At 67.2% G+C, this 40,724-nt stretch carries 38 protein-coding genes; 17 read left to right on the forward strand and 21 right to left on the reverse strand.

Annotation, left to right across the window (positions count from 1 at the left end):
- From VK682_RS20455 to VK682_RS20490, 8 genes are all read left to right on the forward strand, one after another.
- A partial coding sequence (locus VK682_RS20455) for an AMP-binding enzyme (protein WP_425262620.1) occupies window positions 1-215 on the forward strand: 215 nt, incomplete at its 5' end.
- 4 nt (window positions 216-219) lie between these two features.
- The gene (locus VK682_RS20460) at window positions 220-903 is read left to right on the forward strand and encodes an adenylate kinase (RefSeq protein ID WP_324782468.1); all 684 of its coding nucleotides are present in this window, start codon (window positions 220-222) and stop codon (window positions 901-903) included.
- A 48-nt stretch (window positions 904-951) separates the two neighbouring features.
- Entirely contained in the window at window positions 952-1,239 is a 288-nt protein-coding gene (locus VK682_RS20465) for a DUF4212 domain-containing protein (RefSeq protein ID WP_089852253.1), read from the forward strand.
- Between the two features lie 6 nt (window positions 1,240-1,245).
- On the forward strand, window positions 1,246-3,027 hold the full coding sequence (locus VK682_RS20470; protein ID WP_324782470.1) for a sodium:solute symporter family protein: 1,782 nt from the start codon (window positions 1,246-1,248) through the stop codon (window positions 3,025-3,027).
- A gap of 107 nt (window positions 3,028-3,134) precedes the next feature.
- Window positions 3,135-4,958 carry a DUF294 nucleotidyltransferase-like domain-containing protein gene (locus VK682_RS20475; protein WP_324782471.1) on the forward strand — a complete coding sequence of 608 codons (1,824 nt, stop codon included), beginning with the start codon at window positions 3,135-3,137 and terminating at the stop codon, window positions 4,956-4,958.
- A gap of 36 nt (window positions 4,959-4,994) precedes the next feature.
- Window positions 4,995-5,501 (forward strand): hypothetical protein, encoded by a 507-nt coding sequence (locus VK682_RS20480; RefSeq protein ID WP_089852259.1) that lies wholly within the window; start codon window positions 4,995-4,997, stop codon window positions 5,499-5,501.
- Window positions 5,498-6,904, forward strand: a complete 1,407-nt coding sequence (locus VK682_RS20485) for a 3'-5' exonuclease (RefSeq protein WP_230797922.1) — start codon at window positions 5,498-5,500, stop codon at window positions 6,902-6,904. The genes VK682_RS20480 and VK682_RS20485 overlap by 4 nt, the downstream gene beginning before the upstream one ends.
- A gap of 179 nt (window positions 6,905-7,083) precedes the next feature.
- Window positions 7,084-8,916, forward strand: coding sequence for an ABC-F family ATP-binding cassette domain-containing protein (locus VK682_RS20490; protein WP_230797923.1), 1,833 nt, complete (start codon window positions 7,084-7,086; stop codon window positions 8,914-8,916).
- 1 nt (window position 8,917) lies between these two features.
- Here the strand turns inward: VK682_RS20490 and VK682_RS20495 are convergent, their stop codons facing one another.
- The 5 genes from VK682_RS20495 to VK682_RS20515 form a co-directional block, all read right to left on the reverse strand.
- Complete coding sequence (locus VK682_RS20495) at window positions 8,918-10,006, reverse strand: AbrB family protein (RefSeq protein WP_230797924.1); 1,089 nt, start codon at window positions 10,004-10,006, stop codon at window positions 8,918-8,920.
- 233 nt (window positions 10,007-10,239) lie between these two features.
- Window positions 10,240-10,803 carry a PqiC family protein gene (locus VK682_RS20500; RefSeq protein WP_230797925.1) on the reverse strand — a complete coding sequence of 188 codons (564 nt, stop codon included), beginning with the start codon at window positions 10,801-10,803 and terminating at the stop codon, window positions 10,240-10,242.
- Window positions 10,804-10,815: 12 nt separating this feature from the next.
- Window positions 10,816-12,921, reverse strand: coding sequence for an MlaD family protein (locus VK682_RS20505; protein ID WP_089852267.1), 2,106 nt, complete (start codon window positions 12,919-12,921; stop codon window positions 10,816-10,818).
- Window positions 12,918-13,553, reverse strand: coding sequence for a paraquat-inducible protein A (locus tag VK682_RS20510; protein WP_230797926.1), 636 nt, complete (start codon window positions 13,551-13,553; stop codon window positions 12,918-12,920). Before VK682_RS20510 ends, VK682_RS20505 begins: the two co-directional genes overlap by 4 nt.
- Complete coding sequence (locus tag VK682_RS20515; protein WP_230797939.1) at window positions 13,520-14,161, reverse strand: paraquat-inducible protein A; 642 nt, start codon at window positions 14,159-14,161, stop codon at window positions 13,520-13,522. The genes VK682_RS20510 and VK682_RS20515 overlap by 34 nt, the downstream gene beginning before the upstream one ends.
- A 225-nt stretch (window positions 14,162-14,386) precedes the next feature.
- Between VK682_RS20515 and VK682_RS20520 the strand changes: the two genes are divergently transcribed.
- Both VK682_RS20520 and VK682_RS20525 read left to right on the forward strand, forming a co-directional pair.
- On the forward strand, window positions 14,387-15,424 hold the full coding sequence (locus VK682_RS20520) for a histone deacetylase family protein (protein ID WP_230797927.1): 1,038 nt from the start codon (window positions 14,387-14,389) through the stop codon (window positions 15,422-15,424).
- Between the two features lie 30 nt (window positions 15,425-15,454).
- Window positions 15,455-16,837, forward strand: coding sequence for an aspartate aminotransferase family protein (locus VK682_RS20525; protein WP_089852274.1), 1,383 nt, complete (start codon window positions 15,455-15,457; stop codon window positions 16,835-16,837).
- Window positions 16,838-17,029: 192 nt separating this feature from the next.
- Here the strand turns inward: VK682_RS20525 and VK682_RS20530 are convergent, their stop codons facing one another.
- The 10 genes from VK682_RS20530 to VK682_RS20575 all read right to left on the reverse strand — a co-directional run bounded on the left by VK682_RS20530 (window position 17,030) and on the right by VK682_RS20575 (window position 27,269).
- Window positions 17,030-17,890, reverse strand: a complete 861-nt coding sequence (locus VK682_RS20530) for a hypothetical protein (RefSeq protein WP_230797928.1) — start codon at window positions 17,888-17,890, stop codon at window positions 17,030-17,032.
- Window positions 17,891-18,133: 243 nt separating this feature from the next.
- On the reverse strand, window positions 18,134-19,222 hold the full coding sequence (locus tag VK682_RS20535; RefSeq protein ID WP_324782472.1) for an ABC transporter ATP-binding protein: 1,089 nt from the start codon (window positions 19,220-19,222) through the stop codon (window positions 18,134-18,136).
- A gap of 2 nt (window positions 19,223-19,224) precedes the next feature.
- Complete coding sequence (locus VK682_RS20540) at window positions 19,225-20,010, reverse strand: ABC transporter permease (protein ID WP_089850369.1); 786 nt, start codon at window positions 20,008-20,010, stop codon at window positions 19,225-19,227.
- A complete protein-coding gene (locus VK682_RS20545) occupies window positions 20,007-20,999 on the reverse strand; it encodes an ABC transporter permease (RefSeq protein WP_230797930.1) in 993 nt (330 codons plus the stop codon). The genes VK682_RS20540 and VK682_RS20545 overlap by 4 nt, the downstream gene beginning before the upstream one ends.
- A 71-nt stretch (window positions 21,000-21,070) precedes the next feature.
- Entirely contained in the window at window positions 21,071-22,177 is a 1,107-nt protein-coding gene (locus tag VK682_RS20550) for an ABC transporter substrate-binding protein (RefSeq protein ID WP_230797931.1), read from the reverse strand.
- Window positions 22,178-22,261: 84 nt separating this feature from the next.
- Entirely contained in the window at window positions 22,262-23,350 is a 1,089-nt protein-coding gene (locus VK682_RS20555) for an NAD/NADP-dependent octopine/nopaline dehydrogenase family protein (RefSeq protein WP_230797932.1), read from the reverse strand.
- Window positions 23,347-23,934, reverse strand: coding sequence for a peroxidase-related enzyme (locus VK682_RS20560; RefSeq protein ID WP_089850360.1), 588 nt, complete (start codon window positions 23,932-23,934; stop codon window positions 23,347-23,349). Before VK682_RS20560 ends, VK682_RS20555 begins: the two co-directional genes overlap by 4 nt.
- A complete protein-coding gene (locus VK682_RS20565; protein WP_230797933.1) occupies window positions 23,931-24,422 on the reverse strand; it encodes a carboxymuconolactone decarboxylase family protein in 492 nt (163 codons plus the stop codon). Before VK682_RS20565 ends, VK682_RS20560 begins: the two co-directional genes overlap by 4 nt.
- Window positions 24,419-25,900, reverse strand: a complete 1,482-nt coding sequence (locus VK682_RS20570) for an NAD(P)-binding domain-containing protein (protein ID WP_324782473.1) — start codon at window positions 25,898-25,900, stop codon at window positions 24,419-24,421. Before VK682_RS20570 ends, VK682_RS20565 begins: the two co-directional genes overlap by 4 nt.
- 31 nt (window positions 25,901-25,931) lie before the next feature.
- Complete coding sequence (locus VK682_RS20575; protein ID WP_324782474.1) at window positions 25,932-27,269, reverse strand: MFS transporter; 1,338 nt, start codon at window positions 27,267-27,269, stop codon at window positions 25,932-25,934.
- A gap of 360 nt (window positions 27,270-27,629) precedes the next feature.
- Between VK682_RS20575 and VK682_RS20580 the strand changes: the two genes are divergently transcribed.
- Window positions 27,630-28,100, forward strand: coding sequence for an Lrp/AsnC family transcriptional regulator (locus tag VK682_RS20580; RefSeq protein WP_089850353.1), 471 nt, complete (start codon window positions 27,630-27,632; stop codon window positions 28,098-28,100).
- Window positions 28,101-28,112: 12 nt separating this feature from the next.
- On the opposite strand, the gene VK682_RS20585 is transcribed toward VK682_RS20580, so the two are convergent.
- From VK682_RS20585 to VK682_RS20610, 6 genes are all read right to left on the reverse strand, one after another.
- A complete protein-coding gene (locus tag VK682_RS20585; protein WP_230797937.1) occupies window positions 28,113-29,606 on the reverse strand; it encodes a carboxypeptidase M32 in 1,494 nt (497 codons plus the stop codon).
- Entirely contained in the window at window positions 29,603-30,625 is a 1,023-nt protein-coding gene (locus VK682_RS20590) for an ABC transporter ATP-binding protein (protein WP_089850348.1), read from the reverse strand. The genes VK682_RS20585 and VK682_RS20590 overlap by 4 nt, the downstream gene beginning before the upstream one ends.
- Window positions 30,622-31,590 (reverse strand): ABC transporter ATP-binding protein, encoded by a 969-nt coding sequence (locus VK682_RS20595; protein ID WP_089850346.1) that lies wholly within the window; start codon window positions 31,588-31,590, stop codon window positions 30,622-30,624. Before VK682_RS20595 ends, VK682_RS20590 begins: the two co-directional genes overlap by 4 nt.
- Window positions 31,587-32,525 carry an ABC transporter permease gene (locus VK682_RS20600; protein WP_089850344.1) on the reverse strand — a complete coding sequence of 313 codons (939 nt, stop codon included), beginning with the start codon at window positions 32,523-32,525 and terminating at the stop codon, window positions 31,587-31,589. The genes VK682_RS20595 and VK682_RS20600 overlap by 4 nt, the downstream gene beginning before the upstream one ends.
- Window positions 32,526-33,500: an ABC transporter permease gene (locus VK682_RS20605; RefSeq protein WP_089850342.1), complete on the reverse strand. Its 975-nt coding sequence runs from the start codon at window positions 33,498-33,500 to the stop codon at window positions 32,526-32,528. It lies immediately after the preceding gene.
- A 118-nt stretch (window positions 33,501-33,618) separates the two neighbouring features.
- Window positions 33,619-35,190, reverse strand: a complete 1,572-nt coding sequence (locus tag VK682_RS20610) for an ABC transporter substrate-binding protein (protein ID WP_230797938.1) — start codon at window positions 35,188-35,190, stop codon at window positions 33,619-33,621.
- 152 nt (window positions 35,191-35,342) lie between these two features.
- On the opposite strand from VK682_RS20610, the gene VK682_RS20615 reads away from it, so the two are divergent.
- Genes VK682_RS20615 through VK682_RS20640 form a run of 6 tightly spaced genes read left to right on the forward strand, consistent with a single transcriptional unit; the run spans window position 35,343 to window position 40,635 of the window.
- Window positions 35,343-36,368, forward strand: a complete 1,026-nt coding sequence (locus tag VK682_RS20615) for a GntR family transcriptional regulator (RefSeq protein WP_230797746.1) — start codon at window positions 35,343-35,345, stop codon at window positions 36,366-36,368.
- Window positions 36,365-37,066: a creatininase family protein gene (locus VK682_RS20620; protein WP_230797745.1), complete on the forward strand. Its 702-nt coding sequence runs from the start codon at window positions 36,365-36,367 to the stop codon at window positions 37,064-37,066. Before VK682_RS20615 ends, VK682_RS20620 begins: the two co-directional genes overlap by 4 nt.
- Window positions 37,063-38,073: a ketopantoate reductase family protein gene (locus VK682_RS20625; RefSeq protein WP_230797744.1), complete on the forward strand. Its 1,011-nt coding sequence runs from the start codon at window positions 37,063-37,065 to the stop codon at window positions 38,071-38,073. Before VK682_RS20620 ends, VK682_RS20625 begins: the two co-directional genes overlap by 4 nt.
- Window positions 38,070-38,819, forward strand: a complete 750-nt coding sequence (locus VK682_RS20630) for an SDR family NAD(P)-dependent oxidoreductase (RefSeq protein WP_230797743.1) — start codon at window positions 38,070-38,072, stop codon at window positions 38,817-38,819. The genes VK682_RS20625 and VK682_RS20630 overlap by 4 nt, the downstream gene beginning before the upstream one ends.
- Window positions 38,816-39,715 carry a polysaccharide deacetylase family protein gene (locus tag VK682_RS20635; RefSeq protein WP_230797742.1) on the forward strand — a complete coding sequence of 300 codons (900 nt, stop codon included), beginning with the start codon at window positions 38,816-38,818 and terminating at the stop codon, window positions 39,713-39,715. Before VK682_RS20630 ends, VK682_RS20635 begins: the two co-directional genes overlap by 4 nt.
- Window positions 39,712-40,635 (forward strand): isoaspartyl peptidase/L-asparaginase family protein, encoded by a 924-nt coding sequence (locus VK682_RS20640; RefSeq protein ID WP_089850329.1) that lies wholly within the window; start codon window positions 39,712-39,714, stop codon window positions 40,633-40,635. Before VK682_RS20635 ends, VK682_RS20640 begins: the two co-directional genes overlap by 4 nt.
- The last annotated feature ends 89 nt before the right edge of the window (window positions 40,636-40,724 follow it).

Genomic DNA, 40,724 nt, shown 5'->3' on the forward strand with positions numbered 1-40,724 from the left:
TGCGCGCCTGGGTCCGGACCGAAATCGGCCCCATCGCCTCCCCCGACCTGATCCAGTGGGCGCCCGGCCTGCCCAAGACCCGCTCCGGCAAGATCATGCGCCGCATCCTGCGCAAGATCGCCGAAAACGACTTCGGCGCGCTCGGCGACATCTCCACCCTCGCCGATCCTGCCGTCGTCGATGACCTCATCGAAAACCGCCAGAACAAGGGCTGACCGCATGGATGGACAGACCCTCACCAAGGCACCGGTGTTGATCCTGCTCGGCCCCCCCGGGGCCGGCAAGGGCACGCAGGCGCGGATTCTGGAGCAGAGCTTCGGCCTTGTGCAGCTGTCGACCGGCGATCTGCTGCGCGCTGCCGTGGCCCGGGGCACCCCTGCCGGACAGCAGGCCCGCGCGGTGATGGAGGCGGGCGGGCTCGTCTCCGACGACATCGTCATCGCCATCCTGCGCGACCGCATGACCGAACCGGACTGCGCGCAGGGGGTCATCCTTGACGGCTTCCCGCGCACCACCGTGCAGGCCGAAGCGCTGGACGCGCTTCTGGCCGAAAGCGGCCAGCAGATCGACGCGGCCATCAGCCTTGAGGTGGATGATGCCGCCATGGTTGCGCGCATTTCCGGCCGCTACACCTGCGGGACCTGTGGCGAGGGCTGGCATGACCAGTTCAAGCAGCCGAAGCAGCCCGGCCTCTGCGACATCTGCGGCGGCACCGAGATGAAGCGGCGCGCCGATGACACCGCCGAAACCGTGGCAAGCCGCCTTGCGGCCTATCACGCCCAGACGGCGCCCCTGATCGGCTATTACGACCGGAAAGGCACGCTGAGCCGGGTCGATGCCATGGGCGCCATCGAGGACATCGCGGCCGGGCTGGGCGCCATCGTCGCCCGGGCCGTCGCCTGACCCGTCCCGGGTCGGGGGGAGAGAATTAACAGGAGAGGAGGGACCGCCATGGCGGGTTACACGACACCATCCGCGCAGGCCGCGGATAAATCGGGAGAGGCCTACTGGAAGGCCAATATCCGGATCATTCTGATCAGTCTGGTGATCTGGGCGCTATGCTCTTTCGGCTTCGGGATCATACTGCGCCCGGCCCTGTCGGGCATCGCGGTGGGCGGCACCGATCTGGGCTTCTGGTTCGCCCAGCAGGGCAGCATCCTGGTCTTTCTGGCGCTGATCTTCTTCTACGCGTGGAAGATGAACAAGCTGGATAAAGAATACGGCGTGGACGAGGAGTAAGGCGCCATGGATCAGTTTACCATCAACCTGCTCTTCGTGGGCACCAGCTTTGCCATCTATATCGGCATCGCGATCTGGGCCCGGGCGGGCTCCACCAGCGAATTCTACGCCGCCGGGCGCGGCGTGCACCCCGTCACCAACGGCATGGCCACCGCGGCGGACTGGATGTCGGCGGCTTCGTTCCTGTCCATGGCGGGCCTCATCGCCTTCGTGGGCTATGACAATTCGGCCTATCTGATGGGCTGGACCGGCGGCTACGTGCTGCTGGCGCTGCTGCTGGCGCCCTATCTGCGCAAGTTCGGCAAGTTCACCGTGTCGGAATTCATCGGCGACCGCTTCTACAGCCCCACCGCGCGCATGGTGGCGGTGCTGTGCCTGATCATCGCCTCCATCACCTATGTGATCGGGCAGATGACCGGCGTGGGCGTGGCCTTTGGCCGCTTCCTCGAGGTGGACAGCACCACCGGCCTGCTGATCGGCGCGGTGATCGTGTTCGCCTATGCGGTGTTCGGCGGCATGAAGGGCGTGACCTATACGCAGGTGGCGCAGTATATCGTGCTGATCTTCGCCTATACCATCCCGGCGATCTTCATCTCGCTGCAGCTGACCGGCAACCCGCTGCCGCCGCTTGGTCTTTTCGGCACCGATACCGCCTCGGGCGAGCCGCTGCTGGCCAAGCTCGACCAGATCGTGCGCGATCTGGGCTTCAGCGAATACACCGCCCATAACGGCGACACGCTGAACATGGTGCTGTTCACCCTGTCGCTGATGATCGGCACCGCCGGTCTGCCGCATGTCATCATGCGCTTCTTCACCGTGCCCAAGGTGTCGGATGCCCGCTGGTCGGCAGGCTGGGCGCTGGTCTTCATCGCGCTGCTCTACCTGACCGCCCCCGCCGTGGGCGCCATGGCCCGGCTCAACATCACGCAGCAGTTCTGGCCCGAAGGGGCCGCCGGTCAGGCGGTGACGCTGGAGCAGATCGAAAGCGATCCGGCCTATGACTGGATGGCGACGTGGCAGCAGACCGGCCTTCTGGGCTGGGAAGACAAGAACGGCGACGGCCGCATCCAGTATTACAACGACAAGAGCGCGGCCATGCAGGAGCGGGCCACCGCAGAAGGCTGGTCGGGCAACGAACTGACCAACTTCAACAACGACATCCTCGTGCTCGCCAACCCCGAAATCGCCAACCTGCCGGGCTGGGTCATCGGTCTGGTGGCGGCGGGCGGTCTCGCGGCGGCGCTGTCCACTGCGGCAGGCCTGCTGCTCGCCATCTCCTCGGCGGTCAGCCATGACCTGATCAAGGGCCAGCTGGCGCCGCAGATCTCGGAAAAGGGCGAACTGCTCTGGGCCCGGATCGCGATGGCGGTGTCCATCGTGGTGGCGACATGGCTGGGGCTCAACCCTCCGGGCTTTGCCGCGCAGACCGTGGCACTCGCCTTCGGGCTTGCCGCCGCCTCGATCTTCCCGGCGCTGATGATGGGCATCTTCACCAAGGTGAACAGCAAGGGCGCCGTGGCGGGCATGCTGTCGGGCTTCGTCGTGACGCTGGTCTACATCTTCCTGCACAAGGGCTGGATGTTCATTCCTGACACCAACAGCTTCACCGACGCCGATCCGCTGTTCATCGGCATCAAGTCCACCTCCTTCGGGGCCGTGGGCGCGCTGGTGAACTTCGGCGTGGCCTTCCTCGTCTCCTCCATGACCCGTCCGATCCCGGCGGAGATCGCGGAGCTGGTGGAAAGCGTGCGCGTCCCGCGCGGCGCGGGTGCGGCTCAGGATCACTGACCCCGGATGCGGGCACATCCCGTGCCCACATCCCCCTAGGCTTCTGCCCCGCCCCGCGCTATGCCGGGGCGGGCTTTCTGTTCAAGGGCCCAACACCGGAGCGTCTCATGCCGCAATCCCCCGACGAGCTTCGCCGCTTCCTCGGCTCGGTTCACCCCTATGACACGCTGGACAGCGACGCGCTGGACGTGCTGGTGCCGCAGATTCTGACCCAGCATGTCGCCGCCGGATCAGAGATTTATGCCCATGGCACCCCGCTGGAAGGGCTTTATCTGATCCATAGCGGCACCGTGGAAATCCGCGATGAAAACGGCGTGGCGGTGTCGATCCTTGGCCCGCGCAATTCCTTTGGCGAACGCGGGCTCTTGCGCGACGGCATCGCCGCCACCTCGGCGCGCGCCACCGAAGACAGCAGCCTGCTGCTGCTGCCCGCCTATGCCTTCCGCGACCTCATCCGCGACCATGCCGCAGCGCGGCGTTTCTTTGACCGCTCGCGCGCGGCTCGGGCGCGCAGGCCCGATCTCGCCGCGACGAGGGTCGAGGATCTGATGGCGCGCGATCCCCTGACCGTGCCCCCCGACACCACCGCGCAGGAGGCGGCGGCGCGGATGCGGGCCGCGCGCATCTCCTCGCTCTGCGTGACCGATCAGGACCGTCTGGTGGGGATCCTGACCATCCGCGACATCTCGGGCAAGGTGGTGGCGGCGGCGCAGCCCTATACCACGCCGGTCTCGCGCATCATGACCCCCGATCCGGTGACGCTGCCACCCTCGGCCATCGGGGCGGATGTGCTGCACATGATGCTGGAACGCCGCATCAGCCATGTGCCGGTGACCGAGGGCGGCAGGCTGGTGGGCATCGTCAGCCAGACCGACCTGACCCGGTTTCAGGCGATCAGCTCCGCCGAACTGGTCTCGGCCCTTGCCCGCGCCAAGACGCCCGCGCGCATGGCCGAGATCACCGCGCGCATCCCGCAGCTTCTGGCGCAGATGGTGGGCAGCGGCACCCGGCACGAGGTGGTGACGCGGCAGATCACCGATCTGGCCGACACTGCCACCCGCCGCCTGCTGGCACTGGCCGAGGCGCAGCTGGGCCCTGCCCCCGTGCCCTATCTGTGGCTCGCCTGCGGCAGTCAGGGGCGGCAGGAACAGACCGGAATTTCCGATCAGGACAACTGCCTGATCCTCGACGACCGCGCCACCGAGGACGACCTGCCCTATTTCGAGGCGCTGGCCACCTTCGTCTGCGCCGGGCTGGATCAGGCGGGCTATGTCTACTGCCCCGGCGAGATGATGGCCACCAACCCGCGCTGGCGGCAGCGCGCCGCGGTCTGGCGGCAGTATTTCAGCGGCTGGATCACCCGCCCCTCGCCCGAGGCGCAGATGCTTGCCTCGGTCATGTTCGACCTGCGGCCCATCGGCGGCACCACCGCGCTGTTTCAGACCCTGCAGCAGGAAACGCTGGCGGCGGCCTCGAAAAACTCGATCTTTGTCGCGCATATGATCGCCAATTCGCTGAAGCACACGCCGCCCTTGGGGCTGCTGCGCGGGCTTGCCACGATCCGGTCGGGCGAACACAAGAACACCGTCGATCTGAAACATAACGGCGTGGTGCCGGTGGTGGATCTGGCCCGGGTCTATGCGCTGCAGGCGCAACTGCCCGAGGTCAACACCCGCGCCCGGCTGGAAGCCGCGCGCGCAGCAGGCGTGCTGTCGGTCAGCGGCGGGCAGGATCTGCTGGATGCCTATGACCTGATTGCGGAAACGCGGCTCGATCATCAGGCAGGGCGGGTCCGGCAGGGGGCGAAACCCGACAATTACCTTGCACCCGCCGATCTGTCGGATTTTGAACGCAGTCATCTGCGCGACGCTTTCGTGGTCATAAAGTCGCTGCAATCGGCGCTGGGGCACGGACGCGGCATGCTGGGCTGACCGGCCCGGCCAAGGAAGGACCAAAGGGGGGATGGCATGTTTTTTGAACTGATCGCGGTGCTGGTGGCGGGTGCGGGCGGCGCGGGGCTGCTTTTGCTGGTCAGCAGGCTGAGCGGGGGGCGGCTGCCGCGCTGGCTGATCCCGGTGGGCGCCGGGGCCGCGATGATCGCCACCTCGGTCTCTGCGGAATATTCGTGGTTTCCGCGCAGCCGCGACACGCTGCCGGACCGCTTCGCCGTGGCCGAGGTGCACCAGTCCCGCGCGCTGTGGCGGCCATGGACGCATGTGGTGCCCATGGTGGACCGGTTCATCGCGGTGGATGGCGGCAACCTGCGCGCCAACGAGCAGACCGAGGGGCTGTATCTGGCCGATCTTTACTTCTTCGCGCGCTGGCAGCCGGTGCGCGTGGTGCAGATGATGGTGGACTGCCCCGGCGGGCGCCGCGCCGATCCCATGGGCGGCGATGGCGGCGCGCCGGTCTGGCGCGAGGTGGGGGCGCAGGATCCGGTCCTGCGGACGGTCTGCGAGGAGGCTGGCGCATGACCCGGCTGTCGCTGCGCCTGCGGGTGTTCCTGTTCTTCGCGGCCCTCGCCCTTGGCGGCAGCGCGCTGATCGGGGCCGCGCTGTGGCTGGGGCTGGCGCGGGCGCAGGCAAGCACGCCGGAAAACGGCTTTGCCTTTGCGGGCATCGTGGCGGTGCTGGGGCTGCTGGCGCTCTGTGCCGGGATCTGGCTGCTTTTCGACGAAAACGTCGCACGTCCCATCGAACGGATCGCGGCGGAAATGCGCGCCCGCGCCCATGCCGGGGTCGACCGCCGGGTGGACACCCATGCCGCGCGCTATCTGGGCGATCTTGCCCCCGCCGCCGAGGCGGTCAGCGCGCAGCTTGGCGCCAGCACCCTTGCCACGGCGCAGCGGGTCGCTGTGGAAACCGAACGGCTCGCCGCCGAAACGGCGCGGCTGACCGCGCTGCTGACCGAGATTCCGGTGGCCATGATGATGGTCGGCCCCGGCGGGCAGATCGTGCTGTATGACGGGCAGGCCGCCGAGGTGCTGGCGCAGATCCATGTGCCCCGGCTCAACGCGCCGCTGTCGGATTATTTTGACCCCGAAGCGGTGGCGCAGGCGGTCCGCCGCATGCATCGCAGCGGGCGCGAGGTGGCGCTGGTGCTGGCCTCGGTCGACGGACGGCAGAGCTATGCCGCGCGGATGCGGCCCCTCGACGGCGGCGGCTACCTCTTGACCGTGGACGGGGCGGAGGCGCAGATCGCGCCCGAAGCCGAACGCCCGCTGGTCTATGATTTCGACCTGCTGACCGCCCCCGCCCCCGCCGCGCTGGAGGACACCCCGCTGTCGCGGCTGGTGCATGTGGTCTTTGACACCGAAACCACCGGGCTTCTGCCGCACAAGGACGAGGTGGTGCAGATCGCCGCCGTGCGCGTGGTCAATGGCCGCATCGTCCCCGGCGAGGTGCTGGATCTGCTGGTCGATCCGGGGATGCCCATTCCGCCCGCCGCAACCCGCGTGCACCGCGTCACCGATGCCATGGTGCGCGGCAGGCCCGACATCGCCGAGGCCGGGCGCCGGTTTCACGGCTTTGCCCGGGGCGCGGTCATCGTCGCCCATAACGCGCCGTTCGACATGGCCTTCCTGCGCCGCCATCAGGCGCGCATGCGGGTGGTCTGGGACAATCCGATCCTCGACACCGTGCTGCTGTCGGCGGTGCTGTTCGGCGCGGGCCAGCCGCATACGCTCGACGCGCTCTGCGACCGGCTGGGGGTCACTCTCCCGCCCGCGCTGCGCCACACCGCCCTTGGCGATGCCCGCGCCACGGCGGAAGTGCTGGTGCGCATGCTGCCCATGCTGGAGGCGCGCGGCATCACCACCTTCGGACAGGTGCTGGAGGAAACCCGCCGCCATGGCCGGATTCTGGCCGACCAGAACTGAGGGGGCGGGATGAAGGGGGCTCTACCCCCGTCCGCCACAGGCGGACAGAAAGGAAGATGGGGGCTCTGCTCCCGTCCGCCACAGGCGGACAAAAAGGAAGATGGGGGCTCTGGAAGCGCAGGGGCGGGGGCTGCCTGCAGAGGCTTGACCTTTTCGCGGCGCGGCCCTAGCGCAGGGCCATGGCACAGGCACCGCTTCTTCAGCTTTCCGACATCTCGCTGACCTTCGGGGGCGAGCCGGTCTTTTCAGGCCTTTCCCTCAACGTCCAGCCCGGCGACCGTGTGGCGCTGGTCGGGCGCAACGGGTCAGGCAAATCCACGCTCATGAAGGTCATGGCAGGCCTTGTGGAGGCCGATACCGGCAGCCGCGTCGTGCCGCCGGGGATCAGCGTGGGCTATATGGAGCAGGATCCCGATCTTGCGGGCTTCGAGACGCTGGGCGAGTTCGCCGCAGCCGGGCTTGGCCCTGCGGAGATGTATCTGGTGGAGCGCGCGGGCGAAGGACTGGGCTTTGACCCCGACCGGCCCGTGGCCACCGCCTCGGGCGGGGAACGGCGGCGCGCGGCACTGGCCCGGCTCATGGCGCAGGATCCGGACGTGCTGCTGCTGGACGAGCCCACCAACCATCTTGACATCACCGCCATCGGCTGGCTGGAGCAGGAGCTGCGCAGCACCCGCAAGGCCTTTGTGCTGATCTCGCATGACCGGCGCTTTCTGGAAGTGCTGACGCGGGCCACGCTCTGGATCGACCGGGGCGCGGTGCGGCGGCAGGAAGAGGGCTTTGCCGGGTTCGAGGCGTGGCGTGACAAGCTCTGGGCCGACGAAGACGACGCGCGTCACAAGCTTGACCGCAAGATCAAGGCCGAGGCCCGCTGGGCCGTGGAAGGGATTTCGGCCCGGCGCACCCGCAATCAGGGCCGTCTGCGCGCGCTGAAGGATCTGCGCGCCGAACGCGCGGGCCAGATCCGCCGTCAGGGCGTGGCGGCGATGGATCTGGCGGCGGGGCCGTCTTCGGGCAAGAAGGTGATCGAGGCCACAGGGCTGACCAAGGTCTTTGGCGAGAAGCCCATCGTCACCGATTTTTCGCTGACGGTGATGCGCGGCGACCGCATCGCCTTTGTCGGGCCGAACGGCGTGGGCAAGACCACGCTGATCCGCATGCTGATGGGCGAGGAGGCCCCCGATGCGGGCCATGTCCGGCTGGGCACCAATCTGGTCCCTGCCCTTTTCGACCAGACCCGCGCCAAGCTCGACCCCGAGATGACGCTGTGGGAAAGCCTGACCGGGGATCCGGACATGCGGGTGTCGGGCAAGGCCGATCAGGTGCTGGTGCGCGGCGTGCCCAAGCATGTGGTGGGCTATCTGAAGGAATTCCTGTTCGACGAGCGGCAGGCGCGGGCTCCGGTCAAGGCGCTGTCGGGGGGCGAGAAGGCGCGGCTGCTGCTGGCGCGGATCATGGCGCGCGAAAGCAACCTGCTGGTGCTCGACGAACCGACCAACGATCTGGATGTGGAAACGCTGGATCTGCTGCAGGATCTGCTGGGCGAGTATGACGGCACCGTGCTGCTGATCAGCCACGACCGGGATTTTCTGGACCGCGTCGCCTCCACCACCGTGGCCATGGAGGGCGAGGGCCGCGCCGTGGTCTATGCCGGGGGCTGGAGCGACTATCAGGCCCAGAAGGCCGAGGGCATGGCGGAAGAGGACGCGCCCAAGGGCAAGTCCGGATCGCGGCAGGCGCGGGGCTCTGCCCCGGCGGCCAAGCCGAAAGCCGCCGCCAAGGGGCTGAGCTTCAAGGACAAGCACCGGCTGGAGGAACTGCCCCGGCTGATCGACCGGCTGGGCGCCGAGATCGGCAAGCTTGAAGAGCTGATGTCCGATCCGCAGCTTTTCACCCGCGAGCCGGTGAAGTTCCGCAAGGCCACCGAGGCGCTGACCGAGCGCCAGCAGAAGCTGGCGGCGGCGGAAGAGGAGTGGCTCGATCTGGCCGCGCGCGCCGAGGAGCAGGGCTGAGTTACTCCGCCGGTTCCTCGGCCAGCGGCAGCCGCCGTTCGGCCAGCACCATGAAGCCCACGGTCAGCAGGATGCGCACCACGTGGTGCAGGCTGACCAGCGCCGGATTGGCGGCGAGGCTGAGCGCGATGATCGACATTTCGGTGACGCCGCCGGGGGCATAGGCGATCATCAGATGCAGGAAGGGGATGCCGGTCAGCGCGGTGAGCCCCAGCGCGAAGGCGCCGCCAAGCGCCAGCATGAACAGCACCGAGACGGCGCTGAGCGCCAGCGAGCGGCGCAGCATTGCCGGGGTCATGCCGTTGAAACGGATGCCCAGCGAGGCGCCCACCACCACCTGCGCCGTGGCGATCAGCCAGTAGGGCAGATGCAGATCCACCCCGCCGCCCAGCGTCAGCCCCGCCGACAGCAGCAGCGGGCCGGTGATCTGTCCGGCAGGCAGGCGGATGTAATGGGCGATGACCAGCCCCGCCACCGCCACCGCCGCGATCGGCCAGAGCGCCGCAAGCGGCACGGGTGCCGTGTCGATGACCGAAGGCCCGGCGGCGCTGCCCACCGGATGCCCGACCCAGAGCGACAGCGCGGCGGGCAGGAAGGTGATGACAAGGATGATGCGCAGGAACTGCTGCGCGGTCAGCAGGCGCAGGTCGGCCCCGGCCTTTTCCCCCAGCACGAGGCTTTCCATCAGCCCGCCGGGCGTGCCCGCGTAAAAGGCGGTGGCGCGGCCATAGCCGCCGAGATGGCGGAAGATCAGGAAATTGCCCGCATGGGCCAGCAGCACGAAGCCCACCAGCGCGCCCAAGGTCAGCGGCAGATCGGGGGCCAGCGCCAGAATCTCGGGCGTGACCTGCGTGCCGATCATCACCCCGATCAGCCCGATGAAGAAGGTGCGGAAGCGCAGCGGATAGGCATAGCCCGCCAGCGCCGAGTTCTGGAACAGCAGCACCGCCAGCCCGGAGGTGAAGAGGCTGCCCAGCATGTAGGGCATCGGCAGATGCGCCAGCTGCGCGAGCCAGCCGCCAACCCCGCCCGCAGCCAGCAGGGCTGCGGTGGTGGCGATCAGGCGCGGCGGCGGGAGAGACAGGACCATGGCGGGACATAAAGCCCAAGCGGCGGCCAAGTGCAACGGCAGGGTGAGGGACGCATCGGCCCCAAGCGGAAAGGGCGGCTGTGCGGCCCCTGCCCGCGCGGGGCGCCGGGAGGTGGGGGAGCCGGGGGCGCTGCCCCCGTCCCCCTGCGGGGGACTCCCCCGGGATATTTGTGCCAAGAAGAAGCCTGCCGCGGGCCGGAGGGCCCCGGGCCGCGGCGGCTGTGCCCCCTGCCCTAGCGCGCGAGATCCGCAGCGATGGTGTCGGCGAGCTGCGAGACGGCGGTGCCGGTGGCCGCCGCGATGCCTGCGGGGGAGGCCGCGCGCAGCGGCACCGTGATCGCGAAGCGCTGCACCCGTTCGCGGATCACCCGGTCGAAGGAGGAAAGCGCATATTGCCCGCCCAGTTCGAAGGTGCCGTTTGCGCGCGCCACCATTTCCGACACGCGCACATGCACCGCCGCCTGTGCGGGTTCTTCCAGCGGCCATGGTTCGGAAGCGACGGTGGCCCCGGTGATCCGGCCCAGCCGGTCGGCCAGCGCCAGCGACACGGCGCGGCGCGGATCATCGGCCCAGAGCGCGTTTTCGGCGGGGGTCAGCGCGCCATCGGCGCCTTCGATGAGGATTTCCGAAGCCTCGGCATAGGTCGGCAGCGACACGTCGCGCACCTCCAGCGTGCCGACCGCGATGCGCCGGGTCTGCTCCACCGGCGCGGGCTCGATGCGGAAGCGCTGTTCGGGGCTGGCGCAGGCCGCAGCCAGCAGCAGCGGCACCATGAAGGTCAGGGTCTTGGGGAACATGGGTGTCTCCTCTCAGCGTCCGAACAGAAGCGAGTTGGGGTTGCGTTCGATCTGGCGGGCAAGGCGGGTCAGCGCCTCGGCGGCGCTGCGCACCTCGCGCAGGGCGGCCACGGTTTCCCGGTTGAAGCTGGAATTGGCGCTGTAGCCGGTGATGACCGTTTCGGTCTCGCCTAGCAGCTGTTCGATCCGGGCCGACAGCTGCGGCAGGGTCACCGCCGCCTCTTCGACCGCGGCTGCGGCATCGCGGGCCGAGGCCAGCGTGGCATTGGCGTTTTCCACCACGCCGCCTGCGCGCAGCTCCTCCAGCGCCTGTCGCGCTTCGTCCAGCAGGGCGGAGACATCGGCGGGCAGCGCCCGGGTGCTGGGCTGGTCGACCAGACGGTTGGCGCCGTCAAGGAAGCTGCCTGCCGAGGCCACGAAGCCTTCGAGATCCAGCGTGTTGGCCTTCTGGGTCAGCGCGCGCAGTTCTTCGATCAGGGCGGGCACGCCTTCGGTCACGCCCTCGAATTCGGTGGTCACCCCCGCCACGTCATCGGCGGCTTCCTCTGCCGCCTCCAGCGCCGCGACCAGCTGGCCCACCGCATCGGCGGCGCGCAGGTCTTCGACCACGCCGCGCAGTTCGGCGACGGTGGCGCGCAGCTCCTCTGGCAGGGCCTGCGCCGCCTCGCCGCCGATCAGGCCGCGCGCGTCATTGACCAGCCCCACCAGCGCGTCGGGGGCGGTGCGCAGCCCGTCGCTGTCGGCAAGGTTTTCGACCGCCGCAAGGGTGTCGATGGCCTGATCCAGCAGTTCCTCGACCGGCAGGTCGTTGATGCGCTGGAACAGCCCTTCGGCGGTGGCCGTCACATCGGGCAGATCCGACGGCACCGAGGGCAGCAGCGGCGCGTCCTGCGCGAAGATGCCGAAGGTGGCGGGTTCGGCATCGGGGATTTCCACCAGTTCCACCACCAGCGACTGGTTGAAGAGGCTCTGCGCCGCAAGCCGCGCGCGCAGGCCATCCTGCACCGCTTCGGAGAGGAAGGCGATGGTGTCGGCCTGCGGCGATTCCTCGTCAAGCCCCAGCGCGCGGGGATCGATGGACAGGGTGGCGCGCAGCCGCACCTCCTGCCCGTCGGCGGTGTCTTCGATGAAGGCGCCCAGATCGGTCACGCGGCCCACGCGCAGGCCCTGAAAGGTGACGGAGGATCCCACCTCCAGCCCGCGCACGCTTTCGTCGAATTCGGTGGTCAGCTCCACCGCATTGGCGATGGTTTCCGAAAACAGGCTGTCGCGGGCGGCTTCCTCGTTCTCGTAAAGATCAAAGGCATAGCCCTGCTGCACCGGCTGGCCGCCCGACACCACCGTGTCGAAGGCAAGCCCGCCCCGGATCAGCGAGGCGATGGAATTGACCGACAGATCCAGCCCGCCGGGGCCAAAATTGACTGAGAAGCCGGAGATGTTCCAGAACCGCGTGGCGGTGGTGATGCGCCGGTCATAGGGCGCCTGAATGAAGGCGTCGACGATCACGCCATTGCCCCGCTCCAGCAGGCGCGGCGTTTCGATCTGCCCCACCTCGATGCCCTGCAGGAAGATCGGCGCCCCGGCGCTGAACTGCGTGCCCTCGTCGGCGCGGATGGTGATGCGGGTGCCGTCCATGCCGGGCCGCACCAGCGGGGTTTCGTCCAGCCCACGGAAATTCTGCGCGCTGCCGCCCTGTTCGGGGCGGAACGCCGCCTCGATATAGACGCCGGACAGCACGGTCGACAGGCCGGTGATGCCGGAGGTCGACACTTCGGGGCGCACGACCCAGAACTGCGCATTCTCGGGCAGGGATTCCGCCACATTGGCATCCACCCGCGCCCCGATCACCACCGTGGCCAGATCCTCGGCAAAGGTCACATCCTCGACCATGCCGACGATCACGTCCCGGAACCGGATGGTGGTTTCCTCGGGGGTGACGCCTGCGGCATTTTCGAAGGTGATCTCGATCCGGGTGCCACGCTCGGCCCAGGTCTGCCAGGCGATGCCCAGCGTCACCAGCAGCGCGGCCAGCGGCACCAGCCAGACCAGCGACAGGTTGCGCCAGATCGACCGGCGCGGGCCGCTTACCTCCGGCGTGGCCGGTCTTGGATCAGTCATGCGTCTTCTTCCTCACTCGCGTCCCAGATCAGCCGCGAGTCAAAGCTCAGGGCCGACAGCATGGTAAAGGCCACCGACAGGGCGAAGCTGACCGCCGCGATGCCGGGATTGATGGTGGCGGCAAAATCCAGCCGCACCAGAGATGACAGGATCGCCACGACAAACACGTCGATCATCGACCAGCGGCCGATAAATTCCACCACTTCATAAAGATGCTGGCGTTTGCCGGGCGACAGACGCAGGCGATGCGTGACGCTGAGCGCCAGATAGGCGATGGCGATGAATTTCGCGACGGGAATGACGATGGAGGCGACAAAGACGATGATCGCGATGCCGATGCTGCCGTGATGGATCAGATCCACCACGCCGCCCAGAATGGTGCTGTCGGTGGTCTTGCCCAGCATAGAGGTGCGCAGCATCGGATAGACATTGGCAGGCACATAGACGACGAGCCCCGCGATCATCCAGCCCCAGACCCGCTGCAGCGAGGTATGGTCCCGGCTTTCCAGCACCGATCCGCAGCGCGCGCAGCGCTCCGGTCCGGGCAGATGCACCTTGCCGCATTGCGCGCAGCCCAGAACCCCGGCGCGGCGCGCCGTCAGGACCGGCGGCGCGCTTCCAGCGTTTTCCATACACTCACCCTGCACATAAAATTGTCCTTGAGGACGGTCACCAGCACCAGCGCCACAAAGGCCCAGAACGCGGGCCCGATCGACAGATGCGCAAGCCCCGCCACCTTGACCAGCGCCACCGCCACGCCGACGATGAACACCTCGGCCATGGCCCATGGCCGCAGCGCCTCGGCCACGCGGAAGGCCGGGCGGGCATAACGCGCGGGCGCCCAGCCGATGGCCATGGGACCCAGCACATAGACCAGCAGCACGAAACGCAGCACCGGCAGCACCACGATCAGCGCCGCCATGGCCAGCGTCAGCGGCGCGGTCATGCCGCTGGAAAAGGCCAGCACCGTGTCCAAGAGCGAACTGCGCTGCATCAGCCCCGCCGCACTCAGCTCCAGAAACGGAAAGAAGATCGCCGCCACCATCAGGATCAGCGCCGCCAGCGCCAGCATGATGATCCGCGTCATCGCCGAGCGGCGCGGTGCCTCCAAAAGGCCGTGACAGCGCACGCAGCGCGCCACCTCGCCATTGTTCAGATCCTGCTCCTCATGCAGCGCGTCGCAGGACGGACAGGCGATCAGGCGCGCGACCTCCTCCGCCGTGAAGGCGGGGGCGGGCATCACCTGCGGGCTTGCGGCCTCTGACGGCGCGGCAAGGGAGCTGGGAACAGCATGGTTCATGCCGCCTATCTAGGGCCCGGTCCAAGTCAAGGAAAGGGTGCCCGCAGATGCGGCGCCGGACTGTGTCCCTGCGCCCTCAGCTGTGGCGGCAGACCGCCCAAGGTCGACAAGGCCCCACGGGCGGGCTATGCCTTCGGGACATTTCTTGCCGGAGGTCTTTCCCCTATGCGATGCTTCTACGCGCCCGAAACCCGCGCGCATGACCCGCAGTTCCGCCTGACCCATGGCCGCGTCGTGACCAATGCCGAACGGGCTGAACGCGCCACGCTGCTGCAGGAGGGGCTGGGCCGTCTGGGCCTGACCACCGAAACCCCGCCCGAGGCGCCGCGTGCCGCGCTTGAAGCCGTGCACACCGCCCGCTTTCTCGACTTTCTGGAAACCGGCTGGCAGGCGTGGCAGAAGCTGCCCAATGCCGGGCCCGAAGTGGTGCCGAACGCCTTTCCGCGCGTCCCCTATGCCAGCTATCCCGAGGCGGTGACCGCCCGCGCGGGCTGGCACATGTCCGACACGTCGGCCCCCATCGGCCCCGAAAGCTGGACCGCCACCCGCCGCGCCGCCGACTGCGGCGTGGCCGCCGCCCGCGCCGTGGCGGAGGGCGCGCCCGCCGCCTATGCGCTCTGCCGTCCGCCGGGCCATCACACCACCGCCGACGCGGCGGGCGGGCACTGCCTGCTCAATGTCTCGGCCATCGCCGCCGCCGAACTGCGCCAGCATCACGACCGCATCGCCATTCTGGACATCGACGTGCATCACGGCAACGGCACGCAGGACATCTTCTATGACCGCGCCGACGTGCTGACCGTGTCCATGCATGCGGAAACCCATGACTATTACCCGTTCTTCACCGGCTATGCCCATGAAACGGGCACAGGCGCCGGGACGGGATACAATCTGAACCTGCCGCTGCCGCGCAGCACCCGCGATGCGGGCTGGCTTCAGGCGCTCGACAGGGCGCTGGAACGCATCTCCGACTATGCTCCGGAGGCGCTTGTGCTCAGCCTCGGGCTCGACGCCCATGAAAACGACCCCCTTGACGGCATGAAGGTCTCCTTCGATGGTTTTGCCGAAGCGGGGCGCCGGATCGCCGCGGCGGGGTATCCCGTCGTGATCGTGCAGGAAGGCGGCTATCTGTCGCCGGACCTTTCCACCTCGCTGGCCTCCTTTCTCGGGGGCTTTCTCGGCAAGGACACAGGCGCGGCGTGATCCCGCGGCCAACCCATTCGGAGTGACGTGATGAACAAGATTCCCAACTCGCTGCATGCCTCGGACATCGCCCACAGCATGCATCCCTACACCAACATGCGCGCGCATGAGAGCCAGGGACCGATGATCATCACCCGCGGCGACGGCGTGCATGTCTACGATTCCGAGGGCAAGGAATATATCGAAGGTCTGGCCGGGCTCTGGTCCGTGGCCGTGGGCTTTTCCGAACAGCGCCTCGTCGATGCCGCCACCAAGCAGATGATGGCCCTGCCCTATTACCACAGCTTCGCCCACAAGGCGCATGAGCCGTCGATCCGTCTGGCGGAAAAGCTGGTGGAGATGTCGCCCGAAGGCCTGAACCGCGTGTTCTTCACCAATTCGGGATCCGAGGCGAACGACACCGTGGTCAAGATGGTGTGGTTCCTGAACAACGCGCTGGGTCGGCCCGAGAAGAAGAAATTCCTCGCCCGGACCAAGGGCTATCACGGCATTACCATCGCCTCGGGCTCGCTGACCGGCCTGCCCGCCAACCACACCGATTTCGACCTGCCCGCCATCCCGGTGCGTCACCTGACCTGCCCGCATCACTGGAAATGGGCCCATGACGGCGAAACCGAGGCCGAGTTCACCGCGCGCCTGCTGAAGGAAGCCGAGGACGTGATCCTTGAAGAAGGTCCCGAAACCATCGCGGCCTTCATCGGCGAGCCGGTGATGGGCGCGGGCGGCGTGATGACCCCGCCCGAAGGCTACTGGGCCGGCATCACCGCGCTTTGCGAAAAATACGACATCCTGCTGGTCTCGGACGAGGTCATCAACGGCTTTGGCCGTCTTGGCACGCCCTTCGGCTGCCAGAAATACGGCTTCACGCCGGACATCATGGTGACCTCGAAACAGCTCACCTCGTCCTACATGCCGCTGGCGGCGATCCTCGTGAACGACAAGGTCTATAACGCCATCGCCGATCACACCGCCAAGCTTGGCACCTTCGGCCATGGCTTCACCGGCTCGGGCCATCCCGTCGCCTGCGCCGTGGGGCTCGAAAACCTCAAGATCATCGAGGAAAAGGATCTGATGGGCAATGCCGCCCGGCTTGCCCCGCAGTTTCAGGAAGGCCTGCGCAAATTCGCCGATCACCCGCTGGTGGGCGAAGTGCGCGGCGTCGGTCTCATCGCCGGGCTGGAACTGGCCAAGGACCGCGCCACCCGCACCAGCTTCACCCCCGCAGGCAAGGTGTCGGCGCAGGTGGCGAAATTCGCCGCCGAAGAGGGGCTGATCTGCCGCAACGTCTACGAGACCGTGGCGCTCTGCCCGCCGCTGATCGTGACCTCCGAGGACATCGACAAGATCCTCGCCCGCCTCGGCCGCGCGCTCGACCGCGGCTGGGACTGGGTGCAGGCCGAAGGTTTGGTCTGACCCCTCCGCCACAGACTGAAGGGGCGGCCCACCGGGCCGCCCCTTTGCATGTCTGGGTGTAGAGGTGGTCTGTATTCGCTTTAGCGCAAGTTGACAGACAATCTCAGAGAGCTGCCTCGCATGTCCGCTAAGCGGGCGGAACTGCCGTCGCAGTTTGCCGGCATAAAATCCGCCGTAGTGAACTATGACGGCCTAGTTTTCTCTTTCTTGGGAGACAAATTCCTCGACCCGACGACCGAACGAACTCGAATAGAACGTAAGTGTTTCTTCGCTGATCGCCCTGAACTCAGCACTGATGATTTCGCGCCCGTCCACAATCCTCGACACACGCGGCTTTTCCAGGCGTGGAAGTGTCATGCCAAGCATGGTTTCGCAGTCTCCCGCCGTGTTGTTCCGCGCAACCTCGAAGAATTCTTGCGTCTCGAAGTTGAGAATGAGCTGATTGGTCCGGCACGCGCTATTGTTCAAAGGAACGGCATCGATGAGTTGCCCTTCCCATCGGGTAATCCGATAGATCTCATCCGCGATTTCGCCGACATAGTAAGACTGAACCCATGAGTTCTCGTCAGGCAGCGTCAACGCGATTTGGCGGTACTCGCACGTGCCTTCGTTGCGACGACATTTGATATCGACGTGATTGATCGGATAGGCGATCTTCTCGTCGATGATTTCCAGCGTGCCTTTCACGAAAGCCACGTTCTCGGACATCGTTCCGCCGAAGTCGAATGGAAAAAAGCTGACGCTGGTCATGTTCACACGCGATGCGCGGTATCCGAGCGAATGAATCTGCCACACCGTCAGCTTGCCCGTAGCCTCTTCGCCCAAGTCCGCCTGAAAGGCCCGCTTTGCACCGTCGTAGTCAGCAAACCCATCATACATCAGTGTGTTCAAGTTGGCCTGCATGACGAGATCGCCTGCGGGCGATGTCGCGAGGTTGGCAGCGCCACTGAACATCATCGGGACTGAACTGCTTCGTTCATCCTCGGGTAATGCGAGAAGCTGATCGGGCAGATAGTTACGATACTTTGCGGCGGCATCATCGTCGGCGCGCACGACACCTGGGACTAACGTGAGCGATACTATTGCGAGCCTAAGAAGTCGATATGGTGACATGTCTACGAAACCCCCGTCAACGTTCGTTACGTTGGATCTACGGTAAGCTGACATACACGCATTTAGCAGCATTGTTTAATATGGACCTCCCAGCCGCCACTACCTCCCCTCCAGACCCACTCTGCCCACAAAAAAGGGGCGGACCCTGTGGGCCGCCCCTTTTTGCGTCCTTGCAGAGATCTCTCAGTGGCGCAGCACGGACAGGGCGTGGCTGTCCCAGCCCAGCCAGACCGGCGCGTCGCCGAGGCGGGCGGTGACGTCGCTGTCGGCATAGGCGCGCAGCAGGGCGTCGCCTGCCTCGGGGACCACGATGTTGACCGCGACCCGGCTGCCGAGGAAGGTCTTTTCCACGATGCGGCCCATCACGGCGTTGCGGGTGGCGGGACGCTCTGCCCCCAGCGCGATCTTTTCCAGCCGCAGCGAGGCGCTGACCTCCTGCCCGGTCTGCGGCGCGCCTGCGGGGGCCTGACCGCGCAGTTCGATCCCGCGCCAGTCCAGCACCACCTCCTGCGCGGCACCGTCCAGCCCGCGCACCGTGCCGTCGATCAGGTTGGTGGCGCCGATGAACTCCGCCACGAAGCGGGTCTGCGGATGGAAATACAGATCCTCCGGCGTGCCGTCCTGTTCGATCCGCCCGCCATTCATCACCACGATGCGGTCGGACATGGTCAGCGCCTCGTCCTGATCATGGGTCACGAAGAGGAAGGTCTTGTCGGTGCGGCGCTGGATCGCCTTCAGTTCCATCTGCACCTGTCCGCGCAGCTTGGCGTCCAGCGCGCCCAGCGGCTCGTCCAGCAGCAGCAGCGCCGGATCGGGGGCAAGCGCGCGCGCCAGCGCCACCCGCTGCCGCTGCCCGCCCGACAGCTGCGAGGCATAGCGCGTGGCGAAGGGGGCAAGCTCAAGAAAGCTCATCACCTCGTCCAGACGCTGCTTGATCTCGGCCTTGCCCAGCCCCTTCAGTTCCAGCCCGAAAGAGATGTTCTGCGCCACGGTCATGTGCGGAAACAGCGCATAGTCCTGAAAGACCATGTTGACCTTGCGCTTTTCCGGCGGCTGCGCGGTGACATCCTGCCCGTCAAGGATGATGCGCCCGGTGTCGGATTTTTCGAACCCGCCAAGGATGCGCAGCGTGGTGGATTTGCCGCAGCCCGAGGGGCCAAGGAAGGTGACGAATTCGCCGGGCGCGATGGTCAGATCCATCGGATGCAGCGCCTGCGCCTTGCCATAGGCCTTGGAGATGCCCTCAAGCCGTACGATCGGTTCGCTGGTCATGGTCAGTTTTCCCTGTTCATCCGGCGGCTGGACCGTTCGGCCCAGACCCCCAGCACCGCGGTCAGGATCAGCGCCACGGTGGAGATTGCGTTGATTTCCGGCGACATGCCCGACCGCAGCTTGGCGAAGATCAGCACCGGCAGCGTGGGTTCATAAGAGCCAAGGAAGAAGGAGCGCACGAAGTCGTCGAAGCTGAGCAGCAGGCAGAAGATCGACGCCCCGATGATCGCGGGCTTGAGATAGGGCAGCGTCACGCGCATGAAGGTGACCAAGGGATCGGCCCCTAGATCGCGCGCCGCCTCGCCCAGACTTTTTGGCAGGGTCGACAGCCGCGCCATCACCACCAGCGCCACGAAGGGCACGTTATGCACCGCATGCGCCCAGATGATCGCGCCCATGCCGGGTTCGATGCCGATCTGGCGTGCATAGATGCGAAAGGCGATGGCCGAGATGATGCCCGGCACCAGCGCGGGCAGCAGCGTCAGCGCATAGACCGCGAAACGACCGACAAAGCGCCGCCCCGACAGCAGCAGCGCCAGCCACGTGCCCATCAGGATGGAGATCAGCGTGGAGGCCACGGCGATCCACAGCGAATAGCCGAAGGTGGCGATCACCTCGCCATTGTCGAAGACCCCCAGATACCAGTCCAGCGTCCAGCTGCGGATGGGAAAGCCGATGAACTTGCTGTCCTTGAACCCCATCAGGATCATCAGCAGCAGCGGCACGAAAAGATAGACCACGAAGGCCCAGAAGAAGACGGAAAGCCAGACACGGCCATTGCGGGTCATTTGCTGTCTCCCTTGCGCAGGGCTGCGATGAAGCGGGTGAAGATCGCGGTCAGCACCAGCGCCGTCAGGAACATGATGACGGCAAAGGCCGCCCCCGTGGGCCATTCATCCCCCGCCGCGTGGAAGAACCCGGCGATGGTTTCGGCAAAGACCGTGGTGTTGGGCCCGCCCAGCAGGACCGGGGTGCCGTAATAGCCGGTGGAGATCAGGAAAACGAGCGTGCAGCCCGAGCCGATGCCCTCCAGCGTCAGCGGCAGGGTGATGCGGCGGAACCGCGTCCATGCCCCCGCCCCCAGATCGGCGCCCGCTTCCGACAGGTTGCGCGGCAGCTTTTCCAGCGCGGAATAAAGCGGCAGCAGCATGTAAAGCGCGGTCAGGTAGATCAGGCCAAGGCTGACGGAAAACCCGGTATACATGAACGGGATCGGCCGTTCGATCAGCCCCACCGCCTGCAGCGCAAGGTTCACGGCGCCGTTGTTGCCCAGCAGGATCATGATGGCATAGGTGCGCACGATCTCGCCGGTCCAGAACGGCACCAGCAGCAGCAGCAGCAGCGCCAGCTGGTTTTCGCGCTTGACGTAGCGCGCCAGATAATAGGCCACCGGATAGGTGATGATCAGCGTCACCAGCGTCAGCGTGGCGGAATAGGTCAGGGTGCGCAGGAACGGCGTCTGAAAGACGCTTTCACGGAAGAACCGCGTGTAATTGTCCAGCGTGAAGCTGGTCTCCTGCCCCGGCGCCACCGGATAGGCATCCAGCAGGCTGACCTGCAGCATCTGCAGCATCGGTCCAAGATGCTGCGTCAGCACCCAGATCACCGGAAACAGCGCCAGCAGCGCGAACTGCCGCCGTGGCGAGGCGAAAAGAAGCGAGATCAGCCCGCGGTACGGCCCCCAGTTCACCAGCCGGCCCCAGACGGGGCGCGGGCTGCCTGCGTTATCTGCCGCGGCGCGGGACTTCGCCCCGGCCGTCACGGCGTCATCAGTCATTGCGTTTCCTCTCTGCGTGGTCAGGCACAGCTGGTCCGGCGGCCCTGTTCCGCCGCCGGACCAGCCCCTGCTCAGGCCGCCTTGATGGCTTCGACCGCCGGGTCCACAAGACCGTATTTCAGCTCGTTGGCTTCCGAGCGGAAGAACCGCATGCCCGCCAGTTCCTCTTCGGGGAAGGAGGTGGCGGCGCGCTCGGCCTCCGAAAGATATTCGTCGGCGCCCTTGAAGGTCGAGATGAAGCCCGACGCGCGGGTCATCGCGGCGCCCACTTCCGGAGAGGCCAGCACGGCATTCAGGAAGGTATAGGCGTTGTCGGCATTGGGGGCGTTGTTCGCGATGTTGTAGGTATAGACAAAGCCGTAGCTGCCTTCCTTGGGAATGGTCATGCCCACGGGGAAGCCTTCGGCCATCAGCGCCGCGATCGGGCCGTTCCATGCGCAGGCCATGGTGATGTCCTGATTGATGAACATCTGCTGCACTTCAGAGCCGCCGTCATAGTATTTCCGCGCCAGCGGCTTCTTCTCGATCAGGAAATCGCGCGCCTCGGCCACGATGCGGGCGGCTTCCTCGGGATCGTTCAGATATTCCACCATGTTGCCGTCATAGCCCTTCATCAGCATGACGATGGACATCATGTCCTGCAGCACATAGGCGGTCTGGCCCGCGTATTTGTCGGAGAAGAACGGCTCCCAGCTGGTGGTCTCGGACTTGTCGACCATCTCGGTGTTGTAGGCCAGCACCTCCATGCCCGACAGGATCGGCGCGCCCCATTTGCTGCCGTTGATGGTCGACCAGTCGCTTTCCGAATAGATCGGGTTGATGGTGCCCCAGTTGGTCAGCCGGTCGGTGTCCAGCGGCGCCAGCAGTTCGCTGTCGATGAACTGCAGGAAGCGGTGGCCCGCCACGGTCAGGATGTCCACGGTGGGGTTCGGCGCCTCGGCGGCCAGCAGGTTGAACTGCTTGCCCTGGTCATCCACCAGCCGGACATTGACCTTGATGCCGGTCTCGTCCTGAAACTGCTCGCGGAAATCGTCGGGGATGAAGTTGGTATAGGTCCAGATGTTGACCTCGCCGCCCTGAGCATGGGCACGGCGCAGATAGACCGGGCTGGCCAGCAGGCCGGTGGTGGCGGCGGCGGTTCCCATGAACCGGCGGCGGTTGAGGATCAGTTTCGACATGTGGGTCTCCTTGTCGGGGTTGCGGGCGTCATCGCCCGTCTTGGTTGGCAATGCTGCCCCGGCCCTCGGGCCGGGGCGTAGGGGTCAGGCCTGCGCGGGGGCGGGGAACCGCCCGCTGCGCGAGGCGATGCGCAGGTCGTCAAGGCTGCGCGCGGTCAGATCCAGCGCGGTCAGCAGCTCGTTTTCCTGTGCAAAATCGCGGCCATACATGGCCGAGAAAATTGCCACGCCCGCATCATGCAGCCGGGCGGGATGGCCCGCAAGCTGGCCCAGCACCACGGTGGGCAACAGGCCATAGGGCACGTCCTCGGTGACATAGCGGCTGTCGGCGGTGGCGGGCCCCTGCCCCCCGGTGCCGCGCGCATGCAGTTCGGCATTCATCTCGGCGATGGAGGCGACAGGCACATGGTAGGACTGCTGGTAATGCTCGAAGATCGACTTGACCTTCAGCCCCAGCGTTTCGGCGATGGCCAGCCGTTCGGCATCCAGCTCTTCCATCAGGCGGCCCACATTGGGGGTCACGTTGCCCGACTGGCTCCAGGTCTCGCCATGTTCCATCCGGGTCATGTTGCCAAGGGCGATGCCCATATGGTTCTGCGGGTTGAGGTTGGACAGCGCGATGGCCAGAAGCCCGTCGCGCGCCGCGAACACGTCCCCAAACAGCGCCTGCTGCAGTTCCAGCGCCTGCGGCTGCGCGCTGTCGGGCACCGTCGCCATGTCGATACGCGCACGGATGGTGTTGACACTGACCGCGCCCGGGCCGGTGCGCCGCCCGGTCAGCGCGGTGGTGCCCCATGCGGTGATCGGCAGCGACAGCCCCCGCGCCGCCAGAGCCTCGGCCAGATAGACCGCGCCAAAGGAGGCATGGGAGGAAATGATGACCTGCTGTCCCTCCGCCAGATGCGGCGCCAGCGCGTCGATCACCGCCTTGTGGCCATAGGCGGGCACGGCGATCAGCAGCACCTCGGCGCCATCACACAGCGCCTGCGCGCTGTCGGCGACGGTCGGGTGAAACACGCCCTCCAGCGCGCCGGTGGCGGTCAGCCCCTCGCCAAGGCCCGTGGTGCCCTGACCCGAAGGCGACCACAGCGCCACCTCGTGGCCGCGATGGCACAAAAGCGCTGCCGTGCCAAAGGCGATGCTGCCTGCGCCTGCGATTCCGATCTTGGTCATGCTGTCACCTCTTTGCGAACCGGATCCCCCAGAACATGCATCAGCCGGTTCGCCCAGCCGAAAAGCGCCGTGGACAGGATCAGATCCAGCACCTCTGCCTCGTCCAGTCCCGCCGCCTTCAGCGCGGCCATGTCCTCGGGCCCCGCTTCGGAGGGCGCCGCCGACAGCTTGCGCGCAAAGTCAAAGATGGCGCGGTCGCGCGGGCCCAGATCCGCCTCCTCGCCGCGCGCGAACAGCTCGTCGGTGACGGTGGTGTCCTTGGTCAGCTGCGCATGGCGCGAGGCATGGACAGCCGCGCAATAGATGCAGCGGTTGACGATGGAGGCGCCAAGCGCGCCAATTTCCCGCTCCGCCCGCGACAGGCCGCCCTTGTCATACATGATCCCGTTGAAAAGCGGCGAGCGCACCTTCAGGCTTTCCACGTCATGCGCCAGCGTCAGCACATAATCCGACACCTTGGTGTTGGAGGGCGTGACCTGCAGCGCCTCCAGCTGCTCAGGCGTCGCCTCGTCCAGCTTCACCGGGGTGACGCGGGGCTGCCAGTCGGGGACGTTGCGGGTGAACTTGTGGATGATCCGGCTCATGCGGCGGCCTCCGTCATCAGGCGCAGCCCGGCGATCAGCCGCAGCTGATAGGCCAGAAAGGCATTGAGTTCGCACAGGCGCACGATGTCGGCATCCGCGATCCCCGCCGTCAGCAGCGCCGAGATGTCTTCGGCGGCGATGTCGCGCGGCGTGCTGGCCACGGCATCCATGAAGCTCACCACGCTCAGCAGGCCAAGGCTGGTGCCATCCTCCGACGGATCGGCGAGCGCGGCATACTCCTGCCCCCGCTGGCGGGCCGCATAGCGCTGCGCCACCTGTTCTTCACCGTTCAGCCGGGCGATGCGGGCGGCCAGCGCCGCGCGCAGGTCGGCGGGCCATGCACCGCAATCGGCGGGCGCCAGCACCGCCTCTTCGGCGGCCTGCGTCATCTCCATGATGTTGGCGCGCAGGGTCACCGCCTCCGCCACCGGGCCGCTTTCAGATACGCCCGCCTCCGCCACGCTGGTCAGGGTCCAGATCCCGCTCATGCCACAAGTCCTTTGGTCTTTTCATCTGCAGGCAGATCGGATGCCTGCCATTCCTCGCCGGTCAGTTCCGGCACCGCGTAATCCTGAAGGATTTGCCAGTGAGTGGCCACATCCTCGGCGTAAAGTTTTGCCGCAAGCGCCCGCGCCAGCCATGCCGCGCCTTCGGAAACGCCCGGAATGTCGCCGCTGACCTTGCCAAGGCTCGCGGTCGCCCCGTAGTTGAAGCAATAGACATTGGACAGCCACGGTGCCGATCCCGGCGCCTTTTCCCGGAAGGTGAAGTCGGGGTTGAGATAGGGAAACCGCGCCAGATCGGCGTTCCGCTCCGCCTCGGGCGGGGTGTAGACATCGCCCCAAAGCTGGATGTCCCCCGCCGCCTGCCCGAATTCCACCCGCATCATCGGATCGGTGGCAAAGCCGGTGCCAAGGATCAGGAAATCCGCCGTATAGCTGCTGCCATCGGCAAAATGCAGGCGCAGCCGGTCGCCCAGATCCTCCACCCGCGTGGTGGCCTTGCCGAAATGGAAATGCGCGTTGGGGTGGCGGCTGACGCGCAGGGTGGATCCATGCGGCGGCGGCGTCTGGGTGGCGAAGCTGTAATTCATGAAGCGCCAGCGCCATTCATCGGGCAGATCGGCATACCCTGCGGTGAAACCGAAAGAGCCGATGCCCATCATCTTGTTGATGGTGGGCATTTCCGGGCGGCGGATCAGGTGGCGCACTTCGGCTGCGCCATGCTCCAGCGCCTCGGCGGAATTGTCCACGGCAGAGGCGCCGACCCCGATCACCGCCACCTTGCGGCCCTTCAGCGCCGCAAAATCGATGTCATCGGCGCTATGCGCCCAAAGCTTGCTGGACACGCCCGCCATGAAGCCCGGGATGTTGGGCTTGCCGGTGCCATCCCGCCCGGTGGCAGAGACCAGCTTGCGGGTCAGGATCGACGCTTCGGGCGCGCCCGACAGATGCAGGCGCAGATAGTCGCCTTCGGGTTCCACCCGGTCGACGCTGACGCCGTTTTCCACCGGCACGTTCAGCGCGCGGCGATACCAGCGCAGATAGTCCATCCATTGCGGGCGCGGGATCTTGTCCAGCTTGTCCCACGCTTCGGCGCCGAACTGCGCGCGGAACCACGCCTGAAAGGTCAGCGCGCCGATGCCGAAGGCGGGGCCGGTCAGGGTCTTGGGCGAGCGCAGCGTCACCATGCGGGCATAGTTGAGCCACGGCCCCTCGCGCCCTGCCGGGCTGCGGTCAAGGATGCGCAGGTTGGTCATGCCCCCCGCCCGCAGCGCCAGCCATGCCACCAGCCCGCACATGCCGCCGCCGATGATGACCACATCCTGCACCGGCTCTCCGTCCACCTCGCGCGGGGGCACCCATGATTTTCCGGGCTGGCACAGAAAGGCCAGATCCTCGGTCAGGCGGGTTTCCAGCGCGGCAAGGCCTTGTCCGTCGAGGCGTGGGGAAGCGTGGTCGGTCATGTCTTGTCCTGTTCTGCGTCGAATAGAAGGGTCAGGCGGTCTGCGGCCAGTGCGGGTGCAGATCGTCGATATGGAAGTCATGTTCATGCTGGCGCCCCGCCCCGGCGGGATGGGCGCGCAGATGCGGGTGGTCGGCGGGCAGATCCGGATGGGCATGCGGGCGCACCAGCGGATCCTCGGCGGGCCAGACCCGCAGCGCCAGCGCGGTCACGCCAAGGCTCAGCAGGCACAGCAGCGCCAGCGCGGGCTCTGGCGCCAGCCACGCGCCCAAGGCACCTGCCAGCGGATAGGCCAGAAGCCAGCCCGCATGGCTGAGCGAGAACTGCGCGGCAAAGACCGCAGGCCGGTCGGCACGGGCGGCGGAACGGGCCAGCACCAGCCCGCCCGGCGTCAGCACCAGCGAGGAGGTCGCCCCGAACCCGGCCCAGAGCAGCCCCAGTGGCAGCAGCTGCCCGGTGGGCAGCAGCGGCAGCGTCAGGCCGAGCGCGGCAAAGACCGCAAGGCCAAGCGCCATCACGCCCCGCTCTGACCGCCCGGCCAGCAGGCGCGGCACGCTGAGCGCGCCCAAGGCGGCACCGCCACCGTAACTGGCCATCAGCCGGGTGTAATACAGCTCCGCCTCGCCCAGCCGGGCACCGGCAAAGACCACCGTGTTGACCAGCACCCATGCCAGCGCCAGCGACAGCGCGAGGTTCATCAGGAACACCCCGCGCAGCCGGGGGGTCAGCGCATAGATGCGCAGGCCCCGCGACAGCCGCCGCAGGAAGGGCGCCTTGCGCGGCACCCTGCCTTCGGGAAAGCGGGTGGCGAGCAGCGTCAGCGCCGATCCGGCCAGACAGGCCGATGCCAGAAAATAAAGCTGATCCGCCGTGACCAGCCGCAGCGCCGCCGCTGCAAGGATCGGGCTCAGCAGGGATTCCACCGTATAGGCCAGCCGCGACAGCGCCAGCGCGCGGGCATAGACCGCCTCGTCGGGCAGCAGATCGGGCAGCACCGACTGGAACAGCGGCGTGAAGCCGGAGGAGACGGCGAAGAACACGAAGGCTAGCACCATGATCTGCCATGGCGCCACGGCAAAGCCCATGGCCGCCACCAGCCCCAGCCGCAGCAGGTCGATGCCCACCAGCGTCGGGCGGCGCGGCAGGCGGGCCAGCAGCACCTCGGCCAGCGGCGCCACCAGCACATAGGCCACCATCTTGAGCGCGAGGATGCCGCCCAGCAGCAGCCCGCCCGTCTGAATGCCGCCCGTGGCGAAGGCATCCAGCGACAGCGACACGGTCATGACCCCGATCCCCACCAGCGACAGGATCTGCGCGGCAAAGAGGCGGCGAAAACTGCGATGTCTCAGCGGCGAGCTGGCGGCGATCATCGGGCATACTCCTGTGGCGCGCCTGTCGCGCCGGTCCTGCCCCTCCAAGTCTGAACGCCACGCCGCCGGAAATCCAGACGCGGGATCGTGTCAACTTCGCCCATGCCGAAGAAAAGTCTTTTCATTTCAGCACCCGCCCCGACAGAGGAACGCTGTTTTCCCGCAGCCTGCCTGTTCCGTGATCCTGTTTGCCCCGCCTGCGGAGGCGGCGAACAGACATGCGGCAGGGCTGGTGCAGAAGCATCGGCGGGGTCTCTTGAGGGCTGAGGGGCGTTGACGGGTAGTCTTTCGCAGGGAACCGCGAAGGTCATCACAAGTTTTCACCTTTTCAGGCGCCATATTCGTTCGTATGATCCATGAATGACCCTAAAACTCGACAGACTTGATTGCCGCATCCTTGAAGAGCTTCAGCGCGACGCCTCGCAGTCGCAGCGGGCGCTGTCCGACCGCGTCGGCCTGTCGCAGAACGCCTGCTGGCGCAGGCTCAAGGCCTTGGAGGCAGCGGGCGTGATCCGCAACCATACCGTGGTGCTGGACCGTGACCGGCTGGGCGCGGGGCTGGTGGTCTTCGTGATGATCCGCACCCGGCACCATTCGGCGCAATGGCTGGACACGTTCCGCAAACATGTCTCCACCATCGAGGATGTGGTGGATTTCTTCCGGATCGGCGGCGAATACGATTACCTGCTGAAAATCGTGACCCGCGACATGGCCAGCTACGACCTGTGCTACAAGCGGCTGATCTCCAAGGTGGAACTGGAAACCGTCACCTCGCATTTCGCCATGGAGGCGATCGAGGAACAGCGGCCCATCCCGCTGTCCCCCGTCTGAGGCAGTTCAGGCTCAGCCGAACTTGGCCGCCAGATAATCCAGATAAGGCTGCGGATCTGCGGCATCGCCGCCCATCTGCGCCAAAAGCTCGGCCCGGCTCAGGCTGCGGCCATGGCGCCAGACCTTGTCGGCCAGCACCGCGCGCAGCGGCGCGGTGTCGCCCTGATCCAGCCCCTGCCCGACCTGCGGGTCAGTCTCGGCCAGCCGCGCCATGATCGACGCGGCGGTGAGGTTGCCCAGCGTATAGGTCGGGAAAGACCCCAGATAGCCGGAGGACCAGTGCACGTCCTGCAGGCAGCCCGTCACCCCGTCCTCGGGCACGGTCAGCCCCAGATCGCGCTTCATCGCCTCGTTCCACGCGGCGGGCAGATCCGCCACCTCCAGCGAGCCGTCAAGCAGCGCCAGTTCCAGCCGCACCCGCAGCAGGATGTGCACGTCATAGGTCAGCTCGTCCGCCTCCACCCGCACGAAGCCGGGGCGCACGGCATTGACGCCCGCCGTGAAGGTTTCGGCATCGACATCGGCCAGCTCCTCGGGGAACTGCGCGCGCAGCGTGCCGAAATGCCGCTCCCAGAAGGCGCGGGACCGGCCCACATGGTTTTCCAGAAGCCGCGACTGGCTTTCATGCATGCCGAAGCTGGTGCCGCCCACCGCGTAAAGCCCGATCATGTCGGTGGCATGGGCGCCGCGCGTGTGCACCGGATCCACGCCCTGTTCATAAAGCGCGTGCCCGGTTTCATGGATGGTGCCGAAGATCGCCATGGGCAGCCAGTCGGGCCGCCAGCGCGAGGTGATGCGCACGTCCTGCCGGGTGAAGCTGATCTCGAACGGGTGGATGGTGGTGTCCAGCCGCCCCCGCGTGAAGTCATAGCCCAGCTCCGCCGCGATCTGGCGGCAGAAGGCCTGCTGCTTCTCCACGGCAAAGCCCCGGGTCAGGAAATCGGTGCGCGGCTGCGGGCGGCCCAGCGCGGTGTCAAGGATGGGGCGCAGCCCCTCGGCCAGCCGGTCAAAAAGTGCGGTCAGCGAGGCGGCGGTTTCGCCGGGCTCATAGATCGGCAGCAGCGCGTCATAGGGGTGATCCACCGGCCCCAGCGCCTGCGCCATCTCGCGCGCCTGCGCCACGATGGTTTCCAGATGCGGACGGAACAGCGCAAAATCGCCCTTCTCCCGCGCTTCGGCCCATGCCAGCCGCGCGGTGATCGACGCCTCGTCGCGCGCGCTCAGCAGCGCCTCCGGCAGACGCGCGTGCCAGTCGCGGGCGGCCAGCACCGCCTCTGCCCCACGGCGCGCCACGGGATCGGTCGCGGCCTCGCGCGCGGCCTCGGCGGCGTCGGCCATGGCCGGATCCAGCAGCATGTCGCGCGCGATGCGTTTCAGCGTGGCGATCTGGTGGCCGCGCGTTTCCGCCCCGCCCGCAGGCATGGTCACGCGGCTGTCCCAGCTCAGCAGGTTGACGGTGGACAGGATGTCGTTCAGGCGCGCCACGCGCGCATCAAGATCAGTCATGCGGCCTCGCTTGTGCCGGTGGTGGCGCCGGTGCCGCCATCGTGCAGATGGCAGGCGACGGCGCGGCTGTCGTGGGGTTTCAGGCGCGGCACCTCGGTGCGGCAGCGCGGTCCCGCGAAGGGGCAGCGCGGATGAAAGGCGCAGCCGGGTGGCGGGTCCAGCGGCGAAGGGATCTCGCCCTTGATCGGATGAAACCTCGCCCGTCCCTCCCCCAGCCGGGGAACGGAGGCAAACAGCGCCTGCGTATAGGGATGCTGCGGCGCGTCATAAAGCGGCGCCACCGGGGCCAGTTCCACCACACGGCCCAGATACATGATCGCCACCCGGTCCGACACATGCCGCACCACCGACAGGTCATGGCTGATGAACAGTGCGGTCAGATCGAGATCGCGGCGCAGATCCAGAAACAGGTTCAGCACCTGCGCCTGAATCGACACGTCGAGCGAGGCCACCGCCTCGTCGAGCACCAGAAGGTCGGGCTGCATGGCCAGCGCGCGGGCAATGGCGATGCGTTGGCGCTGCCCGCCGGAAAACTGATGCGGCAGCCGGTCGGCATAGGCGGGCTCCAGCCCCACCTGCGACAGCAGCGCCGCCACGCGGTCGCGCAGGTCGGGCGCGGGGATCAGCCCGTGCTGGCGCGGGCCTTCGGCGATGGTCTCGCCCACCTTCATGCGCGGGTTGAGCGAGGCGAAGGGATCCTGATGGATCATCTGAACCCGCGTCGTCAGCTTGTCGACGGTGCCCCGGCTTTCCCGCGCCACAGGCGCGCCATCCAGCGTCACCGCGCCGTCGCTGGGGGCGTAGATGCCCGCCACGATGCGGCCCAGCGTGGATTTGCCACAGCCGGATTCGCCGACGATGCCCAGCACCTCGCCGCGCGCCACCTCCAGCGACACGTCGGTCAGCGCGTGCACGGTGCGCTTGGGGGTCTGGCCGCGCAGCTTTTCCAGCCCGCGCACGATGGCGCCGGTGGGGCGGGTGAAGCGTTTGGACACATGATCGATGGTCAACAGGCTCATGGCGCAACCTCCAGCGGGTGATGGCACAGCACGGTGCGGCCCGCCGCCGCCACGCGCGGCGGTTCGGTCACGCACAGATCCGTCGCGCGGTCGCAGCGCGGGCGGAACGGGCAGCCTGCGGGCAGGCTGGACAGCTGCGGGGTCGATCCGGGGATCTGCGGCAGGCGCCCCCCCGGCGCATGGCTTGACGGCACCGAGGCGATGAGCCCGCGCGTATAGGGATGGCGGGGAGCGGCGATCACCCGCTCTGCCGGGCCGCTTTCGACGATGCGCCCGGCATACATCACGCAGATCTCGTCAGCGAGGCTGGAGACCACGGCAAGGTCATGGCTGACCCAGACGATGGCGGTGCCGGTGTCGTCGGCCAGACGCCGCACCTCGGCAAGGATCTGGCCTTGGATCGACACGTCGAGCGCGGTGGTCGGCTCGTCCGCGATGATGACGGCGGGCTGGTGCAGCAGCGCCGTGGCGATGGCGACGCGCTGGCGCATCCCCCCCGACAGTTGGTGCGGATAGGCCATGAGCCGTTCGCCGGGGGCGGGAATGCCCACGGTTTCCAGCGCGCTGCGCGCACGGTCCCATGCGGCGCGGCGGCTGACGCGGTCATGCACCTGCACCGCCATGGCCATCTGGTCGCCGACACGCAGCACCGGGTTCAGGGTCATCATCGGATCCTGAAACACCATCGCCACCTTGCGCCCGCGCATGCGGCGCATCTCGTCCGGCGGCAGGGCGCGCAGATCCTGCCCCTCCACCAGCACCTCGCCGCCGGTGACGCGGCCCGGCGCCTCGATCAGGCCAAGGATGGAAAAGCCGGTGACGGATTTGCCGGACCCGCTTTCCCCCACCAGCCCCATGATGCGGCCGGGATCCACGGAGAAGCTTACGTCATTCACCGCCGTGACGGCGCCCGCGCGGGTGTCGAACCGGGTGGTCAGGCCCCGGACCTGCAGTGCCGCGGTCATGTCGCGCGCCGCGGGTCAAGCAGGGTGCGGACCTGATCGCCCACAAGATTGATGGCGACAACAGTGACCATGAGAAACAGCCCCGGATAGATCGACAGCCATGCGCGGTCGGAATGGATGTATTTGAACCCGTTGGAAATGAGCGAGCCCAGCGACGGCTCGGTCAGCGGCAGGCCGACCCCCAGAAAGCTCAGCGTCGCTTCCAGCGCGATGGCGCTGGCCACCTGCACCGTCGCCACCACAATCAGCGGCGGCAGCACGTTGGGCAGCAGGTGGCGGAACAGCACGCGCCCGGTGGACAAGGGTGTCGAGCGGGCGGCCTCGATATAGTCCTTACCCCGCTCGACTTTCGCAGCTCCGTGAGTGGTGCGCGCGAAATAGGCATATTGGGCCACCACCAGCGCAAGGATGATCTGCGCCACCCCCTGCCCCAGAATGGCCACCAGAACCAGCGCCAGCAGGATCGCGGGCATGGCCAGCTGCAGGTCGACGACGCGCATCAGCACCGCCTCGATCCGGCCGCCGAAATAGGCGGCGGTCAGCCCGACCACGATGCCCACCGCCAGCGCCAGCGCGCAGGCCGACAGCCCGATGACGAAGCTGGTGCGCAGCCCGTAAAAGATCGCCGACAGCATGTCGCGCCCGGCATTGTCGGTGCCCAGCAGATGGGTGTAGCCGCCCGATCCGACCTCGCCGGGGCGCAGGAAGGCATCCAGCCAGTCCAGCGCCGCCATGTCATAGGGATCCTGCGGCGCCAGCAGCGGCGCGCCAAAGGACAGGACCAGCAGCACCACGATCACCAGCAGCGACAGCAGCGCCGCAGGCGAACGCCGGTAATCGGCCCAGAAATGGCGCAGCCTCGTGGCGCGGCTGTCAAGCGGCGGTGCCGAGGGCACGGCGGCGGTGGAGCTTGTGGGGCTCAGCGTGTCGGACATTTACCGGCCTCCTTTCAGACGGATGCGCGGATCAAGCCGCGCCTGAATCAGATCGACGGCGAGGTTGATCATCACGAACAGGATCACCACGAAGATCAGGTAGGACACCATCACCGGGCGATCGAGCTGCAGGATGGAATCGATGATGAGCTTGCCGACGCCGGGCCAGTTGAAGACGCTTTCGGTCACCACGGCGAAAGCCAGCGTGGAGCCCAGTTCCAGCCCGAACACCGTGACGATGGGGATGGAGATGTTGGGCAGCACATGGCGCAGCACGATCTGGCGGTCGGGCAACCCCTGCGCGCGGGCGAACTTGACATAATCGGTGCGCATCGCCTCGACCATGCCGGCGCGGGTCAGCCGGATCAGCAGCCCCATCTTGAACAGCGAGAGGTTCAGCGCGGGCAGGATCACATGCGCCCAGCCCTTGCCCGTGGCAAGCGAGGTGGTGATGCCGAAAACCGTGGCCTCGGGGCCGCGCCCGCCGGAGGGCAGCCAGCCCAGTTCCACTGCAAAGCCCATGATCAGCAGCATGCCGATCCAGAAGGTCGGCACGGAAAAGCCCAGCACCGACAGCGCCATGATCGCCTTGGCGCCCCAGCTTTCGGGACGGTAGCCCGCCCAGAGCCCTGCGGGAATGCCGATCACCGTGGCGAGGGTGACAGACACCAGCACCAGTTCCAGCGTCGCGGGCAGGCGCGAGAAGACAAGGCTGGTGACGGAGACGTTATAGACCATCGACCGGCCCAGATCGCCCTGCGCCACATTGGACAGGAAGGTGACGTATTGCTGCCAGAGCGGCAGATCCAGACCGTATTGCCGGATCAGCTGCTCGCGGATCGCCTGCGTGGCGCCGGGGTCGATCAGCACGTCGATGGGGTTGCCGATGGCATAGACGCCGACAAAGACCAGCACCGACATGGCAAAGACGACAAGAACGGCCTGCGCCAGCCGCGTAAGAAGAAATCCGGTCATGAAGCCTCTGCCTCCTGCGGGATGGCGCCTCCCAAGGCGGGGAGGCGCGGGGAACGGGGGCTTCAGCCCCCGTCAGGATGGGCCCCGGTCCGCGACGGGCGCGCACCGGGGAACACGGTCACTCGACGGGGGTGATCGCGTAGGCGCGGGTTTCCTGATCGGTGCGCGGCAGGAAATCGACCAGACCGGACTTGGCAGCCCAGACCGACTGCAGGATCACCGTCGGGATCAGCGCGCGGTCTTCCATCGCGATGACCGAGGCCTCTTCATAAAGGCCGCGGCGCGCGTCCTCGTCCAGCGTCTGGGTGCCTTCGCCGAACACGCGGTCAAATTCCGGGTTGGAATAGCCGGTGCGGTTGAAGTTGCCAAAGCCCTTCTCGGCGTCCTTGGTGTGCACCAGCGCGCCATAGGTGTAGGCGGCCTCGCCGGTCAGGGTGCCCCATGCCGACATGGTCATGGTGTATTCCTCGCGCGCGGCGGCGGGGAAGAACACGGTGCCGTTCAGCGCCTGCGCGTTCACGGTCAGACCCAGCCGGGACCACATCTGCGCCAGCGCCTCGCAGACCACGGCATCGCCGGGCACGCGGTTGTTGGTGCAGGTGAAGTCGATCTCGAACCCGTCCGGATAGCCCGCTTCGGTCAGCAGCGCCTTAGCCTGTTCCAGATCATAGGGCCGCGCTTCCAGCTTGTCGGAATAGCCGAAGAAGCCTTCGGGCATCAGCTGCGTCGCGGGGGTGCCCAGACCTTCCAGCACCACATTCACCAGCACGTCGCGGTTGATGGCCAGATCCATGGCCTTGCGCACGCGCAGATCCTGCAGCGGGTTGCCGTCAACCTCCTGCCCGTTAACCTTGATCGGCTGCGGCTCCTCATCCTTCACCGAAGGGGCGATGTTCAGGATGTAGATGGAATCCGCCTTGAACAGTTCCACATCGGAATTGTTCTCCATCGCGATCACGTCAGAGGCGGGGACGTAGTTGATCATGTCCACCTGCCCCGACCGCAGCGCGGCCACGCGGGCGGCATCGTCGGGGATTTCGCGGCGCGTGACGTTGTCCCATGCCGGGGCCTCGCCCCAGTAGTCCGCGTTGCGCGACAGCACCATATCGCCCTTCGGCTGCCACGACACGAACTTGTAGGGGCCGGTGCCGATGGCGGCTTCGCCGGAGTTGAACTCCTCGTTCCGCGCGTCCATGCCGATTTCGGAGGGCACCACGAAGAGGCGGGTGAAGTCATTGGGCAGCGCGGGGGCGATGCCCTTGGTGTGGACGCGCAGGGTGTAGTCGTCGATGACCTCCACCGACTCCACGTATTTGGTGTAAAGCGTCATCGGCATCGGGCCGGTGACGGCGGGGATGCGTTCGATGGAAAACTTGGCATCCTCGGCGGTGAAATCGCTGCCGTCGTGGAATTTCACGCCTTCGCGCAGCTTGAAATCCCATGTGGTGTCATCCACCGGCTCCCAGCTGACGGCAAGGCCGGGCTTGAGCTGCAGGGTTTCGTCCACATCGACCAGCGTGTCGAAGACATGGCGCAGCGCCTCGGCCTGACTGCCCAGCGTGGACCAGTGCGGGTCAATGGAATCAGGACCGGCGCGCAGGCCGATCACCAGATCGGCGGCCATCGCCGCAGGTGCGGCAGCGGTCAGCGCCAGTGCGGCAACCCCCACCCGGAAGAGCTTCAATGTCATCGTCCACCTCCTTGTGTTACATTATGCAGAAACACTAGGACTCGCTTTTGTGACAGGTCAAGCTGCAAATTAATACACTCCGTGCGCCACAGCCGCATGTTACGCAATTTAATGCCCTTGCCGGGTCAAATGTTTTCCATCAGTGTATCACTATGAGTGACAAACAGGCAGAACTTGATCAGGCGCTGGAGCGCATCACCGCCGCCATCGACCGCGACTCGACCGTGGCCGTGCCGGTGCAGCTGCGTGGCGCGCTGGAATTCGGCATCGCCTCTGGCGAGCTGCCGGTGGGCGCACGGCTGCCTTCGGTGCGGGCGCTGGCGCGCAAGCTGCGGCTGTCGCCGGTGACGGTGTCCAATGTCTATGCCGCGCTGCAGGCGGCGGGCCATATCGAGGGGCGCGTGGGTTCGGGCACCTTTGTCAGCGCCTCCGCCGTGGTCCCCGCCCCCGACAAGCTGCGCGCGCTGGAGGCGGCCATCGCCGATCTCATTGAACTGGGCCGCTCCTGCGGGCTGGACACGGCGGAACTGGCCACCCGCGTGGCCATGGCCCGCCCCTGCCCGCCCCGGTCGCTGCGGCTGCTGATGGTCGGGAATTTCCACGACGCCACCGAAGCCTATGCCGCCGACATCCGCCGCCACCTGCGCGGCGGCGACGCCATCACGGCGGTGACGCTGGACGAGATCGACCGCGCCCCGCCGCGGGACGTGGATCTGGTCATCGCCCCGCGCACGCTGCTGCCGCGCGCGCGGGCGCTGTTTCCGGGGATCGAGGTCACCGGCCTCACGCTGATCCCCAACGAGGCGACGCGGGTCGCGCTGGCCACCATCCCCCCCGAGGCCGAGGTGGTCGCCTATTCCTATTTTCCGTCCTTCGTCACCATCATGAAGGCCAACATCACGCGCTTTGCGCCGCATGTCAGCAAGGTCGCCATCGTGGTCCGCGGCGAGGACGAGACGCAGGCCAAGGCCCGCATCGCCCGGGCCAGCGTGCTGATCTATGCCACCGGCGCCGAATATCTGCGCGACGGGCTGCGCCCCGGACAGACCGCATTCGAATACCGCCACACCCCCGACGCGCAGGCGATCCGCGCCGAACTGCTGCCGCTGATCGAAAGCTGCCGCAGCCGCGGGGGGGACACCCTTTCCCGGACAGAGACGAAGGAAGCGACGCTGTGAGGATCTCCGAAAGCACCTGGTTCGAGGTGGAAACCTGGCTCGAACGCGATGACCGCTGCATCCTGCCGCTTGGCAGCACCGAACAGCACGCGCATCTGAGCCTGTCGGTGGATTCCATCCTGTCCGAAAAGGTGGCCGCCGATGCCGCAGAACCCTTGGGCGTGCCGGTGTTTCCGGCGGTGGCCTATGGGCTGACCCCCTATTTCATGGCCTTTCCCGGCACGGTCACGCTGCGGCTGGCCACCTATGCCGCGCTGGTGCGCGACATTCTGGACAGCCTTTACGCCACCGGCTTCCGCCGGGTGCTGATCGTCAACGGCCATGGCGGCAACAGCCCCGTGCAGCCCGTGACCATGGAATGGATGCAGGATCATCCCGGCGCCCGCTGCCGCTTTCACGACTGGTGGCGCGCGCCGCAGACATGGGCGGCGGTGCAGGCCACCGACCCCGTGGCAAGCCATGCCAGCTGGATGGAGAATTTCCCATGGACCCGCCTGCCGGGCCGCCCCGTGCCGCAGGAGCAGAAGCCCTTCGTGCCCTTCGACAAGCTGCGCGACCGCAATGCCGCAGGCGTGCGCGCGCTGATCGGCGATGGCAATTACGGCGGTGTCTACCAGAAGCCGGACGAGGACATGGCGCGCATCTGGGAGGTGGCCGTGGCCGAAACCCGCGCGCAGCTGGAAGGAGACTGGGCATGAGCGGGCCGATCCTGATCTGGGGCGCGGGCGCCATCGGCGGCATCCTCGGCGCCTGTCTGGCCCGGGCCGGGCACACGGTGCATATGGTCGACATCGTGGAGGATCATGTGGCCGCGATGCGCGGCCCCGGCCTGCGCATCGAAGGCCCGGTGGAGGAGTTCACCCAAGTGCTGCCCGCCTTCACCCCGCTGGAGCTGTCGGGCCAGTATGACATCATCTTTCTGGCGGTGAAGGCGCATCACACGCCCGGCGCGCTCGACATGCTGGCGCCGCATCTGGCCCCGGGCGGCGTGGTGGTTTCCGCCCAGAACGGGCTCAACGAAAAGGTCATCGCCGAACGGCTTGGCGCCGAGCGGACCATGGGCTGTTTCGTGAATTTCGGCGCCGACTGGCTGGAGCCGGGGCGCATCCTTTACGGCAACCGCGCCGCCGTGGCCGTGGGCGAACTGGACGGGCGCCGCACCCCGCGCGCCGAGGCCATCCACGCGCTGCTGCAGATCGTGGAGCCGGAGGCGGTGCTGACCGACAACATCTGGGGCTATCTCTGGGGCAAGATGGGCTATGGCGCGCTGCTGTTCTGCACCGCGCTGACCCCGGACAGCATGTCCGATGCCATGGCTCGCCCCGAACATCGCGCCGCCTATCTGGGACTGGGGCAGGAGGTGATGGCGCTGGCCGCGGCGCAGGGCATCACGCCGCTTGGCTTCAACGGCTTTGATCCGGTGGCCTTTGGCAGCGGCGATGCGGCGGGGATGGAAACCGCCATTCAGGCGATGGTCGCCCATAACCGCAAGACCGCCAAGACCCATTCCGGCATCTGGCGCGATCTGGCGGTGCGCAAGCGCAAGACAGAGGTCGACGCGCAGATCGGCATCATGGTCTCGCTGGGGGCGGAGCTTGGCGTGCCCACGCCCCGGCTCGCGCGCATGGTCGATCTGATCCACGACATCGAGGAAGGCCGCCGCGCGCAGTCCGCAGCGCTGGTCGATCTGCTGGTGACGGCATGATCTGCGATTTTACCGGCAAGGTCTTTGCCGTGACCGGGGCGGCGCAGGGCATCGGGGCCGCCATCGCGCGGCTCTTGGCGCAGTCCGGCGCCACGGTGGCGGCGCTGGACATCGATGCTGCGGGGCTTGAACCGCTGGTGGCAGAGGGCATGACCGCCCATCCCGCCGATCTGGGCAGCCGCGCCGGGGCGCAGGCGGCCATTGCCTCGGTTCTGGACCGGCACGGGCGGCTGGACGGGCTGGTGACGGCGGCGGGCGGCGTGCGCGGCCAGACCGGCCGGCCGCTGGAGGAGATCACCGAAGACGACTGGCGCGTGATCTTCGCCGCCAATGTCGATGCCGCCATGTGGTGCGCGCAGGCCGCCGCCCCCGCGCTGAAACGGCAGGGCGGGCGCATCGTCACCATCGCCAGCGGCGCGGGGCTGCGCCCCAGCCTGACCGGCATTCAGGCCTATACCTCGGCCAAGCACGCGCTGGTCGGCCTGACCCGGCAGCTGGCGCTGGAACTGGGCCCGCAGGGCGTGACGGTCAATTCCGTCGCCCCCGGCTTCGTGCTGTCGAACCCCACCACGGGGCGGCAGTGGGAGGCTCTGGGCCCCGAAGGCCAGCGCGCGCTGCTGGCGGGCATTCACACCCGCCGCCTTGGCACGGCAGAGGACATCGCCCATGCGGCGGTGTTTCTCGCCTCGGATCAGGCGGCATGGATCACCGGACAGGTGCTGTCCGTGGACGGAGGACGGGCATGACCGAAGCGTGGGAGTGGGACGAACCGACTTGGCGCGGCATGGTGGAGCAGGTGCGCGCGGGCCGCTCGCTGCTGCCCGCAAGCTGGCCCGGCGGCAAGCGCTGCGCCGTGGCGCTGAGCTTTGACAGCGATCACGAAACCAACGAGCTGCGCGATGGCGGCGAGTCGGTGGCCCGGCTGAGCTGGGGCGAATATGGCGCGCGGCGCGGCATCCCGCGCATCCGGCAGGTGCTGGACCGCTATGATGCCCGCGCCACCTTCTTCGTGCCCGCCGTCTCCGCGCTGCTGCATCCCGAGGAACAGCGCGAACTGGCCGATCAGGGCCACGAGATCGGGCTGCATGGCTGGATCCACGAGCGCAACACGCAGGTGCCGCCCGAGGTGGAGCGCGACCTGATGCTGCGCGCCTCCGACACGCTGGAGCGGATCTGCGGCACCCGTCCGGTGGGGATGCGCACGCCGTCATGGGATTATTCCAAGGCGACGCTGGCCATCGCGCGGGAGATGGGGCTGCTGTATGACAGCTCGCTCTTTTCCGACGACGATCCTTACGAGATCCTCGCCCGGGGCGAACCCACCGGCATGGTGGAACTGCCGGTGGAATGGATCCGCGACGATGCCGCCTATTTCATGATGAACCGCTTCGGCGCGCAGCGGCCCTATACCCCGCCCGCCGACGTGCTGGACATCTTCCTGCGCGAATTCGAAGGCGCGCGGGCCGAGGGCGGGCTGTTCCTGCTGACCATGCACCCGCATATCACCGGCTACCGCTCGCGGATCTTCATCCTTGAACGGCTGCTGGATCACATCACCGCGGCGGGCGACTGCTGGATCGCCTCCCATGCCGACATCGCCCGCTACTGCGCCGAAACCGCCGGGCTGAAAGGAACGTCATGACCTATTCCCTTGCCATCCACGGCGGTGCCGGAACCATCCTGAAATCGCGCATGACCCCCGAGCTTGAGGCGGCCTATCACGCGGGTCTTGCCCGCGCGCTGGCAGCGGGCGAGGCGGTGCTGCGCGACGGCGGCGCCGCCCTCGATGCGGTGACCGAAGCCGTCTGCGCGCTGGAGGACGAGCCGCTGTTCAATGCCGGGCGCGGCGCGGTCTATACCTCGGCGGGGGTGCAGGAAATGGATGCCGCCATCATGGACGGGCGCGACCGCCGCGCCGGGGCCGTGGCGGGGATCTTTGGCCCGCGCAACCCGATCCGCGCCGCCCGCGCGGTGATGGAGACCACGCCGCATGTCTGCCTGATCGGCCCGAATGCACTGGAGGTGGCGCGCGCCGCCGGGCTGGCTTTTGCCGAGCGCGACTATTTCTTCACCGAAAGCCGCTGGCAGGCCCTGCAGGAGACGCTGCGCCAGCGCGAGGCCGGAGAGGTGGATGACGATCCCGCCCGCCGCCATGGCACGGTGGGGGCCGTGGCGCGTGACCGCGCGGGCAACCTTGCCGCCGCCACCTCCACCGGGGGGATGACCGCCAAGGCGCCGGGCCGGGTCGGCGACACGCCGGTGATCGGTGCGGGCACCTTTGCCGACAATGCCACCTGCGCTGTCTCGGGCACCGGGCATGGCGAGATCTTCATCCGCTGGACCGCCGCCGCCGAGATTGCTGCGCGGATGCGCCATGCCGGGCAGTCGCTGGAGGACGCGGCGCGCCATGTGGTGATGGAGGATCTGGGCCGCAATGACGGCTCGGGCGGGGTGATCGCGGTGGATGCGGCGGGCAATATCGCCCTGCCCTTCAACTGCGAGGGCATGTATCGCGGCCATGTCCGCGAGGGGGCCGAACCGGTGACGGCGATCTATCGCTGAAGATGCGACCAGTGACTCTGCGCTGTGAGGGCCTGGTCTTTTCCCAAAAAGCGGGGGGGGGGGGGGTGGCCCCCCACCCCCCAAAGAGC

It is taken from the genome of Salipiger marinus, from assembly GCF_035481585.1.
GTDB lineage: Bacteria > Pseudomonadota > Alphaproteobacteria > Rhodobacterales > Rhodobacteraceae > Salipiger > Salipiger marinus.

Coding starts and splice junctions, on each gene's coding strand:
- VK682_RS20495 (WP_230797924.1), bottom strand. CDS start 10,006: ATGGTCCTGTCTCTCCCGCCGCCGCGCCTGATCGCCACCACCGCAGCC.
- VK682_RS20485 (WP_230797922.1), top strand. CDS start 5,498: ATGACCCGGCTGTCGCTGCGCCTGCGGGTGTTCCTGTTCTTCGCGGCC.
- VK682_RS20500 (WP_230797925.1), bottom strand. CDS start 10,803: ATGTTCCCCAAGACCCTGACCTTCATGGTGCCGCTGCTGCTGGCTGCG.
- VK682_RS20570 (WP_324782473.1), bottom strand. CDS start 25,900: ATGACCGACCACGCTTCCCCACGCCTCGACGGACAAGGCCTTGCCGCG.
- VK682_RS20545 (WP_230797930.1), bottom strand. CDS start 20,999: ATGACTGATGACGCCGTGACGGCCGGGGCGAAGTCCCGCGCCGCGGCA.
- VK682_RS20590 (WP_089850348.1), bottom strand. CDS start 30,625: ATGAGCCTGTTGACCATCGATCATGTGTCCAAACGCTTCACCCGCCCC.
- VK682_RS20560 (WP_089850360.1), bottom strand. CDS start 23,934: ATGAGCCGGATCATCCACAAGTTCACCCGCAACGTCCCCGACTGGCAG.
- VK682_RS20480 (WP_089852259.1), top strand. CDS start 4,995: ATGTTTTTTGAACTGATCGCGGTGCTGGTGGCGGGTGCGGGCGGCGCG.
- VK682_RS20490 (WP_230797923.1), top strand. CDS start 7,084: ATGGCACAGGCACCGCTTCTTCAGCTTTCCGACATCTCGCTGACCTTC.
- VK682_RS20475 (WP_324782471.1), top strand. CDS start 3,135: ATGCCGCAATCCCCCGACGAGCTTCGCCGCTTCCTCGGCTCGGTTCAC.
- VK682_RS20465 (WP_089852253.1), top strand. CDS start 952: ATGGCGGGTTACACGACACCATCCGCGCAGGCCGCGGATAAATCGGGA.
- VK682_RS20580 (WP_089850353.1), top strand. CDS start 27,630: ATGACCCTAAAACTCGACAGACTTGATTGCCGCATCCTTGAAGAGCTT.
- VK682_RS20460 (WP_324782468.1), top strand. CDS start 220: ATGGATGGACAGACCCTCACCAAGGCACCGGTGTTGATCCTGCTCGGC.
- VK682_RS20555 (WP_230797932.1), bottom strand. CDS start 23,350: ATGACCAAGATCGGAATCGCAGGCGCAGGCAGCATCGCCTTTGGCACG.
- VK682_RS20550 (WP_230797931.1), bottom strand. CDS start 22,177: ATGTCGAAACTGATCCTCAACCGCCGCCGGTTCATGGGAACCGCCGCC.
- VK682_RS20575 (WP_324782474.1), bottom strand. CDS start 27,269: ATGATCGCCGCCAGCTCGCCGCTGAGACATCGCAGTTTTCGCCGCCTC.
- VK682_RS20615 (WP_230797746.1), top strand. CDS start 35,343: ATGAGTGACAAACAGGCAGAACTTGATCAGGCGCTGGAGCGCATCACC.
- VK682_RS20630 (WP_230797743.1), top strand. CDS start 38,070: ATGATCTGCGATTTTACCGGCAAGGTCTTTGCCGTGACCGGGGCGGCG.
- VK682_RS20635 (WP_230797742.1), top strand. CDS start 38,816: ATGACCGAAGCGTGGGAGTGGGACGAACCGACTTGGCGCGGCATGGTG.
- VK682_RS20585 (WP_230797937.1), bottom strand. CDS start 29,606: ATGACTGATCTTGATGCGCGCGTGGCGCGCCTGAACGACATCCTGTCC.
- VK682_RS20470 (WP_324782470.1), top strand. CDS start 1,246: ATGGATCAGTTTACCATCAACCTGCTCTTCGTGGGCACCAGCTTTGCC.
- VK682_RS20505 (WP_089852267.1), bottom strand. CDS start 12,921: ATGACTGATCCAAGACCGGCCACGCCGGAGGTAAGCGGCCCGCGCCGG.
- VK682_RS20640 (WP_089850329.1), top strand. CDS start 39,712: ATGACCTATTCCCTTGCCATCCACGGCGGTGCCGGAACCATCCTGAAA.
- VK682_RS20600 (WP_089850344.1), bottom strand. CDS start 32,525: ATGTCCGACACGCTGAGCCCCACAAGCTCCACCGCCGCCGTGCCCTCG.
- VK682_RS20520 (WP_230797927.1), top strand. CDS start 14,387: ATGCGATGCTTCTACGCGCCCGAAACCCGCGCGCATGACCCGCAGTTC.
- VK682_RS20610 (WP_230797938.1), bottom strand. CDS start 35,190: ATGACATTGAAGCTCTTCCGGGTGGGGGTTGCCGCACTGGCGCTGACC.
- VK682_RS20595 (WP_089850346.1), bottom strand. CDS start 31,590: ATGACCGCGGCACTGCAGGTCCGGGGCCTGACCACCCGGTTCGACACC.
- VK682_RS20510 (WP_230797926.1), bottom strand. CDS start 13,553: ATGGAAAACGCTGGAAGCGCGCCGCCGGTCCTGACGGCGCGCCGCGCC.
- VK682_RS20515 (WP_230797939.1), bottom strand. CDS start 14,161: ATGCCCGCCCCCGCCTTCACGGCGGAGGAGGTCGCGCGCCTGATCGCC.
- VK682_RS20535 (WP_324782472.1), bottom strand. CDS start 19,222: ATGACCAGCGAACCGATCGTACGGCTTGAGGGCATCTCCAAGGCCTAT.
- VK682_RS20625 (WP_230797744.1), top strand. CDS start 37,063: ATGAGCGGGCCGATCCTGATCTGGGGCGCGGGCGCCATCGGCGGCATC.
- VK682_RS20525 (WP_089852274.1), top strand. CDS start 15,455: ATGAACAAGATTCCCAACTCGCTGCATGCCTCGGACATCGCCCACAGC.
- VK682_RS20565 (WP_230797933.1), bottom strand. CDS start 24,422: ATGAGCGGGATCTGGACCCTGACCAGCGTGGCGGAGGCGGGCGTATCT.
- VK682_RS20605 (WP_089850342.1), bottom strand. CDS start 33,500: ATGACCGGATTTCTTCTTACGCGGCTGGCGCAGGCCGTTCTTGTCGTC.
- VK682_RS20540 (WP_089850369.1), bottom strand. CDS start 20,010: ATGACCCGCAATGGCCGTGTCTGGCTTTCCGTCTTCTTCTGGGCCTTC.